This is a genomic window from Methylobacterium sp. J-090, assembly GCF_022829345.1.
Lineage (GTDB): Bacteria > Pseudomonadota > Alphaproteobacteria > Rhizobiales > Beijerinckiaceae > Methylobacterium.
In genome coordinates this window covers 1-54,263 of sequence record NZ_JAKSXV010000031.1, presented here as the reverse complement: position 1 = coordinate 54,263, position 54,263 = coordinate 1, and the positions used below count along the sequence as shown (strand labels likewise).

General features: G+C 70.3%; 57 protein-coding genes (1 of these 57 running past the window's edge). 38 read left to right on the top strand and 19 right to left on the bottom strand.

Annotated features, from left to right (window positions below; all coding sequences use genetic code 11):
* The 3 genes from MKK49_RS04715 to MKK49_RS04705 all read left to right on the top strand — a co-directional run.
* A protein-coding gene (locus tag MKK49_RS04715; protein WP_244026904.1) for a patatin-like phospholipase family protein crosses the window boundary here: on the top strand, positions 1-986 show its 3' portion. 127 nt of this gene lie to the left of the window's left edge; the window shows 986 of its 1,113 coding nt (coding positions 128-1,113); its start codon lies beyond the left edge, outside the window; its stop codon occupies positions 984-986.
* A gap of 108 nt (positions 987-1,094) precedes the next feature.
* Positions 1,095-1,715 (top strand): sigma-70 family RNA polymerase sigma factor, encoded by a 621-nt coding sequence (locus MKK49_RS04710; protein WP_244026903.1) that lies wholly within the window; start codon positions 1,095-1,097, stop codon positions 1,713-1,715.
* A gap of 257 nt (positions 1,716-1,972) precedes the next feature.
* Entirely contained in the window at positions 1,973-2,740 is a 768-nt protein-coding gene (locus MKK49_RS04705; RefSeq protein WP_244026902.1) for an anti-sigma factor family protein, read from the top strand.
* A 514-nt stretch (positions 2,741-3,254) separates the two neighbouring features.
* On the opposite strand, the gene MKK49_RS04700 is transcribed toward MKK49_RS04705, so the two are convergent.
* On the bottom strand, positions 3,255-4,277 hold the full coding sequence (locus MKK49_RS04700; RefSeq protein WP_244026901.1) for a bifunctional riboflavin kinase/FAD synthetase: 1,023 nt from the start codon (positions 4,275-4,277) through the stop codon (positions 3,255-3,257).
* Between the two features lie 278 nt (positions 4,278-4,555).
* Here MKK49_RS04700 and MKK49_RS04695 point away from each other — a divergent pair, with 278 nt between their 5' ends.
* Together MKK49_RS04695 and MKK49_RS04690 are read left to right on the top strand one after the other, a co-directional pair.
* A complete protein-coding gene (locus MKK49_RS04695) occupies positions 4,556-4,939 on the top strand; it encodes a response regulator (protein WP_018046001.1) in 384 nt (127 codons plus the stop codon).
* Positions 4,940-5,093: 154 nt separating this feature from the next.
* Positions 5,094-5,627, top strand: a complete 534-nt coding sequence (locus tag MKK49_RS04690; protein ID WP_244026900.1) for a protein phosphatase CheZ — start codon at positions 5,094-5,096, stop codon at positions 5,625-5,627.
* Positions 5,628-5,633: 6 nt separating this feature from the next.
* Here the strand turns inward: MKK49_RS04690 and MKK49_RS04685 are convergent, their stop codons facing one another.
* Positions 5,634-6,521 (bottom strand): TIGR01459 family HAD-type hydrolase, encoded by an 888-nt coding sequence (locus MKK49_RS04685; RefSeq protein WP_244026899.1) that lies wholly within the window; start codon positions 6,519-6,521, stop codon positions 5,634-5,636.
* An 87-nt stretch (positions 6,522-6,608) separates the two neighbouring features.
* On the bottom strand, positions 6,609-8,039 hold the full coding sequence (locus MKK49_RS04680) for an EAL domain-containing protein (protein WP_244026898.1): 1,431 nt from the start codon (positions 8,037-8,039) through the stop codon (positions 6,609-6,611).
* A 234-nt stretch (positions 8,040-8,273) separates the two neighbouring features.
* Here MKK49_RS04680 and MKK49_RS04675 point away from each other — a divergent pair, with 234 nt between their 5' ends.
* Both MKK49_RS04675 and MKK49_RS04670 read left to right on the top strand, forming a co-directional pair.
* Entirely contained in the window at positions 8,274-8,495 is a 222-nt protein-coding gene (locus MKK49_RS04675) for a heavy-metal-associated domain-containing protein (protein ID WP_244026897.1), read from the top strand.
* Positions 8,496-8,716: 221 nt separating this feature from the next.
* Positions 8,717-10,390, top strand: coding sequence for a formate--tetrahydrofolate ligase (locus MKK49_RS04670; RefSeq protein ID WP_244026896.1), 1,674 nt, complete (start codon positions 8,717-8,719; stop codon positions 10,388-10,390).
* 41 nt (positions 10,391-10,431) lie between these two features.
* Here MKK49_RS04670 and MKK49_RS04665 read toward each other — a convergent pair whose 3' ends face one another.
* The 4 genes from MKK49_RS04665 to MKK49_RS04650 all read right to left on the bottom strand — a co-directional run bounded on the left by MKK49_RS04665 (position 10,432) and on the right by MKK49_RS04650 (position 14,315).
* The gene (locus tag MKK49_RS04665; protein WP_244026895.1) at positions 10,432-10,848 is read right to left on the bottom strand and encodes a hypothetical protein; all 417 of its coding nucleotides are present in this window, start codon (positions 10,846-10,848) and stop codon (positions 10,432-10,434) included.
* Between the two features lie 207 nt (positions 10,849-11,055).
* Positions 11,056-11,748, bottom strand: a complete 693-nt coding sequence (locus MKK49_RS04660; RefSeq protein ID WP_244026894.1) for a uracil-DNA glycosylase — start codon at positions 11,746-11,748, stop codon at positions 11,056-11,058.
* 13 nt (positions 11,749-11,761) lie between these two features.
* Positions 11,762-13,288, bottom strand: coding sequence for a bifunctional metallophosphatase/5'-nucleotidase (locus MKK49_RS04655; RefSeq protein WP_244026893.1), 1,527 nt, complete (start codon positions 13,286-13,288; stop codon positions 11,762-11,764).
* A gap of 73 nt (positions 13,289-13,361) precedes the next feature.
* Entirely contained in the window at positions 13,362-14,315 is a 954-nt protein-coding gene (locus tag MKK49_RS04650; RefSeq protein WP_244026892.1) for a class I SAM-dependent methyltransferase, read from the bottom strand.
* A gap of 103 nt (positions 14,316-14,418) precedes the next feature.
* Between MKK49_RS04650 and hemH the strand changes: the two genes are divergently transcribed.
* Genes hemH through hisG form a run of 3 tightly spaced genes read left to right on the top strand, consistent with a single transcriptional unit; the run spans position 14,419 to position 17,702 of the window.
* Positions 14,419-15,492, top strand: coding sequence for a ferrochelatase (hemH, locus tag MKK49_RS04645; RefSeq protein WP_244026891.1), 1,074 nt, complete (start codon positions 14,419-14,421; stop codon positions 15,490-15,492).
* Positions 15,493-15,547: 55 nt separating this feature from the next.
* Positions 15,548-16,717, top strand: coding sequence for an ATP phosphoribosyltransferase regulatory subunit (locus MKK49_RS04640; protein ID WP_244026890.1), 1,170 nt, complete (start codon positions 15,548-15,550; stop codon positions 16,715-16,717).
* A 10-nt stretch (positions 16,718-16,727) separates the two neighbouring features.
* On the top strand, positions 16,728-17,702 hold the full coding sequence (hisG, locus tag MKK49_RS04635) for an ATP phosphoribosyltransferase (protein WP_244026979.1): 975 nt from the start codon (positions 16,728-16,730) through the stop codon (positions 17,700-17,702).
* On the opposite strand, the gene MKK49_RS04630 is transcribed toward hisG, so the two are convergent.
* Both MKK49_RS04630 and MKK49_RS04625 read right to left on the bottom strand, forming a co-directional pair.
* Positions 17,699-18,049 carry a lysozyme inhibitor LprI family protein gene (locus tag MKK49_RS04630; protein WP_244026889.1) on the bottom strand — a complete coding sequence of 117 codons (351 nt, stop codon included), beginning with the start codon at positions 18,047-18,049 and terminating at the stop codon, positions 17,699-17,701. The two genes, hisG and MKK49_RS04630, sit on opposite strands and share 4 nt — an antisense overlap.
* A 104-nt stretch (positions 18,050-18,153) precedes the next feature.
* Positions 18,154-18,840, bottom strand: coding sequence for a helix-turn-helix transcriptional regulator (locus MKK49_RS04625; RefSeq protein WP_244026888.1), 687 nt, complete (start codon positions 18,838-18,840; stop codon positions 18,154-18,156).
* Between the two features lie 86 nt (positions 18,841-18,926).
* Here MKK49_RS04625 and MKK49_RS04620 point away from each other — a divergent pair, with 86 nt between their 5' ends.
* Positions 18,927-19,352 carry a VOC family protein gene (locus MKK49_RS04620; RefSeq protein ID WP_244026887.1) on the top strand — a complete coding sequence of 142 codons (426 nt, stop codon included), beginning with the start codon at positions 18,927-18,929 and terminating at the stop codon, positions 19,350-19,352.
* A gap of 24 nt (positions 19,353-19,376) precedes the next feature.
* Here the strand turns inward: MKK49_RS04620 and hemJ are convergent, their stop codons facing one another.
* Together hemJ and MKK49_RS04610 are read right to left on the bottom strand one after the other, a co-directional pair.
* Positions 19,377-19,826 (bottom strand): protoporphyrinogen oxidase HemJ, encoded by a 450-nt coding sequence (gene hemJ / locus MKK49_RS04615; protein ID WP_244026886.1) that lies wholly within the window; start codon positions 19,824-19,826, stop codon positions 19,377-19,379.
* Complete coding sequence (locus MKK49_RS04610; protein ID WP_244026885.1) at positions 19,826-20,956, bottom strand: uroporphyrinogen decarboxylase; 1,131 nt, start codon at positions 20,954-20,956, stop codon at positions 19,826-19,828. Before MKK49_RS04610 ends, hemJ begins: the two co-directional genes overlap by 1 nt.
* Positions 20,957-21,475: 519 nt before the next feature.
* Here MKK49_RS04610 and MKK49_RS04605 point away from each other — a divergent pair.
* The 15 genes from MKK49_RS04605 to MKK49_RS04535 all read left to right on the top strand — a co-directional run bounded on the left by MKK49_RS04605 (position 21,476) and on the right by MKK49_RS04535 (position 33,995).
* Positions 21,476-22,306, top strand: coding sequence for a pyruvate, water dikinase regulatory protein (locus MKK49_RS04605; protein WP_244026884.1), 831 nt, complete (start codon positions 21,476-21,478; stop codon positions 22,304-22,306).
* Positions 22,307-22,368: 62 nt separating this feature from the next.
* Complete coding sequence (locus MKK49_RS04600) at positions 22,369-22,593, top strand: hypothetical protein (protein WP_244026883.1); 225 nt, start codon at positions 22,369-22,371, stop codon at positions 22,591-22,593.
* A 47-nt stretch (positions 22,594-22,640) separates the two neighbouring features.
* The gene (locus tag MKK49_RS04595; RefSeq protein ID WP_244026882.1) at positions 22,641-23,261 is read left to right on the top strand and encodes a Maf family protein; all 621 of its coding nucleotides are present in this window, start codon (positions 22,641-22,643) and stop codon (positions 23,259-23,261) included.
* Positions 23,262-23,287: 26 nt separating this feature from the next.
* Positions 23,288-24,217 carry an AEC family transporter gene (locus tag MKK49_RS04590; RefSeq protein WP_244026881.1) on the top strand — a complete coding sequence of 310 codons (930 nt, stop codon included), beginning with the start codon at positions 23,288-23,290 and terminating at the stop codon, positions 24,215-24,217.
* A gap of 122 nt (positions 24,218-24,339) precedes the next feature.
* On the top strand, positions 24,340-25,320 hold the full coding sequence (locus tag MKK49_RS04585; RefSeq protein WP_244026880.1) for a cation diffusion facilitator family transporter: 981 nt from the start codon (positions 24,340-24,342) through the stop codon (positions 25,318-25,320).
* Entirely contained in the window at positions 25,317-26,168 is an 852-nt protein-coding gene (locus tag MKK49_RS04580) for a shikimate dehydrogenase (protein WP_244026879.1), read from the top strand. Before MKK49_RS04585 ends, MKK49_RS04580 begins: the two co-directional genes overlap by 4 nt.
* Complete coding sequence (gene coaE, locus MKK49_RS04575) at positions 26,165-26,773, top strand: dephospho-CoA kinase (protein ID WP_244026878.1); 609 nt, start codon at positions 26,165-26,167, stop codon at positions 26,771-26,773. Before MKK49_RS04580 ends, coaE begins: the two co-directional genes overlap by 4 nt.
* Positions 26,774-26,830: 57 nt before the next feature.
* The gene (dnaQ, locus tag MKK49_RS04570; protein ID WP_244026877.1) at positions 26,831-27,553 is read left to right on the top strand and encodes a DNA polymerase III subunit epsilon; all 723 of its coding nucleotides are present in this window, start codon (positions 26,831-26,833) and stop codon (positions 27,551-27,553) included.
* Between the two features lie 3 nt (positions 27,554-27,556).
* Positions 27,557-28,000, top strand: coding sequence for a TIGR01244 family sulfur transferase (locus MKK49_RS04565; RefSeq protein WP_244026876.1), 444 nt, complete (start codon positions 27,557-27,559; stop codon positions 27,998-28,000).
* 325 nt (positions 28,001-28,325) lie between these two features.
* Complete coding sequence (msuE, locus tag MKK49_RS04560; RefSeq protein WP_244026875.1) at positions 28,326-28,907, top strand: FMN reductase; 582 nt, start codon at positions 28,326-28,328, stop codon at positions 28,905-28,907.
* On the top strand, positions 28,904-29,845 hold the full coding sequence (locus tag MKK49_RS04555) for an aliphatic sulfonate ABC transporter substrate-binding protein (protein ID WP_244026874.1): 942 nt from the start codon (positions 28,904-28,906) through the stop codon (positions 29,843-29,845). The genes msuE and MKK49_RS04555 overlap by 4 nt, the downstream gene beginning before the upstream one ends.
* Before the next feature lie 6 nt (positions 29,846-29,851).
* A complete protein-coding gene (gene ssuC, locus MKK49_RS04550) occupies positions 29,852-30,679 on the top strand; it encodes an aliphatic sulfonate ABC transporter permease SsuC (protein WP_244026873.1) in 828 nt (275 codons plus the stop codon).
* A 47-nt stretch (positions 30,680-30,726) separates the two neighbouring features.
* Entirely contained in the window at positions 30,727-31,587 is an 861-nt protein-coding gene (locus MKK49_RS04545; RefSeq protein ID WP_244026872.1) for an ATP-binding cassette domain-containing protein, read from the top strand.
* 32 nt (positions 31,588-31,619) lie between these two features.
* Positions 31,620-32,783, top strand: a complete 1,164-nt coding sequence (gene ssuD, locus MKK49_RS04540; RefSeq protein ID WP_244026871.1) for an FMNH2-dependent alkanesulfonate monooxygenase — start codon at positions 31,620-31,622, stop codon at positions 32,781-32,783.
* Positions 32,784-33,002: 219 nt separating this feature from the next.
* Entirely contained in the window at positions 33,003-33,995 is a 993-nt protein-coding gene (locus MKK49_RS04535; protein WP_244026870.1) for an aliphatic sulfonate ABC transporter substrate-binding protein, read from the top strand.
* 199 nt (positions 33,996-34,194) lie between these two features.
* Here the strand turns inward: MKK49_RS04535 and MKK49_RS04530 are convergent, their stop codons facing one another.
* The 4 genes from MKK49_RS04530 to MKK49_RS04515 are packed head-to-tail and all read right to left on the bottom strand — an operon-like array spanning position 34,195 to position 38,101.
* Positions 34,195-35,241, bottom strand: a complete 1,047-nt coding sequence (locus MKK49_RS04530) for a sulfate/molybdate ABC transporter ATP-binding protein (protein WP_244026869.1) — start codon at positions 35,239-35,241, stop codon at positions 34,195-34,197.
* Positions 35,242-35,245: 4 nt separating this feature from the next.
* The gene (gene cysW, locus MKK49_RS04525) at positions 35,246-36,124 is read right to left on the bottom strand and encodes a sulfate ABC transporter permease subunit CysW (protein ID WP_244026868.1); all 879 of its coding nucleotides are present in this window, start codon (positions 36,122-36,124) and stop codon (positions 35,246-35,248) included.
* Positions 36,117-36,971: a sulfate ABC transporter permease subunit CysT gene (cysT, locus tag MKK49_RS04520; protein WP_244026867.1), complete on the bottom strand. Its 855-nt coding sequence runs from the start codon at positions 36,969-36,971 to the stop codon at positions 36,117-36,119. Before cysT ends, cysW begins: the two co-directional genes overlap by 8 nt.
* 56 nt (positions 36,972-37,027) lie before the next feature.
* Positions 37,028-38,101 carry a sulfate ABC transporter substrate-binding protein gene (locus tag MKK49_RS04515; RefSeq protein ID WP_244026866.1) on the bottom strand — a complete coding sequence of 358 codons (1,074 nt, stop codon included), beginning with the start codon at positions 38,099-38,101 and terminating at the stop codon, positions 37,028-37,030.
* Between the two features lie 924 nt (positions 38,102-39,025).
* Here MKK49_RS04515 and MKK49_RS04510 point away from each other — a divergent pair.
* Complete coding sequence (locus MKK49_RS04510) at positions 39,026-41,446, top strand: putative bifunctional diguanylate cyclase/phosphodiesterase (RefSeq protein ID WP_244026865.1); 2,421 nt, start codon at positions 39,026-39,028, stop codon at positions 41,444-41,446.
* A 231-nt stretch (positions 41,447-41,677) separates the two neighbouring features.
* Positions 41,678-41,914 carry a DUF6894 family protein gene (locus tag MKK49_RS04505; RefSeq protein ID WP_244026864.1) on the top strand — a complete coding sequence of 79 codons (237 nt, stop codon included), beginning with the start codon at positions 41,678-41,680 and terminating at the stop codon, positions 41,912-41,914.
* 279 nt (positions 41,915-42,193) lie between these two features.
* Here the strand turns inward: MKK49_RS04505 and MKK49_RS04500 are convergent, their stop codons facing one another.
* Both MKK49_RS04500 and MKK49_RS04495 read right to left on the bottom strand, forming a co-directional pair.
* Positions 42,194-43,528 carry a flavin monoamine oxidase family protein gene (locus tag MKK49_RS04500; protein ID WP_244026863.1) on the bottom strand — a complete coding sequence of 445 codons (1,335 nt, stop codon included), beginning with the start codon at positions 43,526-43,528 and terminating at the stop codon, positions 42,194-42,196.
* A gap of 70 nt (positions 43,529-43,598) precedes the next feature.
* Positions 43,599-44,546, bottom strand: a complete 948-nt coding sequence (locus MKK49_RS04495) for a Kelch repeat-containing protein (protein WP_244026862.1) — start codon at positions 44,544-44,546, stop codon at positions 43,599-43,601.
* 198 nt (positions 44,547-44,744) lie between these two features.
* Here MKK49_RS04495 and MKK49_RS04490 point away from each other — a divergent pair, with 198 nt between their 5' ends.
* From MKK49_RS04490 to MKK49_RS04445, 10 genes are all read left to right on the top strand, one after another.
* Positions 44,745-45,461 (top strand): sulfate transporter family protein, encoded by a 717-nt coding sequence (locus MKK49_RS04490; protein ID WP_244026861.1) that lies wholly within the window; start codon positions 44,745-44,747, stop codon positions 45,459-45,461.
* Positions 45,462-45,611: 150 nt separating this feature from the next.
* On the top strand, positions 45,612-46,754 hold the full coding sequence (locus MKK49_RS04485) for a complex I NDUFA9 subunit family protein (protein WP_244026860.1): 1,143 nt from the start codon (positions 45,612-45,614) through the stop codon (positions 46,752-46,754).
* A 32-nt stretch (positions 46,755-46,786) separates the two neighbouring features.
* On the top strand, positions 46,787-47,155 hold the full coding sequence (gene crcB / locus MKK49_RS04480; protein ID WP_244026978.1) for a fluoride efflux transporter CrcB: 369 nt from the start codon (positions 46,787-46,789) through the stop codon (positions 47,153-47,155).
* A gap of 251 nt (positions 47,156-47,406) precedes the next feature.
* Positions 47,407-47,571: a hypothetical protein gene (locus MKK49_RS04475; RefSeq protein ID WP_244026859.1), complete on the top strand. Its 165-nt coding sequence runs from the start codon at positions 47,407-47,409 to the stop codon at positions 47,569-47,571.
* The gene (locus MKK49_RS04470) at positions 47,568-47,891 is read left to right on the top strand and encodes a hypothetical protein (RefSeq protein ID WP_244026858.1); all 324 of its coding nucleotides are present in this window, start codon (positions 47,568-47,570) and stop codon (positions 47,889-47,891) included. Before MKK49_RS04475 ends, MKK49_RS04470 begins: the two co-directional genes overlap by 4 nt.
* A gap of 115 nt (positions 47,892-48,006) precedes the next feature.
* Positions 48,007-48,177, top strand: coding sequence for a hypothetical protein (locus MKK49_RS04465; protein ID WP_244026857.1), 171 nt, complete (start codon positions 48,007-48,009; stop codon positions 48,175-48,177).
* Between the two features lie 183 nt (positions 48,178-48,360).
* Positions 48,361-48,615: a hypothetical protein gene (locus MKK49_RS04460; protein ID WP_244026856.1), complete on the top strand. Its 255-nt coding sequence runs from the start codon at positions 48,361-48,363 to the stop codon at positions 48,613-48,615.
* Between the two features lie 187 nt (positions 48,616-48,802).
* Complete coding sequence (locus MKK49_RS04455; protein WP_244026855.1) at positions 48,803-49,258, top strand: hypothetical protein; 456 nt, start codon at positions 48,803-48,805, stop codon at positions 49,256-49,258.
* A 108-nt stretch (positions 49,259-49,366) separates the two neighbouring features.
* Positions 49,367-50,263, top strand: coding sequence for a diguanylate cyclase domain-containing protein (locus tag MKK49_RS04450; RefSeq protein ID WP_244026854.1), 897 nt, complete (start codon positions 49,367-49,369; stop codon positions 50,261-50,263).
* Positions 50,264-50,474: 211 nt separating this feature from the next.
* Complete coding sequence (locus MKK49_RS04445) at positions 50,475-51,146, top strand: response regulator transcription factor (RefSeq protein ID WP_244026853.1); 672 nt, start codon at positions 50,475-50,477, stop codon at positions 51,144-51,146.
* Between the two features lie 36 nt (positions 51,147-51,182).
* On the opposite strand, the gene MKK49_RS04440 is transcribed toward MKK49_RS04445, so the two are convergent.
* Both MKK49_RS04440 and MKK49_RS04435 read right to left on the bottom strand, forming a co-directional pair.
* Positions 51,183-52,592 (bottom strand): cytochrome ubiquinol oxidase subunit I, encoded by a 1,410-nt coding sequence (locus tag MKK49_RS04440; protein ID WP_244026852.1) that lies wholly within the window; start codon positions 52,590-52,592, stop codon positions 51,183-51,185.
* Positions 52,593-52,698: 106 nt separating this feature from the next.
* On the bottom strand, positions 52,699-53,709 hold the full coding sequence (locus MKK49_RS04435) for an SDR family oxidoreductase (RefSeq protein ID WP_244026851.1): 1,011 nt from the start codon (positions 53,707-53,709) through the stop codon (positions 52,699-52,701).
* Between the last annotated feature and the right edge of the window lie 554 nt (positions 53,710-54,263).

The window sequence follows — 54,263 nt, the reverse complement described above, 5'->3', positions numbered from 1 at the left end:
CCCTGGCGCTGCAGGGCGGCGGTGCGCACGGCGCCTTCACCTGGGGCGTCCTCGACGCACTGATCGAGGACGGGCGCCTCGGCTTCGAGGCGATCACGGGGGCCAGTGCCGGGGCCATGAACGCCGTGGTGATGGTCGACGGCTGGCTCGAGGGTGGCCCCGACGGCGCGCGCACAGCCCTGGAGAAATTCTGGCGCGAAGTGAGCCTCGACAGCGATCTCTGGCCAGCCCAGCGCGGGGCCCTGAACGGTCTCTTCGCCCTGTGGAAGGACAATCCCGTCGTCGAGTTCTGGGGCCGGGTGATCAAGACCAGCCCCTACGCGTCGAACCCGCTCAACTACAATCCCCTGCGCAAGGCGCTCGCCGCACAGGTGGATTTCGAGCGCCTGCGCAAGGCCGAGACGGCGGCCGTGTTCGTGTCGGCCACCAATGTCTGGACCGGTAAGCTCGCGGTCTTCGAGCGCGCGGATCTGAAGGTCGACCACCTCATGGCCTCGGCCTGCCTGCCGACGGTGTTCCAGGCCGTCGAGATCGACGGCGTGCCCTACTGGGATGGCGGCTACCTCGGCAACCCGCCGCTCTATCCCCTGTATCGGGGGGCGGAGACCCGCGACATCCTCCTCGTGCAGATCAATCCGGTGGAGCGGCGCGAGACCCCGCGCACGCAGCAGGAGATCCAGGACCGGCTCAACGAGATCACCTTCAACGCCAACCTCATGCGCGAATTGCGCGCCATCGATTTTCTCGACGGCCTCATCGCGGAGGGCGTGCTCGGCCAGGGCGGCTACAAGTCGCAATACGTCCATCGCATCGACGGCACCGGGGCGCTCGACGACTATCAGGCCTCCTCGCGCCTCGACGCGCGCTGGCGGGTGTTCGAGCGCCTGCGCGACAAGGGCCGGGGCGCGGCCCAGGCCTGGCTCGCCGAGACCTACGATCAGGTCGGGCGGACCTGCAGTCTGAACCTCCAGGCGACCTATCAGTGAGAATGGCCCGCCGGTAGGAATGTCCCGTCGATCGGGGCGGCACGCGCGGGCACGGCGACATTCGCGGGCGGACGGGATTAATCCCGCCGCTTCGCGCGTTGTACTCTCATGACGACCGAACCGATCCGGCCCGGCTCCGCCACCTCCATCGTCGATCTCATGGTGCCCCTGCGGCGCTACGCGCGATCGCTGACCCGCGACAGCCTGCGGGCCGACGACCTCGTGCACGATGCCCTGGTGCGCGCCCTCGAATCCGGTCAGATCCACCGGCCGAACACCAACCTGCGCACCTGGATGATGACGGTGCTGCACAACGTCTTCATCGACGAGCAGCGCCGCCGGCGCGTGGAATCGCGCCACGCCGATGCCCTGGTGCAGATGAGCGAGGAGGTCGCCCAGCCGGCCCAGGAGGCGCAGGTCCGCCTCGCCCAGATCCGCCGCGCCTTCCTCACCCTGCCGGAAGAGCAGCGCGCCGCCCTTCATCTCGTGACCCTGGAAGGCATGGCCTACGCTGATGCCGCCGCGGTCCTCGGCATCCCCATCGGCACCCTGATGTCGCGGCTGGGCCGCGGCCGTGCCGCCCTCAGGGCGTTCGAGGAGGGCGAGCGCGCCCCCCCGGATCAGCAGAGCCGCCCGCCGCCGGAGCGTCCGCGCCTGCGTCTGGTGCCCCAGCAGGCTGAGGCGAGCGCGGGCGCCGGGCTCGGCGGACGGGCCGCGGGAAAGAGCTGATCGGCCCCCGGAGAAGTCCGTACCAGGACAGGGCCCGGCAGCGGGCCGGATCGGGTTTCCGGGCCGATCATCCAGGCCCATGAAAATCGAAGGACAAGGGTCGGTGCGTCGTCAACGGGGTCTTTCGGGTCCCGTGATAGGCTCGCCGTCCCCGAAACAGAGCCGAAGGCGTCGCCATCGCGGTGACGGACCGACCGATCTGGCCGGAAGACCATCGGCGCCGAGGCGCAGGCCAGAACCGAATGGAAGCGACAGCGATGGTCGACCCGATCACAGACACCGATCTCACCGCCTTCGTCGACGGGCAGCTCGACGTGATGCGACGCCTCGACGTGGAGGCCCACCTCGGGCGCAATCCCGAGATCGCGGCCCGGGTCATGGCCGAGATGCACGATCGCGATGCCCTGCGCGAGGCCTTCGCCCGGATGCCCGGTCCGGGGCCGGAGCGAAACCGCGCCGCGGCCCGACGCCTCGACCGGTCCCTGGCCTGGCGCCGTGTCGGCGACCGTCTGCGCCGCGCCGCCGTGATCGCCCTGCTGGTGGGCGCCGGGTGGCTCGCCCATTCGGACAGCTTCCTGCTCGGCGTGCCCGACACCTTCGCGGCTCCGGTGGATCCGACCCTGGTGGCCGACGCCCGCAACGCCCGCGAGGCGGCGCAGATCCGGGGGCGGCTGGCCGCGCAGCGCACCACCACCTACGACCGCACCGGGATCGCCGGGGCCACGGGCATCGCCCTCCCGGATCTCCCGGGCGACTGGACCGTGCGCGACGTGCAGATCGTACCCGCCCGGAACGGCACGGGCGTCGAGGTGGTGATCGATGCCGGGGCCCTGGGCGAACTCTCCCTGTTCGCGACCCAGGGCGGCAAGGCCGGTCCGGGCGAGGGCGAGGTGGCGAGTCCCGGCGATGGCGAGACCGCCTATTGGATCGTCGGCCGCACGGCCTACGCCCTGAGCGGCAGCCGCGATCATGCCGGTCTTCAGGTCGCCGCCCGGCGGTTGGCCGCGAATCCGACGAAGCTGTAGGGGCCGCGACCCGCCGGTCCCGAATTGTGACCGCGCGCGGGTTTCAGGCGGCGGCGAGGCGCCGGCGTGCCAGGGTCCGGATGCTCCGGAACGGCAGGAGCACTACCCGCACGGCGGCGGCGAGGGCAAGGACAACGACAACCGTCAGGACGACCATCAGAGTTTTGACCATCGGGGTACCTGCTTCGTGAGCGGAAGGTCGCGGCTCCGGCGGGAGCCCGATCCGTGTGTCCGAGTGAGCTCCCGAACTTCGGCGAAACTGAGAGGGTCTGCCCGGGGCGTCGCATCCCGACATCATGACCACGGGAGCCGGGAGACGGATGCGCGTACATCCGGCGTCATCCGTCCCGGCCTCGTGGTTTCCTCCGGCCGTGGAGCGAAGCCGCGTCCGGGATGAGCGAGAGAATGCGCCCGGATGGTTAATGAACCGTGATCGGTACGGGGTGCCGCGTCGAAACCGCCGGACGGACGAGCGGGCCCCGATCGCCTGCCCCGTCGAGACGGGACCAAAAGCCTACAGCATGGACGGGACGGTGTCGGCGGCGAGGATCGCGCGCGCCTCTGCCGCGTCGATATCCATGCGGGCGATGAGGTGTTCGGCCGACTCGAAGCGCTCCTCGCCACGGATATGGCCCAGAAATTCCACCGTGATGGCCTGGCCGTAGAGGTCGCCGGAGAAATCGAACAGGTTGACCTCGAGAAGGGGCGCCCCGTCGTCGAAGGTCGGCCGGCGGCCGTAGCTCGCAACCCCGTCCCGCAGGCCGCCGTCGGGCAGGGCCGCCCGCACGGCGTAGATCCCGTGCGCGAGACCGCAGGCGGGAAGCGCGACATTGGCCGTGGGGTAGCCGAGGGTGCGCCCGCGCTTGTCCCCGTGCTGCACATTCCCCGAAACGAACCAGCGATAGCCGAGCAGCGCGTTGGCCCGGGCGACGTCGCCCTCGGCCAGGGCCGTGCGGATCGCACTCGATGAGACCGGCTCCATCGCATCCTCCGGGGAAACGGGTGGCAGGGATACGGGTGGGATGACGCGGCAGCTCAGGCCTGCGCCCGCGCACAGGTCGGCCAGGACGGCCGGCGTGCCCTCGCGCCCGCGGCCGAAATGGAAGTCGTGGCCGACGACGACGCCCGAGAGGCCGAGGTCGCGCACGAGCAGGGACTCGACGAAAGCCCGTGCGCCGGTCCCCGCCAGCACCGCATCGAAGCGGCGCACGATGAGGCCGTCGAGGCCGAGATGGGCGAACACCCGCTCCTTGGCCGCCGCGTCGGACAAACGGAACATCGGCAGATGCGGCGCGAAATACGCCCGCGGATGCGGCTCGAAGGTCAGGGCCACGGCCGGCCGGCCGGCCTCGGCGGCGGTCTCGCGCACGGCGGCGATGAGGGCGCGATGCCCGAAATGGACGCCGTCGAAATTGCCGATGGCCGCGATGGCGCCGGCGATGGCCGATGGCACGGGCTCATCCTCGCGACAGACCGTGAAACGCCGGCCCGGCGCGGGAATCGGGTCCGGCAAGGCTGTCCTGTCGCCGGGCGGCATCTTATCCTAACGGTGCTGTGGCTCGGTGGACGCGGGTCCGACGCGCCGCGTCGGCGGCGGAACCTGTCGAAATCCGCCGGGAGGGTCAAGCGACGACCACGCCCCGCACCGGCACGCCTCGCTCCGGGATGCCGACACGACGCCGCAGTTAACCGCTTCGCAAGTCGATGGGCCGTAGTTTCACGATCAAGGGGCACGAACATCGATTTGCCCCGGCCCAATCCCGAGCCGCCGCGGCGTGAGCGCATCGGCCTCGACCTGACGGAGCACACGCATCCATGGCCCTCGATCTCGGCATGCCGATCCTCGTCGTCGATGATTATCAGACGATGGTCCGTATCATCCGCAACCTCCTGAAGCAGCTCGGTTTCGAAGAGGTCGACGACGCCTCCGACGGTACCGCCGCCCTCGCTCGCCTCAAGAACCGCAAGTACGGCCTCGTGATCTCCGACTGGAACATGGAGCCGATGACGGGCTACGAGCTGCTGCGCCACGTGCGGGCCGACGAGGCCCTGCGCACCACGCCGTTCATCATGGTCACCGCCGAGTCGAAGACCGAGAACGTCATCGCCGCCAAGAAGGCCGGCGTGAACAACTACATCGTCAAGCCCTTCAACGCCGCGACGCTCAAGAGCAAGATCGAGGCGGTCTGCGGCGCCTGACGCGGGCGCCGATCAGTCGGTTCGCGTCTCGGCCCGGCCGTGTCGCGTTGATACGAATGCCCCCGCCATCCGGAGCGGATCGCGCGGGGGTCGCCCGAGGCGCACACACGCCAACACGTCGCGTGAACGAACGGCACAGGGGAGGCGGGAGTCGATGGCACTCGCAAACAGGGCGCGCAAGGCGAACACCGCGCCGGAGAAACCGTCCCTGGTTCGGGAGCTCGTAGAGATCGCAGATTACATCGCGCATCTTCGCACCGAGATCGCCGCCCTGCGGGCCAACGAGCTGACGCGTGATCGTCTGCCCATGGCCCACGAGGAACTCGGCTGCGTGGTGGCGGCGACGGCGGGGGCGACGAACTCGATCATGAACGCGGCCGAGGAGATCCTCGGCCTGCCGGACGACAAGAACTATCGCCCCGCCGTCGAGGCGCGGATGAACGACATCTTCGAGGCCTGCACCTTCCAGGACATCACCGGCCAGCGGATCACCAAGGTCGTCGAGGCCCTGCGCCAGCTGGAGAGCCGCCTGTCGCGCTTCGCCTCAGCCGTGAAGGCCCGCGACGAGGGCGGCATCGATCCGGAAGAGGTCGAGCGCCGCGTGCGCAGCGAGCTGCTGATCCTCAACGGACCGCAGATCAACGGACCGGCGACGGCACAGGACGCCATCGACGCGATGTTCGCCTGAACACGTCTACCAGACGAGACGCTCGATGATGGCGTCCGGCCGCACGGCCTGACGGCCGAGCCATTCGGCGACGTCGCCGAGGGCGGCCGCCTCGGCCGCGAGCCCCAGTTCCTCGGCATGGATGCCGCGCGCGACGAGGAGGTTCGGGAGTCCGAACGCCGATGCACCGGCGATGTCCGTGCGCAGGGCATCGCCCACGGCCAGAACCCGCGCGGGCGCCGGTGCCGCGAGGCCGTCGAGGGCGCCGGCCATGTCGAGGGCCGCCGCGTAGACGGGCCGATACGGCTTGCCCGCATAGGTGACCCGGCCGCCGAGCGCCGCATAGGCCTCGGCGATGAGGCCGGCACAGGGAATCAGCAATCCGGCGCGCTCGACCACGAGGTCGGGGTTGGCGCAGATCATCGGCACGTCGCGGGCGCGCCACTCCTCCAGGGCCGGGCGATAATCGTCGGCCGTCTCCCGGGTGTCGTCGAACAGGCCGGTACAGACGATCGCCTCCGCCTCCCCGGCGGTGACGCGGCGGATGTCGAGGCCGTCGAAGATCGGCGCGTCGCGCTCCGGCCCGAGATGATGGATGCGCGCGCCCGGCGTCTGGGCGAGGAGGCTGCGGGTGAGATCGCCCGAGGTCAGGATGGCGTCGTAGGCCTCGCGCGGCACGCCGTATCCGTCGAGAATCGCCTGGACCCCGGCCCAGGGGCGGGGCGCGTTGGAGACCAGCACCACCCGGCGCGGACGCGTCCCACCGGGCAGGCCACGGAATCGGATCAGGGCCTCGCCCGCGCCGGCATGGGCACGCACGCCATCGTGCAGCACGCCCCAGACATCGCACAGGATCACGTCGAAGCGGTCGGCGATGGCGTTGAGCCCTGGGATCGTGGGCACGGTGTCGGTCATGCGGGGGCCTGCGGCGTCGGGGTATGGTTCGCCGCCCGGTTAGGCGTGGACGCGGGTGAAATCAACGCTGGCGGATCGGGCGGGCCCCTAACCGGCCCGTCGCAAAAAATCCCGGAACGGGCGACGCTGGGGCGGCGGCTCGGGCTCGTCGCCCGCCGACGGGGCCGGCTCGGGCGCCGGCGGCGGGGCGGCCAGCACCTCGGCGCGCACGGCGCGGGCGGGGGCGAACACCGTCCCCTGCGCTCTCGGCACGTTGAGGTCGATGAGATCCGGCACGTCGGTCTCGCGCTCGACGCGGTCGGCGACGAGCTGGATGCCGGCCCGGCCCAGGGCAGCGACGAGATCCTCGAGCGCGAGGTCGGGCATGGCCTGATGGGTGCCGGGCCGCAGGAGCATGTCGGCGGGCACCTTCACCTGGCTCACGCCGCGATCGGCCAGGGCGGACGGATCGAGGCGCAGGTCCACCGGCCGGTCGAGGGTGAAGCCGATGGCATCGCGCAGGTCGGCCAGGGCTCCGGCCTGCTCGGCATCGAGGCTGCGCCAGCTCGTCTGCGGCAGGGCCACGACGAGGCGGCCGGCGAGTTCGGGCTCGTCGGCCACGAGTCGGCCCAGGGACCGCAGGAAGCCGGGCTCGAACAGGGAGAGCGGCGACAGGCCGTAGGCGACGGCCGCCCGGCTGCCGCGTCCGGCCAGATGGCGCGCCACCGTGGCCGTGCGCTGGAGCATCCGGCGATCGAGGTCGGTGGTTCGGCCGTGGCGCTCGAGGATGGGCAGGAAGGCGTCGGGCGCCAGGAGGTCGCCGGACGGGAGATCGCCCGGACCGGCAACGCGCAGGCGCGCCACCGCCTCGTAGGAGATCACCTTGCGCTGCGGCAGGGAGACCACGGGCTGGAGGTGGACCTCGAGGCCGATCCCGTCGAAGGCCGCCAGGATCGCGCCTTCGCGGGCCGCCTCGCGCGACGCAACCGCGCGGGCGGCCACATCGAGAGGTCGCGGCGTCCACGGCGCGGCCGGAGGCGGCCCTTGCCGGGGAACCACGACGATCTCGGGGGCGACGGGCAGCGGCTTGGGCGCCGGGGGCACGGGCACCACCTTCAGGCCGGCGATCTCTCCGTCCTGCGCCGCGACCACGGCGGCGAGTTCGCGCACGATGCCGCTGAGGAGACCGATCTCGGCGGTGACCTCCTCGACGCCGGCGGCCAGCGCCGCCGTGTCGGCACCGGCCTTCGCGTCGGGACCGGCCCCATTGGCGCGCACCTGCTGCTCGGCGATGAGGCGGGTCACGGATTCGAGACGCAGGAGGCGCTGGGACAGCACATCGACCTCGCCCGAGAGCTTGTCGCAGCGGGCGGCCAGGACCTTCGCCCGGCGATGGGCGAGGAGGGCGCCGGCACCAGCGGCCGTGGCCAGTGCGAACGCACCGCTGAGGGGGGCATAGACGGACAACGGCACCAGGGCGCCGAGTCCCAGGACACCAAGGACCCACGGGCCGCCACGCCGGCCGACGATCCGGGCCATCGGGATGATCTCACCTCAGAACGCATCTGCGATTTCGAGGCCGGTGCCGCGGGACGGCGCCGGCCTGAATGCTCTTTGTCGCCGAGACGCCGGGTCCTCACAAGACGCACGGCCCGTGGCCCACGGCGATTTTTCCCCTGTGTGACCTGAGCTTTCCGCCTCCGCGCTTGCATCGCCTCCGCGCCGGATCAACATGGCCGCCGGGGCGCGCGACGCGGAAAGGTCCCAAGGCCCATGGACACGAGACAATCGGATCTGCTGATCCAGGTGGACGGGATGACTTGCGACGGCTGTGCCGAGGCCGTGCGGCGGGCGATCCTGCGCCTCGACCCCGATGCCCGGGTGGCGGTGGACCTCGACCACGGCCGCGTCGCCGTCACCACCCGCGAGCACAGCCGAACCGTGGCCGAAATCCTGACCCAGGCCGGCTACACGGCCACGGCCATGATCAGTTGAAGGACTCCGACCGGTGGAAGGATTGGGACCGGTTGCGGGACCGCTGATCCCAAACGAAATTTTGTCCGCGCGTTGAAAATTTCCCAAGCGCTTTTCCTTGCCCCTTCCATCAAACTGGTGTGATCGAACACAGTGCGGTTCCGCGCGCGCCTCACGGTGCCGGAACCGCACACGCCAAACGCGCGCTTCGGCGCGAAGAAAAAAATCGGGAGAGACGAGGCATGCCGTCAGACATCGAGATCGCCCGCGCGGCGACCCTGAAGCCGATCACCGAGGTCGCCGCCAAGATCGGCATCCCGGAGGACGCGCTCCACAATTACGGTCGGCACATCGCCAAGATCGACCACGGCTTCATCAAGGGCCTCGAGGGCAAGCCCGAGGGCAAGCTGGTCCTCGTCACCGCCATCAGCCCGACCCCGGCTGGCGAGGGCAAGACCACCACGACGGTGGGCCTTGGCGACGCGCTCAACCGCATCGGCAAGAAGACCGTGATGTGCCTGCGCGAGCCGTCGCTGGGTCCCTGCTTCGGCATGAAGGGCGGCGCGGCCGGCGGCGGCAAGGCCCAGGTCGTGCCGATGGAGCAGATCAACCTGCACTTCACCGGCGACTTCCACGCCATCACGTCGGCCCATAGCTTGGCCGCCGCCCTCATCGACAACCACGTCTACTGGGCCAACGAGCTCAACATCGATGTCCGCCGCATCCACTGGCGCCGCGTGGTCGACATGAACGACCGGGCCCTGCGTTCGATCACCCAATCGCTCGGCGGCGTCGCCAACGGCTTCCCGCGCGAGGACGGGTTCGACATCACCGTGGCGTCGGAAGTCATGGCGGTGTTCTGCCTCGCGCGCGATCTCGACGATCTGGAGGCGCGGCTCGGCCGCATCGTCATCGCCGAGACCCGCGACCGCAAGCCGGTGACGCTGGCCGACGTGAAGGCGACCGGCGCCATGACGGTGCTGCTCAAGGACGCGCTTCAGCCGAACCTCGTCCAGACCCTGGAGGGCAACCCCGCCCTCATCCATGGCGGCCCGTTCGCCAACATCGCGCACGGCTGCAACTCGGTCATCGCCACCCGCGCCGGCCTCAAGCTCGGCGACTACGTCGTCACCGAGGCCGGCTTCGGCGCGGATCTCGGCGCCGAGAAATTCATCGACATCAAGTGCCGGCAGGCCGGTCTGAAGCCCTCGGCGGTGGTGATCGTCGCCACCGTGCGCGCCCTCAAGATGCATGGCGGCGTCTCGAAGAAGGAACTCGGTTCCGAGAACCTCGAGGCCCTGGAGAAGGGCTTCGCCAACCTCGCCCGCCACGTCGCCAACGTCCGGAGCTTCGGCCTGCCGGTCGTCATCGGCGTCAACCACTTCTACGCCGACACCGACGCCGAGCACGCCAAGCTGAAGGAACTGTGCCGGGACAGGCTCCAGGTCGAGGCCATCACCTGCAAGCATTGGGCGGATGGCGGCGCCGGCGCCGAGGAACTCGCCCAGGCCGTGGTGAAGCTGGCGGAGGGCGAGCAGAAGCCCCTGACCTTCGCGTACGAGACCGAATCGAAGCTCACCGACAAGGTCCGCACCATCGCGACGAAGCTGTACGGGGCCGCCGACATTCAGGTGGAATCGAAGGCCGCTACCAAGCTCGCCCAGTTCGAGAAGGACGGCTACGGCCAGTTGCCCGTCTGCATGGCCAAGACCCAGTACTCGTTCTCCACCGACCCGAACCTCATGGGCGCGCCCGACGGCCACGTCATCGCGGTGCGCGACGTGCGGCTCTCGGCCGGTGCCGGCTTCGTCGTGGTGATCTGCGGTGAGATCATGACCATGCCGGGCCTGCCCAAGGTTCCGGCCTCGGAGGGCATCCACCTCGACGCCAACGGCCAGATCGAAGGCCTGTTCTAGGCCCGACGTCCGGAGGCCCCGAGGGGCCTCCGGGCTAATTCTCACTGCGCGGGCTGCGGCGCCGTCTCCGCCGGGGCGGTCTCGTTCGGAGCACCGGCCGGTATCGGCGGCAGCAGCACGTTCTTGGTGATGTTGCCCTCGGGGCCATACTCGCCGGCCACAGCCAGACATGCCTTCTCGCGGTTGAGCTGCATCTGGTTCGACATCAGGGCGAAGATGGTCTGGACCCGACCGCCGAACGGCCCGCGCGGGCCGACATCGGCGGCGCGCGTCCCCTGCTTTTCCAGCAGCGCGTCGAACTGATCGGCACCGATGCGGTAGCCGCAGACATTGGCGGCGGCGAAGATGTAGGCGGCGAATTCCAGCGCCCGGGGTTGGGGCGCGTTGCGGATCTGGGCCTGCGCGGCGGCCGGCAGGGCGAGCGCGAGGCTCAGGGCAAGGATGGGGCGTGCGGGCATCGGGCGTTTCCTCGGAGTGCGGCGGCTTCTTAAATTCCGCTTATGCGCCCGCCGGAGATAGAACGGCGTCCCCCCGCCTCCAAGGGGCCGCGTCGCCTCATCCGAAATCCGCTCGATCCCTTCGGGATGGCGGATTTGGGCTTCGCTCGCTCGGATGCCGCGCGGGCTCGCCGATACAGCCCCCGCTCTAATCGAGCGGAGCCTGTATCAGGCCAGACTCCAATCGATGGGCGCGACACCGTGCGCCACCAGCCAGGCGTTGGCCGCCGCGAAGGGCTGCGAGCCCGGAAAGTCGCGCTGACGGTTCAGGGGCGAGGGGTGGCCGGATTCGATGACGCCGTGGCGCTCCGTGTCGATGAGGGCGGCGCGCGCCCGGGCCTGGGCGCCCCACAGCAGGAACACCGCCGGCGCCGTCCGCTTCGAGACGGCCTCCACCGCCTGATCGGTGAGCGAAGCCCAGCCGTAGCGCAGGTGCGCGCCGGACTTGCCCTGCTCCACCGTCAGGGCGGAGTTCAGCAGCAGGACGCCGCGCCGCGCCCAGGGGGTGAGGTCGCCGCGGGTCGGTTTGGCCGGCGCCTCGGGGAGTTCGGCGAGGATCACCTTGAGGGAGGCCGGCAGGCGTCGCGACCCGACATAGGAGAAGGCCAGGCCGTTGGCGTCGCCCGGCGTCGGATACGGGTCCTGGCCCAAGATCACCGCCTTGACCGCGTCGAGGGGCGTCAGCGCCAGGGCGTTGAAGATGTTCTCCGGCGCCGGCAGCACGGTGAGGCCTTCGGCGATGCGCTCATCGACCCGCATCGCCACGGTGTCGGCCGCGCCGGCGGCGAAGAACGGCAGATCGAGCCAGGGCGAGCCCGAGCGGCGAAACCGCGCGAGGGCGTCGGCGACGGGGCCTGTCATCGGCAAAACATCCTCAGCGCGTCAGGATGCGCCCCTCGGAGAGAACGGCGAGGGGCGCGTTGGCCCGGATGTAGGCCATCACCGCGTTGGCGACGAGGGTGCCGTCGGTGCGGCCGATGAGGGTGCGGCCCCTGGCCAGTTCGCCGTAGCCGTTGCCGCCGTCGTAGAGGAAGTTGTTCGAGGCCACCGTGTAGGTCCTGTCCGGGTCCAGCGGCGCGCCGTCGTGGCTCAGGGCGACGACGCGGGACCCGACCGGGGCGGTCGGATCGACGGTGACGACGAGGCCCGAGACGTGCGGGAAGCGTCCCGCCGGGCGGCCGAACTCCGCGAAACCCGTCTCCAGGAGGGCGCGGATCTGCGCGCCGGTGAGCGAGACGAGGACCGTGGTGTTGCCGAAGGGCAGTTCCATGAGGATGTCGCGGCGCGTCAGGACGCGGCCGGCCGGATAGAGGGTGTCGCCCCGGATGCCGCCGCCGTTGGTGATGGCCAGATCCGCCCCCGTGCCGGCGCGCAGGGCGTCGGCCACGAGGTTGCCGAAGCTCGCCTCGCGGATGCGCACGGCGGCGATGCGGCTGTCCAGCGGCAGGCGCGTCTCGCCAACGGCGACGTCGAGTTCGCGCGACAGGTCCCCTTCGAGGCGCCGGACCACCGCGAGGGTCTCGGGGTCCGGAACGACGCTGGCGGAGTCATAGACGCGAAAGTTCGGGCGCCAGGTCACCGTCCGGGCCTTGCCCGGCCCGGTGACCGTCACGGTGACGTCGATGGCGGTGACGAAATGCGCGTCGAAGCTCGATTCCACCATCACGGTCTGACCGTCGTAGCGCAGCGCCAGATCGTGGTCGTGGCCCGACAGGAGGATGTCGACGAGGCGCCCGGCGACGATGGCCTCGTCCGTGACCCGCCCCGTGTGGCAGACGCCGACCACGAGGTCGGCGCCTTCCGTGCGCAGGCTTTCCGCCTCGCGCGCCAGGGTCTCGAGTTCGGGGGCGAAGCGCAGGTCACCCGATTGCGACTTGTCCGGCGTGCCGGCGAGCGCGATGCCGACGACGCCGACCCGGATGCCGCCGAGGGTCACCAGGGTCCGGTCGCGAATTCCGCGCAGGGGGCGCCCCTCGCCATCGCGAAGATTGGCGGCGAACGCCGGAAAAATCGCCTCGCCCATGCGCCGGGCGAAGATCGCCGGGCCGAAATCGAATTCGTGGTTGCCCGGCACGAACACGTCGGGCGGTGCGATGTTGAGGAGTTCGACGATGTGCGCGCCCTGGTCGAAACCAGACATCAGGGACGGCGACAGGGTGTCGCCGGCATGCGCGTAGAGGAGCGGCACGCCGCGCGCCCGCTCGGCCTTCACGATGGCGTTGAGGCGGGCGAAGCCACCGCGCCCCTCGGTCTCCGACATCCGGTAGAGGTCGTTGACGAGGAGCAGGGTGAAGGTCGGTTCGGGGACGGGGGCTGCCGCCCGGGCCTCGGAGCCCATCCCGGCGGCGAGACCCGCGCCGAGCCCGAGGCCGAAGGTCTGGCGACGGTTGGGGCGCGGCATGGGGAGGGTCTCGGCGGCGGCTGGGGGTTCCCGTTCTAGGGCAGCTCCCGCGACGGAAAGACGACGGGGCTCGTCAGCGTGCCACGAAGGTGTCGCGCACGGCCTTGGCGTTCCTTCGCAGCATCGGCCAGATCCAGGCGCCCGAGGCGAGGTAGGCGCCCGCCGGCATCGGCTTGAGGTCCACGGCGAGGCGCTCGGCGAGACCCGGCACGGCGAGGTCTCCCATGGGCGCATCGGTCTTGGCATAGACCACCGTGGTGTCCTCGCGCCAGTATTCGGGGTGGGGCACGAGGCCGGCCCGGCGCGCCGTGAGGTCGAAGGTCTCGCGCACGAAGCCGTGGACGTGGGCGAAGTGGAAGCGCTCGTGCGGCGGCTTGCCCGTGGCCGCCATGTTCGGCACCGCCGCGTAGAGCACGCCGTCGGGCTTGAGCCAGCGCGACAGGCGCGCCATCACGTCGGCGGGGTCGCGCAGGTGCTCCATGACGTGGTGGGTGGTGATCACGTCGAAATGCCCGGCCGGGAAGCGCGTGTCGTCGGCGTCGTCCAGCACCTCGACGCCGTGCTGCGTACGGGCATAGGCGGCGTAATCCCTGCCCGGCTCGACCCCGATGGCCTCGCAGCCCTTGGCGCGGACGGCGGCCAGGAACTCGCCCGAGCCCGAGCCGAAATCGAGGACGCGGGCGCCGGCTTTAAGCTTCGGCGCGAGGAGGTCGGCACGGAAGGTCGCCTCGCGGGCCGAGCGATTGAGGTGGTTGCGCGGCGGCCCGCCGGCGAAGGCGAGCTGGTAATCGGCCCGGTAGGCGGTGGCGTAGTAGTCGGCCAGCTCCGCCGGGGTCGGCATCGGGTCCGTGCGGATGAGGCCGCATTGCTCGCAGGCGATGGAGCGCAGGGTCTTCAGCCGCCGGTCGGTCTCGGCCACCGTCACGCTGCGCGTCGAGCCGCAGAGATTGCAGGCCGTCGGGGCACCCGTATAGGGATAGCCGGTGAATGGCATGAAGTGGTTGAAGAAGTACCGGGGAGACGGCATGTCGCGCCCTAATCCATCGGGTGATGCTGGCAGGCCGCCTGCTCTAGATAGATATCCCCGCTGACACAACTTTGTCGCCCCCCGCGGCGAACCCGGAAACCCGATGACCGAACGCGTCGCCCCGACGTCCCTGCAGGACAGCATGCCGCTCCAGACCAGCACCGCCCCGCTCCCCGCCGAGCATCCGCCCGTGCGCTGGGGCCGCATCGGCGTGCTCCTGACCAATCTCGGCACGCCCGAGGGCACGAGCTACTGGCCCATGCGCCGCTACCTCAAGGAGTTCCTGTCGGATCGCCGGGTCATCGAGGTGCCGCGCCTGATCTGGTGGCCACTCCTCAACCTCATCATCCTGACGAAGCGCCCGGGGCCGAAGGGCCGCGACTACGCCTCCGTGTGGAACAACGAGCGCGACGAGGGACCGCTCAAGACCATCACCCGGGGCCAGGCCGAGGGCCTGCAGGCGGCCATGGGCGACGACGTCGTCGTCGACTGGGCCATGCGCTACGGCAAGCCCGAGATGGACAAGCGCATCCAGGCGCTCCTCGACCAGGGCTGCGACCGCATCCTCCTCGTGCCGCTCTATCCGCAATACGCCGCCGCCACCTCGGCCACCGCCTGCGACCAGGCGTTCAAGGCCCTGATGAAGATGCGCTGGCAGCCGACCTTGAGAGTCTCGGCGCCCTATCACGACGATCCGGTCTACATCGAGGCCATCGCCACCTCGATCCGCGAGGGCCTGGCCAAGCTCGACTTCGAGCCCGAGGTGATCCTGACCTCGTTCCACGGGGTGCCGAAGAGCTACCTCCTCAAGGGCGACCCCTACCATTGCCAATGCGTGAAGACCGGCCGCCTCGTGCGCGAGGCCCTGGGCTTCTCGACGGACAGGATGCGCACCACCTTCCAGTCGCGCTTCGGCAACGAGGAATGGCTGCGCCCCTACACGGACGAGACCGTGCAGGAGCTGGCGAAAAGCGGCGTGAAGCGCATGGCCATCGTGGCGCCCGGCTTCTCGGCCGACTGCCTCGAGACCCTGGAAGAGCTCGACGGCGAGAACCGGCACTATTTCGAGGACAATGGCGGCGAGCGCTTCGCCTACATCCCGTGCCTCAACGACGGCGCATTGGGCCTCAAGGTGATTGAGACCGTGGTCCGGCGTGAATTGCAGGGCTGGCTCTAGTCGCCAAGCCGGATTCCGGTTGCTACGAGGGCGCGATGACGAGGCGGGCGGACCCATGATGAACCCGGAGACCGGCAGCGCGATCGCCGGCGGACAATCGCACGGTACGGCGCGCCTGCTCGCCCAGTTCGCGGATGCCGGCTACGGCGCCGTGACCCCGCCGGTGCTGCAGCCCGTGGAACCGTTCCTCGAACTGTCGGGCGAGGACATCCGCCGGCGCATCTTCGTGACCCAGGATGCCGGCGGCGCCGAGCTGTGCCTGCGGCCGGAATTCACGATTCCCGTCTGCCGCCACCATCTGGCGCACGGCGCCGTGGGACCGGCCGACTACAGCTATTGCGGGCCGGTGTTCCGCCTGGGTCGCGACGAGCCGGACGAGTTCCTCCAGGCGGGCATCGAATCCATTGGCCGCACGGACATTCCGGCGGCGGATGCCGAGGTCCTCGGCCTCGCCCTGGAGGGCCTCGCCGCCATGGGCCGCAGCGACGTCGCCGTGCGCCTCGGTGACATGGGTCTCCTCGATGCCCTCCTCGACGCGCTGGCCGTGCCCCCGGCCGCCAAGCGCCGAACCCTGCGGGCCATCGCGGCCGGCCGGTCGCTGGACGAAGTCACCAACGGCGTGCGCCAGGAGGACCCCCACGCGGGTCTGCTCGCCGCGATCCAGGGGCAGGACCCCAAGGGCGTGCGCGCCTTCGTGGAGGACGTGCTGTCCATCGCCGGCATCTCCCGCGTCGGCGGGCGCAGCGCCGGCGAGATCGCCGAGCGCTTCCTGTCGAAGGCCGCCGCCCAGGCGAGCGGGGGCGCCGGCCTCAATTCGGAGAACCGCGCCCTCGTCGAGCGCTACCGTGCCATCGCGGGCGATCCCGACGCGGCGGCGGCGGCCATGCGCGAGCTCATCCGCGCAGCCGGCCTCGACCATCCGCCCCTGGAGGCGGCGCTCAGTCTGTTCGAGGAGCGCACGGGCTTCATGGCGGCCCGGGGCCTCGCCGTCGAGCGCTTTGCCTTCTCGGGCGGCTTCGCGCGCAACCTCGACTACTACACCGGCTTCATCTTCGAGGTGACGGCGGCCGGCCCCGCCACGCCGCCCCTCGTCGGCGGCGGCCGCTACGACGGCCTCCTGCAGCACCTCGGCAGCCCGATCCCGGTGCCGGCGGTGGGCTGCGCCGTCTGGCTCTCGCGGGTTGCCCCTTCCGACACCTCCCATGCCCGAACCTCCCATGGCTGAGCCGGCGCCGATGACCGATCCCCTCGTCCTCGCCGTGCCCTCCAAGGGGCGCCTGCAGGAGAACGCCGCCGCCTTCTTCGCCCGCGCCGGGCTCAAGCTCGCGCAGAATACCGGCGCCCGCGACTATCGCGGAAAGCTCGTCGGCGTGCCCGGCGTCGAGGTCCGCTATCTCTCGGCCTCCGAGATCGCGGCGCAGCTGGCCTCGGGCGCCGCCCATCTCGGCATCACCGGCGAGGATCTCATCCGCGAATCCCTGCCCGAGGCGCGGGGGCAGGTCGAACTCCTGACCCCGCTGGGCTTCGGCCAGGCCACGGTGGTGGTCGCCGTGCCCCAGGCCTGGATCGATGTGCGCGCCATGAGCGACCTCGACGAGGTGGCGGCCGAGATGCGGGTGCGCCACGGCAGGCGCCTGCGCATCGCCACGAAATACGTCAACCTCACCCGCCGGTTCTTCGCCGAGCACGGGGTCGCGGATTACCGCATTGTGGAAAGTCTCGGCGCCACCGAGGGCGCTCCGGCGGCGGGCTCGGCCGAGATCATCGTCGACATCACCACCACGGGCGCGACGCTCGCCGCCAACGCCCTGAAGATCCTTGACGACGGGATCATCCTGCGTTCGGAGGCGAACCTCGTCGCCTCCCTCAACGCCCCCTGGGGCTCCAGCCCGCGCAACGCCCTGCGGGCCGTGCTCGGCCGCATCCAGGCCGAGGAGCGGGCCCGCACCACCCGCGAGGTCCGCGCCGCCATGCCCGACGACGGCGACATCGATCTCGCCGGCATCTCCGCCCTGCACGACGCCGAGCTACCCTACGGGGCGCCGGAGGGTCGCGGCGAGATGGTGCTGCACTGTCCCGTCAACGCGGTGTTCGATCTCGCCGACGCCCTGGTGAAGGCCGGGGCTGGCGCGGTGAGCGTGCGCAAGATCGACTACGCCTTCACCCCGGACAACCCGCTGATGGACCGGCTTCTCGCCCGGTTGGGTTAGAGCGGCCCCTGCTTGGCGAATTCCGAGAACACCGCGCGCAGGGTCTTCAGGCGGCCGTCATAGGCCTGCGTGAGGCAGGCGACATCGGCCCCGCAGGCGCGGCGCTCCATCAGCCACGCCTCCTGATCCTCGCGAAGCTTGGCGTTGCCGCCCATGGGCAGCATGGCCCGCAGGATCTCGAAGCGGGTCGCCATCTCCACGTCGCGGTCGTTGAGGGCGAGGGTGGCGCAGACCGCCTTCTCGTCGGGCGCTTCGGCTTTGTCGCACGGGAAGCTCGCCGCCTCCGCGCTGCCGATCGGTCCGCAGACGAGGAAAGCGGCCAGGGCGGCGGTGCGGATCGTCGGCATGCGTGCTCCTGAACTGGCCCGCGAACTGGCGCCCGGCCCGCGACGCATTCGCCGGACGGCTGGTGCCCATACCACGCATGATGACGGCCCGGGTTCCCGATACCTCAGGCGCGCGCCCGCAATTCGGCGAGGTAGGTGCGCAGCAATGCGGCGCGCCTCGGCCGGAAGCTCGTCGCCTCGGCTCGGACTTCCAGGATGCGATCCGTGCGGAACATCCGGAACGCGTCGCGCAGGCGGCACCACGCCAGGACGACGAGCCGCCGGTCGGCATAGACGATGCCGAGGGGCAGGATCGTCCGCTCGGTGACCGCCCCCTCCCCGTCGGCGTACCGGATGGTGACGGCCGTTTCAGCCCAGCACCCGCGGCGGATCGTGGTCATGTCGAGGCTCGACGGATAGCGCACCTCGGGGCGGAAGACGTGCGAGACGGCATGGAACAGGTGCTGCTCACCCTCGTCGGGCAGGGTCGCGGCGACCTTGGCGAGGACCGAAGCGGCGGCCTCCGCCAGAGCCGGATCGCCCATATGCCGGACCTCGGCGAGCCCGAGGGCCAGGGCCTCGATTTCCATCCGGTCGAAGGTTTGCGGCGGCAGCGCGTAATCCTCGGTGAGGCGATAGCCGTAGCCCCGCTCGCCCTCGATCCGGGCCCCGGCCGCCCGCAGGCTGTCGATGTCGCGATAGAGCGAGCGCAGGGAGACCCCGGTCTCCTCGGCGAGCCGCGCGGCGGTCACGGGCGCGGGCAGCACGCGCATCGCCTGAAGCAGACGGAAGAGCCGATCGGTTCGAGCCATCGCGCAACTGCCGGAAACTGTCAGGAGGGGTCGGATATCACAGGCTCGGCAGACCAGCCAGACAGCCCCCGACGCGAGAGCCCGACATGACCGTGAACGCCGTCACCCACCTGAATTTTCGTGGCGAGGCCCGCGCCGCGCTGGCCTTCTACCGCTCCGTCTTCGGCGGCGCGCAGACGGTCGTCTCGTACGAGGATGCCGGGCAGGTCCAGGACCCGTCCGAGGCCGATCAGGTGATCTGGGGCCAGGTGGTGTCCGACACAGGTTTCCGGGTGATGGCCTTCGACGTACCGTCGGCCCGGCCCTGGAATCCCGGGGAAGCCGCGTTCTTCGTGTCGGTGCGTGGCGATTCCCCCGACGAGATCACCGCGTACTGGGAGAAGCTCATCCCGGAGGGGATGGTCCTTCAGCCCCTCGCCCCGTCATTCTGGTCACCCCTGTACGGGATGGTGACGGACCGTTTCGGCATCACCTGGGTGTTGGATGTCGCGGGCGCTCCCGCCGCGTCCTGACCTCGGTACGGTGCCGGGAGGCGATCACCCCCACAGCCCCGGCTTCACCACCACCAGCACCACGATGGCGACCATCAGCAGCGTCGGGCCCTCGTTGAGCACGCGGTAGAACTTGTGGCCGCGGGTGTTCCGGTCGGCGGCGAAGTCCTTGACCATGCGGGCGAGCCAGCCGTGGATGCCGCTCAGGGCGAGCACCAGGACGACCTTCGCCTGGAGCCAGCCGGCGGCGTAGTAGCCGCTCTGCCAGACGAGGATCAGCCCGAAGAGCCAGGTGGCGATCATCGCCGGGGTCATGATCGCCTTGAGGAGCCGGCGCTCCATCACCTTGAAGGTCTCGGACTGCGCCTCTGCGTGCGGTCCGGGCACCAGGGAGGCGTGGTAGACGAACAGGCGCGGCAGGTAGAGCATCGCCGCCATCCACGAGATGACGGCGACGACGTGGAGCGCCTTGATCCAGAGGTAGAGGCCGTCCATCAGCCGCGCAGTCGCTTCAGCATCTGCTCGACATGGGCGATGGGGGTCTGCGGCGTGATGCCGTGGCCGAGGTTGAAGATGTGCGGCAGGCCGTTCGTGGCCTCCAGCACGCCGTCCACGGCCGCGTCCAGGGCCGCTCCGCCCTCGATGAGGGTATCGGGGTGGACATTGCCCTGGGTGACCGTCGAGGCCGGCACACGGGCCCTGAGGGCCGCCAGATCCACCGACCAATCGACGCCGACGGCATCGGCGGCCGTCTCCGGCACCACGCGGGCGTGGCCGTCGAGGCCCGAGCCCCTCGCGAACACGATGATTTTCGCGCCCGGCACCCGGGCCCGCACGCCGGCGATCATCCGGGCGATGGGCTGGAGCGACCAGCGCGTGAGAGCGTCGCGCGGCGTCCCCTCCGGCAGGGCGCTCTCGGCGACCTCGTTGAGCGGGGCCTCGTCCGGTTCGGACGCGCCGCGCACATCCGGCAGAGACCCGGCATGGGATTCGAAGATCTGCACGGCGTCGGCCCCGGCCTCGAGCTGGCGCACGAGGTATTCGGTCTGCACGGTCACGAGGCGGTCGATGAGGGCTTCGACGAGGGCGGTGTCGTGCCGGGCGAGCGCCCGCGACGGTGCGAGGTCGGGGGTGCCGCGTCCGCCGATCATGTAGCTCGCCACGGTCCAGGGCGCGCCGCAGAAGCCGAGCAGGGTGGTCTCGTGGGGAAGCTCGGCCCGGAGCCGCCGCACCGTCTCGAAGACGGGTGCCAGATGCGAAAAAATCGCCGGGTCGTCGGCCTGGCGCAGGCGCGCGAACTCGGCCCGGCCGGCGAGTGGGTCGAGGCGCGGCCCCTCGCCTTCGACGAAGCGCACGTCCTGGCCGAGGGCGTCGGGGATCACGAGGATGTCGGAGAATAGGATCGACGCCTCGAAGCCGAAGCGCCGGATCGGCTGGAGGGTGACCTCCGTGGCGAAGTCCGGATTGTAGCAGAGGTCGAGGAACGAGCCGGCCTTCGCCCTGACCTCCCGGTATTCGGGGAGGTAGCGGCCGGCCTGGCGCATCATCCAGGCGGGAGGCTGCGCCTGCGCCTCGCCCGAGAGCACCCGCAGGACCACGCGGTCCGCCCCATCACCCTGGCTCATCCGATCTCCGACGCCTCAACCCCGTGACCGGGTTGTAGCACCGATGGCCCGGCTGTCTCCCCTCGAAAACCGTCCTTCTCGTCCTTCGACGGGTGGTCGCGACGGATCGATCCCCACACGGCCCTTCTAAAAGGAAAGAGAGATTCTAGGACTCTGTTTTTTCTTTTAGAGGGCTGGATGACGGGAGCGGAAAAGCGTCCACAGGCCGTCCCCGCCGCCACGGCGTTAAGAGGGCTTTAACGGATTGGGAGCAATGTCCCGGATAGACGATGCCGGACAGTGCCTTGCGTGACCCTCCGCGCCGGTGGGCGCCGCATGGTCCCTGATTCTCCCAAAACCGCGTCGCGGCGACGCGCGTCGGACGGCGTGTGTACGCCAGAGTCGACAACACGGGGCGGCTCCTGCCTGGACCCCGGTGGCGAGCCGGCTTATCCACACTCATCGACTCCCCCGAGGCCGGCGCAGTGGACAGGGCCGGCCCGCTCCTTGTCTCCTGATCCCGAGGAGACCGCTTTCTCCATGAGCCGCAGCTACTTCCACCTCCACCTCGTCTCGGATTCCACCGGCGAGACCCTGATCAATGTCGGGCGCGCGGCGGCCGCCCAGTACGAGGGCGTCTCGGCCATCGAGCACGTCTACCCCTTGGTGCGGTCCGGGCCGCAGCTCGAGCGGGTGATCTCCGAGATCGAGGCCGCGCCCGGCCTCGTGCTCTACACGCTCGTCGGCCACGATCTCACCGAGCGCCTGGAGGCGGCCTGCCGCGAGACCGGCTCGCCGTGCCTCTCCGTGCTCCAGCCCGTGCACGCCCTGCTGCAATCCTACCTCGGGGCCGATTCAACGGCCCGGCCGGGGGCGCAGCACATGCTCAACGCCGAGTACTTCAAGCGCATCGACGCCATGAACTTCACCCTGGCGCACGACGACGGCAACCTGCCCGTCGATGTCGACGAGGCCGACGTGATCCTGGTGGGCGTCAGCCGCACCTCGAAGACGCCGACCGCGATCTACCTCGCCAATCGCGGCCTGAAGACCGCGAACTTTCCCCTCGTGCCCGGGATGCCGCTTCCGCCCGCCCTGGAGAACGCGCGAAAGCCCCTCCTCGTCGGGCTGCTGGCGAGTCCCGAGCGCATCGTGCAGATCCGCCAGAACCGGCTGCTCAGCCTCAAGGCCGACGATTCGTCGCTCTACGTCGATCGCAGCGCGGTGGCCGACGAGATCGCGGCGTGCCGGCGCCTGTGCACCAAGCACCGCTGGCCGACCATCGACGTGACGCGCCGCTCCATCGAGGAGACGGCCGCCGCCATCCTCGACCTGCACCGCGAGCACCGGCTGAAGTTCATCGCCACCTGATCGCGCGAACCAACCGCGTCCCGCGTGGGTTGACGCTTCGATCCGCCACTTCGGGATGCCCGATGCCGAACCGTCTCGCTTGCGCCGCCCTCCTCGCCCTGATCGTCGGCGCGTCCGTCTCCCCTGCCGAGGCCGGCCGCGCGCAGGATCATCAGTACCGCAACAAGAGCCACAAATATTCCTGCCGGCCGCCGCTCAAGTTCGCAGCGGGCGCCTGCGTCGCCCGGTGTCCGGGCGGTTTCCAGGACAACGGCCGCTATTGCCGCTTCCGCAGCATGCGCCGTTAGACCCGGGCCCACCTTGTCGTGTCGCGGCGATCCGTGACACTGGAGCGATGGATTTCTCCTCCCCCCTGTGGCGCGGCGCCGAGCCGTTGCTCCTCGCCTCCACCAGCCCGACAAGGCATGCGCTCCTCAGGGGCGCCGGCCTGACCGCCGAGACGGAGAGCCCCGGTGTGGACGAGCGCGCCGTCGAGGCCGCGTGCGTCGGGCTTGGCCCGACGGATCTCGCCGTGCGTCTCGCCCTCGCCAAGGCCGAGGCGGTGATCGCCCGCGCGCCGGGCCGGATCGTCGTCGGAGCCGATCAGGTGCTCGAATGCGACGGGGTCGTGTTCCACAAGCCCGCCGATGCGGCCGCCGCCCGCACCCAGCTCGCGCGCCTCGCCGGGCGCACCCACCGACTCCATTCCGCCGTGGCCCTGTGCGGCGGCGGGCACGCCCCGGAGACCTTCGTCGAGACGGCGCATCTCACCCTGCGGCCCCTCGATGCGGCTTCCATCGCGGCCTACGTGGCGCTCGCCGGTCCCGGCGCGACGGCGAGCGTCGGCGCCTACCAGCTCGAAGGCCTCGGCATCCATCTCTTCACGCGGATCGATGGCGACCACACCACCATCCTGGGCCTGCCCCTGCTCCCCCTGCTGGCCCGCCTGCGCGCCCGACAGCTTCTGGCGTTCTAGATGCACGATCCGTTCGGCGGCCCGCGATGATCGGGCCCGTCCTCCTCGCCCTGGTCCCCATCGGGTTGCTGATCGCATTGGGGGCCGGCCTGCGCCGGGCCGGCTTTCCCGGCGAGACGTTCTGGCCCCAGGCCGAACGCCTCAGTTACTACGTCCTGCTGCCGTCCCTGTTCGTCCATGGACTCGCCACCGCGCATCTCGAGGGCGTGCCGGTGCTCGCCCTAGTCGCCGTGCTCGTCGCGTCCACCTGCGCCGTCGCCGCGGCCCTCGTGGCAGCGCGAAAACGCCTCGGCTTTCCGGGGGCGGCCTTCACCTCGGTGTTCCAGGGCGGGGTCCGCTTCAACAACTACGTCGGCGTCTCGGCGGCCATCGGGGTGTTCGGAACCCAAGGGGTCGCCCTGGCCGCGGTGGCGAACGCCGCCATCGTCCCCACGGTGAACATCCTCTGCGTCCTCGTCTTCGCCCGCTTCGGCACGGGCGGACGGCCCAGCCCGGCCGGCCTCGCCCGCCAACTCGCCCTCAATCCTCTGGTGGTCGCGTGCCTCGGTGGCATCCTGCTGCAGGTGACGGGGCTCGGCGTGCCGCCCGGCTTCGAGCCGATGCTCAAGGCGCTGGGGCAGGCGTCCCTGCCCCTCGGCCTGCTCTGCGTCGGGGCCGCCCTCGACCTGTCGTCGGCGCGCACCTGGATGCGCCCGGTCCTGGTGTCCTCGGCCGTCAAGTTCCTCGCGATGCCGCTCGCCACGATCCTGGCCTGTCGCGCCCTCGGCCTGCACGGACCGGCCGCCCTGACCGCCCTGATCTTCCAGGTTCTGCCGACGGCCTCGTCCTCCTACATCATGGCGCGCCAGCTCGGCGGCGACGCCCCCCTGATGGCGGGCATCGTGGCGGTCCAGACCATCCTGGCCGGCCTCGCCATCCCCCTGGTCCTGATGATTCTCCAGGGCTTTGCGGTCTGAGGGCACCGGGCGGGACAAGGCCGGACGGGGCCGCGTCGTCATCCACGCTGGATGGATGGGGGCATCGCGGCTATGGGCATCTCACGGCGGTCGGAGGCTCGGCCGGGTGCGATGGAGATCCCATGGCTGGACGTCACCACGACCACGATCATGCCGGACACGATCACGGGCATCGGCACAGCCATGGCGGCCACGGGGGTGGTCATGGCGGCGGGCACGTCCACGCGCCGGCCTCGTTCGGCCGGGCCTTCGCCATCGGCATCGTCCTCAACACCGGGTTCGTGATCGTCGAGGCCGGCTACGGCTTCGCCTCGCAATCCATGGCCCTGGTGGCCGATGCGGGCCACAACCTGTCGGACGTGCTCGGCCTCGTCGTCGCCTGGATCGCCTCGGTGCTGGTCAAGCGGCGTCCCAGCTCGCGTTTCACCTACGGGCTGCGCGGCTCCTCGATTCTCGCCGCCCTGTTCAACGCCGTGTTCCTGCTGGTGGCCACGGGCGCCATAATCTGGGAGGCGATCCTGCGCATCATGGACCCCGCGCCCGTGGCGGGCGTGACCGTGATGGTGGTGGCCGGCATCGGCATTGCGATCAACGGCATCACCGCGTGGCTGTTCGCCTCCGGCAAGGGCAGCGACATCAACATCCGCGGCGCCTACCTGCACATGATGGCCGACGCCGCCGTGTCGCTCGGCGTCGTGCTCGCCGGCCTCGCCATCGTGCTCACGGGCGCGGTGTGGATCGACCCCGTGGTGAGTCTCGCCATCGCCGGCCTCATCGTCTGGATGACCTGGGGTTTGCTCCGCGACAGCGTGGTCATGGCCCTGTCGGCGGTGCCGCCGGGCATCGACCCGGAGGCCGTGCGCGGGTTCCTGGCCGCCCGGCCGGGCGTGTCCGCGCTCCACGATCTCCACATCTGGCCGATGAGCACCACGGAGATCGCGCTCACCGCCCACCTCGTCATGCCGGCCGGGCACCCGGGCAATGCCTTCCTGCTCGGCCTCGCCGAGGACTTGCGGAGAACCTTCGGCATCGGGCACGCGACCGTGCAGATCGAAGGGGCGGACGGTCCCGCCTGTCACCTGACCCCGGAGGACGTGGTGTGACGAAGGCCTTCGTCGTCGGACATCCCATCGCCCATTCGCGCTCGCCGCTGATCCACGGCCACTGGCTCGCCGCGCACGGCATCGCGGGCACCTACGAACGCATCGACGTGGCGCCGGAGGCGTTTGCGGAGTTTCTGAAGACCCTGCGCGAAAAGGGGTTCGCGGGCGGCAACGTCACGATCCCTCACAAGGAGGCGGCCTTCGCCCGCGTCGACGAACTGACGCCGCGGGCGAAGACGATCGGCGCGGTCAACACCGTGTTCTTCGACGCGGACGGCCGCCTGTGGGGCGACAACACCGACGCGCCGGGCTTCATCGCCCATCTCGACCAGAGTCTGGGCGCCGATCGGCTGGACCGCACCGGTGGAACGGCCGTGGTGCTCGGAGCCGGAGGGGCGGCGCGTGCCATCGTGGTGGGTTTGCTGGAGCGTGGCCTGACCCGCATTCAGGTCGCCAACCGCACCCGTGCCCGCGCCGAGGCCCTCGTGGCCCTCGATCCTCAACGGGTCGCCGCCCTCGACTGGGCCGACCTGCCGACCGCGTTGTCCGGGGCGGGACTCCTCGTCAACACCACGTCGCTCGGCATGGCCGGCCACGGCGTCCTCGACCTCGACCTGACGCCCCTGCCCGCCTCGGCGAGTGTCGCCGACATCGTCTACGCGCCCCTGGAAACCCCGCTGCTCGCCACCGCGCGCGCGCGGGGCCTCGCCGCCGTCGATGGCCTCGGGATGCTGCTCCACCAGGCGGTGCCCGGCTTCGAGCGCTGGTTCGGCGTGCGGCCGGCCGTGACGCCGGCCCTGCGCGACCGCATCGTCGCGGATCTCGTCGGCCCACGAGCCGGTCCATGAGCCGGCCGCTCGTCCTCGGCCTCACCGGCTCCATCGGCATGGGCAAGTCCGCCACCGCCGCGCTGTTTTCCGCACGCGGCATTCCGGTCCACGATGCCGATGCGGCGGTCCATGCCCTCTACGCGCCCGGCGGCGCGGCCTCCATCGCCATCGCCAAGGAGTTTCCCGGCATCCTGGCCGCGGACGGATCCGTCGATCGGGGGCGCCTGCGGGCAACGGTGCTCGGCCACCCGGAGCGCCTCGCCGCCCTGGAATCCCTGGTCCATCCCCTGGCGCGCCGGGCCGCCGGCGATTTCCTCGCCGCCCACGCGCAGGCGCCCGTCGCCGTCCTCGACATCCCCCTCCTGTTCGAGACCGGTGGCGACGCGCGCTGCGACGCGGTGCTCGTCGTCACCGCCCCGGCCGAGGTTCAGCGCCAACGGGTGCTGGCCCGCCCCGGCATGGACGCGGCGACCTTCGAATCGATCCTCGCCAAGCAGATGTCGGATTCCGAGAAGCGTGCCCGAGCGGATTTCGTCCTCGATACCAGCCTGGGCTTCGCCCATGCCGAGGCCGAGGTCGATGGGATCCTGGCGCGCCTGCGCGGGATGCCATCCCCGCCTTGAACCCGTCCGGTCTCCGGCGCATGGTCGACCACCCCCGCCCTCCACGGACCCTGAGCGATGCTGCGCGAGATCGTCCTCGATACCGAGACCACCGGCACCGACGCCAAGAACGGCGACCGCCTCATCGAGATCGGCTGCGTCGAGCTCATCAACCACGTCCAGACCGGGGCGTTTTTTCACAAGCAGGTCAACCCGATGCGCCCCGTGTCGCAGGGCGCCTTCGCGGTCCATGGCATCTCGGATGCGATGCTGGCCAACAAGCCGGTCTTCGCCGACATCGTCGACGAGTTCCGCGCGTTCTGTCGGGATTCCCCCCTGGTGATCCACAACGCGCCCTTCGACGTCGGCTTCCTCAACATGGAATACGCCCGCCTCGGGGCCGCGGCACCACCGCCCATCGATCTTTCCGACGTGATCGACACCCTGCAACTGGCCCGGCGCAAGCATACCGGCGCGTCCAACACCCTGGATGCCCTGTGCGTGCGCTACGGCATCGACACCACCCGTCGCACCAAGCACGGCGCGCTCCTCGACTCGCAGATCCTGGCGGAGGTCTATGTCGAGCTGTTGGGCGGCAAGCAGACGAGTCTGGGGCTCGCCGCCATCGAGATTCCGGTCGAGACCGGGCCGGCGCTCGCCGGGGACGGCACGCCCATCGGGCCGCGTCGCCTGCGCCACCGCCTCACCCCGGAGGAGAGCGCCCGCCACGCCGCCTTCCTCGCCACCCTCGGGCCTGCCTCCGTGTGGCGCGACTATCTCGGTGAAGACGGGACGGCCTGACCCATGCGGCTTGTGCGGATCGACGACACCCTCTCGGTGGCGAGCCAGCCGACGCTCGCCGAGATCGAGGCGCTCGGGGACGAGGGCGTCACCACCCTGATCAACAACCGGCCCGACGGCGAGGAGCCGGGCCAGCCCGGCACGGCGGCCGAGGCCGCCGCCGCGCAGGCCGCGGGCTTGGTCTATCACCACCTGCCGATGACGGGCGCCACCCTCGGCCGGGCCGAGATCGACGCGTTTCGCGCGGCTGTGACGGCCGCCCCCGGCCCCGTCGTCGCCCATTGCCGCTCCGGCACCCGCTCCCTGACGCTCCATGTGCTCGGCGCCGTCCTCGACGGGCGCATGCGCCGCGATGACGTGCGCGCCTTCGGGACCCGTCACGGTTTCGACCTCACCGGTGCCGTCGCGTGGCTCGACGCCAACGCACCTGATACGACCTCCGCCTGATCACAGCGGTGTCGGTGTCAGGAAGCCCGCGCGACATCTGAGCGAAGCCCGGATCCGCCATCCCGAAGGGATCCAACCGGATCGGGCATGAGACCGCCGGCTGGGCCGATTGTGCGGTGCGTCTCGGATTTCGGACGCCCCCCGGCCTGAACGAAACGAAATTCCTTTCTCGATCCAGATCGAGAATAAAATCATCTTCTGACCGACTTATCTTTGCGGAAACGTTTCATTGACCCATCGGTGACCGTGGGACATCTTTTCGGGAGTGCGGCGTTGCTTTTGGCGACACTGATTTTTCCTGAAGATCTGTTCGATCGGAACCCTCATGACACGTCCCCGCATCGTCGGTTTCAGCGCGAACCTGCAGCGTCCCTCGAAGACGCGCAGCCTCGTCGAGGCGGTCGCGGCGCAGACCGAGACGCGGATCCAGGCCGAGATCCAGCTGTTCGACATGGTCGATGCCGGTGCCGCCCTCGGCGCCGCCTGGTCGCGCCAGGACCTGTCCCTGCCGGCCCGCCGCATCGTCGAGGCCATTGAGGGGGCGGACGCTCTCATCGTCGGCTCCCCGGTCTACAAGGGTGCCTATACGGGCCTGTTCAAGCACCTGTTCGACCTCGTCGATCCCACGGCGCTGACGGGCAAGCCCGTAGCCATCGTCGCCACGGGCGGCGGCGCCCGCCACGCCCTCGTGGTCGAGCACGCCTTCCGGCCCCTGTTCGGATTCTTCGGGGCGCTGGCCCTGCCCACCGCCGTCTACGCGTCGGATGCCGACTTCACCGACGGCGCCCTCACCGATCCCGGCGTGCGCGCGCGCGTCGCCGAGGCCGCCGGCCAGCTCGCGAGCCAGCTCATCCACGCCTCGGCGGCGCGCGAGCCCGTCCGCGCCGTGGCCGGAGCCGCCCGGTGATCGACCGGCGCACCCTCCTGGCGACGGGCCTCGCCGCCGCCGCGGCCCGGCCCGCCCGGGCGGCCGACCCCGTGTTCCGCATCGGTTACCAGAAGAACGGCATCCTCGTCGTCGCCAAGCAGCAGGGCGTCCTTGAGGCGCGCCTGAAACCCCTCGGATACCGCGTCGGTTGGACCGAGTTCTCGTTCGGGCCGCCGCTCCTCGAAGCGCTCAACCTCGGCGGCATCGATTTCGGCCAGACCGGCGACGCCCCGCCGATCTTCGCCCAGGCGGCGGGCTGCCATCTCGTCTACGCGGCGGCGCAAGGTGCGGCGGGCTCGGGCGCCGCGATCCTGGTGGCGGAAGATTCACCGATCCGCGCGCTGGCCGATCTCAAGGGCAAGCGCGTCGCCTTCGCGAAAGCGTCGAGCGCCCACAACCTCACCCTGGCGGCCCTGGCCAAGGCCGGCCTGACCTACGCCGACATCGTCCCCGTGACCCTGGCGCCGGCGGATGCGGCGGCCGCGTTCGTCAGCGGCCAGGTCGACGCCTGGGCCATCTGGGACCCCTATTTCGCCATCGCGCAGGGGCGTCCCGGCGTGCGCGTCCTGGCTCTCGCGACGGACATCGCCCGGCCCAACAACTTCTTCCTCGCCAACCGCACCGTGGCGCAGGCCCAACCCCGGATCGTGAAGGCCGCCATCGCGGCGCTCTCCGACGTGGCGACCTGGTGCGAAGCCAATCGCCACGATGTGGCGGCGATCCTGTCGCGCGGCACCGGCGTCCCCCTCGCGGCCACCGAGCGCGCCGTCGCCCGTACGGACTACGTCATCGGCCCGGTGACGCCCGAACTCGTGGCCGAGCAGCAGGCCATCGCCGACCGCTTCCACGCCGCCGGCCTGATCCCGAAGCCCATCCGCGTCTCCGACGCGGTGTGGGCGGCACCCCCCAACGGCTGACATGTCATGGCACGTTCCCCCATCTCGGATTTCCGAGCCTCCGCGCCCCGTACCCTCGCCCCCCTCCTCGACGGCGCCACCCAGCGCCTCACACCCTGGCTCCTGCCGCTAGGCATCGTCCTCGGCTGGCAGGCGGCGAGCTCCGCCGGCCTCGTCTCGACCCGGTTCATGCCGGCTCCGCTGGACGTGATCGCGGCGGGCTGGCAGCTCGGCCGCACCGGCGAACTCTGGGCCAACCTCTGGGTCAGCACCCTGCGGGCGCTGGCGGGGTTCGCCGTCGGCGGCGGCATCGGCTTCGCCCTCGGCCTCGCCAACGGCCTGTCGCGCGCCTCCGACCGACTCACGGACACCACCGTGCAGATGGTGCGCAACGTGCCCCACCTGTCCCTCATCCCCCTGGTGATCCTGTGGTTCGGCATCGGCGAGGAAGCCAAGCTCTTCCTCGTGGCGCTCGGCGTGTTCTTCCCCGTCTACGCCAACACGCTGCACGGCATCCGCTCCGTCGACCCGCAACTCGTGGAGATGGGCCGGGTCTACGGGCTGTCGTCGTTCAGCCTGTTCACCCGGGTGGTGCTGCCCGGTGCCCTGCCGTCGATCTTCGTCGGCCTGCGCTACGCGCTCGGCATCATGTGGCTCACCCTCATCGTCGCCGAGACCATCTCGGCCTCCTCCGGGCTCGGCTACATGGCCATGCAGGCGCGGGAGTTCATGCTCGTCGACGTCGTGGTCCTCGCCATCGTGATCTACGCCGGCCTCGGCAAGCTCGCCGACGTGCTCACCCGCTGGCTCGAGCGCACGTGTCTGGCCTGGAACCCGGCCTACCGGACCGTCTGAGGCGCCGCCTCGCTCAACCTGATCAGAACATCCACGGAAACCTGGCCATGATCGCCACCGCCCTGCGCGCCCACGATGCCGCCGCACCTGAAATCGCACCGGTCCGGAAGCCCACCGACCGACCTGCGAAGGGGCCGGTTCCCCGCGCCCGGACGCCCGAGGCCGCGGCCATGGGCGGCCTCGCCGTCACCGTCCGCGACCTGTCGAAGTCCTTCGACGGCAACACGGTGATCACCGGCCTCGACCTCCACATCCCGGCCGGACAGTTCGTCGCCGTCGTCGGCCGCTCGGGCTGCGGCAAGAGCACCCTGCTGCGGCTGATCCTCGGCCTGGAGCAGCCCAGCGCCGGCCGCGTCGTCCTCGAATCCGACGCCGTGCGCCCGGCCCCGAAGCGCATCATGTTCCAGGAGCCGCGCCTCCTGCCCTGGGCCAAGGTGGTGGACAACGTCGCGGTGGGCTTGGGGGAATCCGGCACCAGGGCCGAGCGCCGCGCGCGCGCGCAGAGCGCGCTCGCCGAAGTCGGCCTCTCCGACAAGTCGGCCAACTGGCCCGCCACCCTGTCCGGCGGCCAGCGCCAGCGCGTGGCGCTCGCCCGCGCCCTCGTCTCGCGTCCCGGCCTCCTCGCCCTCGACGAGCCCCTGGGAGCCCTCGACGCCCTCACCCGCATCGACATGCAGGCGATGATCGAGGGGATCTGGCGGGCGCAGGGGTTCACCGCTCTGTTGGTCACCCACGACGTCGCCGAGGCCGTGGCCATGGCCGACCGCATCCTCGTCGTCGAGAACGGGCATATCGCCTTCGACGTGAAGGTCGAGGTGCCCCGCCCGCGCCGGCGCGGCGATCCGGATCTCGCGGCCCTCGAAGGCCGCATCCTCGACCATCTCCTTCAGAATCACGCGCCGGCCTGAGCCGCGCCCACCCCCATTTCGGAGCCTTCTCCATGACCGGTCAGACCGATGTCCTCTGGTTCCTGCCCACCCACGGCGACGGCCGCTACCTCGGCGCCCAGGAAGGCGCGCGGGCCGTCACCCTGCCGTATCTCCGCCAAATCGCCCAGGCCGCGGACGAACTCGGCTATTACGGCGTGCTCCTGCCCACGGGCCGCTCGTGCGAGGATTCCTGGGTGGTGGCCTCGGCGCTGGCCCCCCTGACCCAGCGCCTGCGCTTCCTCGTCGCCGTGCGCCCCGGCCTGCAGGAACCGGCCGTGGCCGCCCGCATGGCCGCGACCCTCGACCGGATCTCCGACGGGCGGCTCCTCATCAACGTGGTCACGGGCGGCGACCCGGTGGAGCTGCGCGGCGACGGCGTGTTCCTCGACCACGACGAGCGCTACGTCGTCACCGACGAGTTCCTGCACATCTGGCGCGGCCTCCTGTCCGGCGAGACCATCAGCTACGAAGGGAAACACCTCAAGGTCGAGGAGGGCCGGGTGATCTTCCCGCCCGTGCAGAAGCCCTATCCGCCGCTCTACTTCGGCGGGTCCTCCCCCGCCGGCATCGAGGTCGCGGCCGAGCATTGCGAGGTCTACCTGACCTGGGGCGAGCCGCCCGCCGGGGTGGCCGAGAAGATCGCCAGGGCGCGCGAGGCCGCCGATCGCAGGGGCAAAAAATTCTCCTACGGCATCCGTCTGCACGTCATCGTCCGCGAGACCGAGGGCGAGGCTTGGCATGCTGCCGAGAACCTGATCTCGCGCCTCGACGACGACACCATCGCCAGGGCCCAGGCCACCCTCAAGCGCCAGGATTCCGTCGGCCAGAGCCGGATGATGGCGCTCCACGGCGGCGACCGCACGAAGCTCGAAGTCTCGCCCAACCTCTGGGCCGGCGTCGGCCTCGTGCGCGGGGGGGCGGGGACCGCCCTCGTCGGCTCGGCCGATCAGGTGGCCGACCGGATGAAGGAGTACATCGATCTCGGCATCGACCGCTTCATCCTGTCGGGCTACCCGCACCTCGAGGAAGCCTACCGCTTCGCCGAACTCGTGTTCCCGAAGCTCCCCTTGCGCGCCACCACCGGCGTTGCGCCGAGCAACGCCCGCAACGACGGCCCGTTCGGCGAGGTCATGGCCAACGACATCGTGCCGACCCGGCAAGTGTCGGCTCACTGATTACTCTTTTTGTCGAACGTTCGATTGTCTCGGACACCGAGGTGGGTCTGGCGCGGGTCCCCTCTCCTGGAAGGAGAGGGACAGGGTGAGGTGTGTGACCTTTTCGGAGAGTTCGCACACCTCACCCCAGCCCTCTCCTTCCAGGAGAGGGAGCCCGTCGCGACTGTCGGGACCGGGGTGATCGAGACAAACCGATCTCGAACCCAAGGACACTCGCCCATGCCAAGCGCCGCCACCCGTGCCCTCGCCGTTCCGAAGGCCTCACCACTCCAAGGTTGGGCGTGGTTCGCCGCCGCCCTCGCGGTCCTCGTGCTCACCACGTTCCAGGCCCGCGCCGACGAGAAGGTGATCCGCATCGGCTACCAGAAGTACGGCACCCTCGTGCTCCTCAAGGGCAAGGGCCTGCTGGAAGAGCGGCTGAAGCCGCTCGGCTACCGCGTCGCCTGGTCGGAATTCCCGTCGGGGCCGCCCCTGATGGAGGCGCTGAACGCCGGGGCCATCGATCTCGGATCGGCCGGCGAGGCCCCGCCGATCTTCGCCCAGGCCGCGAGCCGCGACCTCGTCTACGTCGCCCACGAGCCGGCCGCCCCGCGGGGCGAGGCCATTCTGGTCGCCGCCGACAGCCCGATCCGCACCGTGGCCGACCTGCGCGGCCGGACCATCGCCCTCAACAAGGGCTCCAACGTCCACTACTTCCTCGTGCGGGCCCTGGAGGCGGCGGGCGTGCCCTACGACGCGGTGACGCTCGCGTTCCTCGGGCCCGCCGACGCGGCCGCCGCGTTCGCGCGCGGCTCCGTCGAGGCCTGGGCGATCTGGGACCCCTACCTCGCCTCGGGCGAGCGGGCGACGGGGGCGCGCACCCTCGTCACCGGGGAGGGCCTCGTGCCCAACCGCCAGTTCTACCTCTCGCGCCGCCCCTTCGCCGAGGCGCCTGCCAACCGCGCCGTCCTCAACACCACCCTGGCGGCGGTCGCGACCATCGACGCCTGGGCCAAGGACAACACCGACGCGGTGGCGGCCGAGCTCGCGCCCTCGGTGGGCATCCCGGCCCCCATCCTCACGGTGGCCCTCAAGCGTCTCACCTACGGCGTCACGCCCCTCGACGCCGGCACGGTGGCCGACCAACAGGCCGTGGCCGATACGTTTCACCGTCTCGGGTTGCTGCCGAAACCCCTGGTGGTCTCGGACGCGGTGTGGAAACCGGGCACCTGAGCCTTCGGCGCCCCGCGAAGGCTTGAAGGAAAGAAGGGCGAGGGACATTCCCTCGCCCTTTCGTTTGCGCTGCGTAGCCTCGGGATTCCGAAGGGATCATCCCTTCGGCGGGTGTCGGGCGCAAGCGCGACGAGGACCCCAGGGCTCTGCCCTGGACCCGCGAAGGGCTCGCCCTTCGAACCCCGGAAACCACCGGGGCCTACCCGGCGAAGACGTGTCCGGCGAGAATCCGCAGGCCGACCGCGCGGCCGGCGGGCAGGCGGGCGGTGTCGGAGGCTTCGACCACCACGGTCTTGCCCTCGATCCGGTCGACCTCAATGCGCTGGCGGCCCTGGCTGCGGTAGGACGAGCGCACGGTGCCGTGCAGGTGCGCCTCGTGGCTTTCCGCGAACTGCAACTGCCACGGCCGGGCATAGAGCTTGACCGGGCCGACGAGGCCGGGCGGCGCGACGACGGGCGTGAGCCGGCCGTCGACCCGGACCTCGCCGCCCTGGGCGATGGCCTCGACCTCGATGGTGTCGCCCAAAAACTTCAGGACCGTGGCCGAGACGGGGGCTTCCTGCACCTCGTCCGGCGTCCCGATCTGCTCGAGGCGCCCGCGCGACAGGACGGCGACGCGGTCGGAAAGCTCCAGGGCCTCGTCCTGGTCGTGGGTGACGAAGATCGTGGTCTGGCCGGTGCGGTCGTGGATCTCGCGCAGCCAGCGGCGCAGGTCTTTTCGGACTTGCGCGTCCAGGGCCCCGAACGGCTCGTCCAACAGGAGCACCCGTGGTTCCACGGCGAGCGCCCGGGCGAGCGCGATGCGCTGGCGCTGGCCGCCCGAGAGCTGGGAGGGGTAGCGGTCGGCGAAGCCCGAGAGCTTGATGAGGTCGAGGAGATCGCCGACGCGGCGCTTGATCTCGGCCTTGGCCGGGCGCTCGGAGCGCTTCCGGGCGTTCAGCCCGTAGGCGATGTTGTCGGCCACGCTCATGTGCTTGAACAGGGCGTAGTGCTGGAACACGAAGCCCACGGCGCGCTGCTGCACGGGGAGGCGCGTCGCGTCCTCGGCGCCGAACACGATGCGGCCGCGGTCTGGGAAATCGAGGCCGGCGATGATGCGCAGGAGCGTGGTCTTGCCCGAGCCCGAGGGGCCGAGGAGCGCCAGCAGCTCGCCCGCCCGCACGTCGAGGGAGAGGTCGTGCAGGACGGCGGCCGTGTCGAAGGTCTTCGACAGGTTCTCGACGCGGATGGCGGTGGAGCCCGTCACCGGCTCAGTGCCGGCGCCCGGACGCCGCGATGTCGCCGGCGTAGCGCCATTCGAGGAGGGATTTGAGGCCGAGGGTGACAAGAGCGAGGCCGGCAAGGAGGGAGGCGACGGCGAAAGAGGCAACGAAGTTGTACTCATTGTAGAGGATCTCCACGTGGAGCGGCAGCGTGTTGGTCAGGCCCCGGATGTGGCCCGAGACCACCGAGACCGCGCCGAATTCACCCATCGCGCGGGCGTTGCAGAGGAGCACGCTGTAGAGCAGCCCCCAGCGGATGTTGGGCAGCGTCACCGTCCGGAAGGCGTGCCAGCCCGACGCTCCGAGGGTCAACGCGGCTTCCTCCTCGGCGGTGCCCTGCTCCTGCATGAGCGGGATGAGCTGGCGGGCGACGAACGGGAAGGTGACGAAGATCGTCGCCAGCACGATGCCGGGGATCGCGAAGATGATCTGGATGTCGTGCTCCAGCAGCCACGGGCCGATGAGCCCCTGCGAGCCGAACACGAGCACGTAGATCAGGCCCGAGACCACTGGCGAGACCGAGAACGGCAGGTCGATGAGGGTGACGAGCAGGTTCTTGCCCGTGAACTCGAACTTGGCGATGGCCCAGGAGGCCATGATGCCGAAGACGAGGTTGAACGGCACGGCGATGGCCGCCGTGATCAGGGTCAGGCGGATGGCCGCGTGGGCATCCGCCTCGTGGAAGGCGGCGAGATAGGCGCCCCAGCCCTTGGCGAAGGCCTGGACGAACACCGTGACCAGGGGCAGCACGAGGAACAGGGCGAGGAAGACGATCGCCACCGCGATGAGCAGGCCGCGCACGAGGCCGCCCTCGGTGATGACGCTGGCCGGCTGTTGCCGGGGCAGTTCGGTCGCGATCTCAGACATAGCCGAATCTCCTGCGGCTCCAGGCCTGGATGAGGTTGATGGCGAGCAGGGTGACGAACGAGATGCCGAGCATGATCGTCGCGATGGCGCAGGCGCCGCCGTAATCGAATTCTGAGAGCTTGATGACGATGAGGAGCGGCGCGATCTCCGAGACGTAGGGCAGGTTGCCGGCGATGAAGATGATCGAGCCGTACTCGCCGACGCCGCGCGCGAAGGCGAGGGCGAAGCCCGTGAGCACGGCCGGGATCAGGGGCGGCAGCACCACCCGGGTCAGGGTGTGGAGGCGGCCCGCCCCGAGGGTGGCGGAGGCTTCCTCGATCTCCTTGTCGATCTCGACGATGAGGGGCTGCACGGTCCGCACGGCGAACGGCAGGCCGATGAACACCATGGCGATGTAGATGCCCACCGGCGTGTAGGCGGCCTCGATGCCGAGTTTCGCCAGCTGCGCACCCACGAGGCCGTTCGGCGCGTAGAGGGAGGCGAGCGCGATGCCGGCCACGGCGGTGGGCAGGGCGAAGGGCAGGTCCACCACCGCGTCGACGATCTTGCGGCCGGGGAACTGATAGCGGGTCAGCACCCAGGCGACGAGGAAGCCGAAGAGCGAGGCGGTGAGGGCTGCCAGCGCCGAGACGCCGAAGCTGACGCGGAGCGCCGAGGCCACGCGGGGATCGGTGGCGACGTCCCAGATGCCCGATAGCCCGAGCCCGGAGGCGCGAACCACGAGGGCGGCGAGCGGCAGCAGCACGATGAGGCTGAGGCAGGTGAGGGTGTAGCCGAGCGTCAGGCCGAAGCCGGGAATGACGCTCGGCTGCCGGAAGCGCCGTCTCGGGCGGAGGGGTGGGGCCATGGGACGGTCCTGCGTTGGTCTTCGAACCCTCCCCCGCGGGGGGGAGGGCAAGGCGGTTACCGCCCGGCCTTGCTCAGTTGGTCGAACAGGCCGCCATTGTCGAAGTTCTTCTTCTGGATGTCGTCCCAGCTGCCCTGGAGATCCTCGATTCTGAACAGCGTCAGCTCGGGCAGCTGAGCCAGGTGCTCGGGCTTCGCCGCGGCGCGGTTGAGGGGCCGGTAATGGTGCTTGGCGAAGATCGCCTGGGCGGCGTCCGAGTAGAGGAACTGGAGGTAGGCCTCGGCCTGTTTGCGGGTTCCCTTCTTGTCGACATTCCCCTCCACCAGGGCCACGGGCGGCTCGGCGTAGATGGAGGTCGGCGGCACCACCACGTCGAACTTGTCGCGACCGAACTCGTCGAACACGAGGTAGGCCTCGTTCTCCCAGGTGGGCAGCACGTCGCCGAGGCCCCGCTGGGCGAAGGTCACCGTGGAGCCGCGCGCGCCCGTGTCGAGGACCGGCACGTTCTTGTAGAGCTCGCCCACGAAGGCATTGGCCTTGTCGGCGTTCTTGCCGTCCTTCTCGTAGGCGTAGCCCCAGGCGGCGAGGAAGTTCCAGCGCCCGCCGGCCGAGGTCTTGGGGTTGGGGGTGATGACCTTGACGTCGGGTTTGACGAGGTCGCCCCAGTCCTTGACGCCCTTCGGATTGCCCTTGCGCACGAGGAACACCACCGTGGAGGTGTAGGGCAGGCCTTCGTTCGGCAGCTTGGCGCGCCAGTCGGCCGGGATCTTCTTGGCGAGTCGACTGATCGCGTCGATGTCGGAGGGGATGCCGAGGGTCACCACGTCGGCCGGGATGCCGTCGATCACCGTGCGGGCCTGCGAGCCGGAGCCGCCATGGGAGGCGCGCACGGTCACGGTCTCGCCCGTCCTGGCCTTCCAGTCGGCGCTGAAGGCGGCGTTGATGTCCTTGTAGAGCTCGCGCGTCGGATCGTAGGAGACGTTGAGCAATTCGCTGTCGGCCCGGGCAGACCCCGCCAGGAGAGCAGGCCCCGCCAGGAGAACCGGCCCGGCCAGGAGAAGGGCGGCGGCGAGGCAGGCGGACAGGGTCAGGCTCCGCCGGCTCGGGGTCGGATGGGTCTCGCTCAACATCTGTCGCCTCTCGAAAACGGGCCGTGCGGACCCTCGGATCGACGGGGCCACGGCAGGGTTTTCGTTCGATATAACGAACGTTGTCAACCGCGCGATGGGCCGTGCTGCAGCGGGATATGGCTTTGACGGACAGAATCTCCAAGCGATGCGGGGGGCTTCCCCATTCGAAGGAAGGAATTTTTCCGGATCAGCGAATCCAAGATTGGTCTCTTCTCCAACGGTGCGTTCTTCAAGAAGAACATTTTCAGTCGATCCAGGCCGCCGGAGGGTCGCCCCAAGATGCCCCGATCTGCCGATCGCGATGTGGCGCGGGAAGGCACGGCGGGCCGGGGTTTCGCGGCCGTGGCGCGAAACGAAGGTCCTGGCGGCCCGGACGGCCAGCGGCCACGGGGCAGCTCGCCCAAACCGTTCGAACCATCGCGAAGAGCCTCGCCAGCCACTCGGCAGGCTAGAGCGGAAGCATCGGGCGATTTCTCAAGGCGAGCTGATGCCATGGTGCGCCAACGTCACGATTTGCGTGGAAGAGAGGCGATCGAGCGGGATCGGATCATCGATCAAAATATTTGATCCATATTGCAATTGTTTTTGAGTATCACGTCAAAACGGGCTTCTCATCGTCGAAGATGCCTTCGAAGAAGGCGCGAGATACGGACTGTTCTGTCGGTGCGGAAGCATCGACGCCTCCCGCTGCGTCTCCGACACCAGGCCCGGCTTCGATCACTGTTCTCGGCAGGATCGACCCGCACCCGTCCTTTAACGATCCTTCAAAGGACTGGACTCTAGGGTGGTACGTCGCCGCCCGCTGGACGGTGGACGTGAAAACGGAATGGGACCTTCCGAATGCCGAGTCCCTCTTCTCCTGACCGCTGGGAGGCCCTTTTCCGGGGGGGCGAGTCGGCCCCCACGCTCCGGGGAGGTCTGCATGTGCCCGCGGCCGACACCGGGTCGCTCGAACTCCGGCACGAGGCCTTCGATTCCGCCGGGTCCGGCGAAGGCGCGGAGCAGACCGCCCCATCCGACCGGTACCGGATCGCCCTCGCGACGGGCCAGCTCGCCGAAACCCTGCACCTCGCGCCCTACACCGCCCTGACCCACGTGGTCGCGGCCACCACGGTCCTGCTGTTGTTCTGGGGCCATGCCCCGGCCGCGTATCTGCTGGCCCTGTTCGCCGGCGCGGTGCTGCCGGCGACGGCCTGCATCGCCGGCGTGTGGTTCTGTCGCCGCGCGTGCCTGTCCGCGACGCGGGTCGAGACGGCGCATGCCGCGGTGCGCATCCTGGCCCTGACGCTCGGTCTCGCCTGGGCCACGATGCCGGCGGCCCTGTTCGTCCGGGCCGATGCCGATCACGGAACCTATGTCGTCGCCCTGTGCGCCGGACTGCTGACGACGGCCTACGCCCTCGGGCCGATCCGCCATGTCGCGACCCTGTTCGCCTTGCCCGTGGTCATGAGCGGCTTCCTGGCGCTCGTGGCGCGTGGCGACGACGTCTCGCGGGTCCTGGCGATCCTGTTCGTGATCTATGCCAGCTTCGTTCTGTTCACCACCGGACGCATGGCGCGCCTCTCGACGGGACGCATCGTCGCTCGCCTCCGGGTCGCCGAGCAGAACGAGACCATCGGCCTCCTCCTCAACGATTTCACCGAGAACGCCAGCGCGTGGCTGTGGGAGACCGGCCCGGACGGCCGGCTCCAGAACGTCTCGCAACGCCTTGTCCAGATCTCAGGGAAATCCCCGACGCAGCTTCGGGATGCCCCGTTCGAAAGCCTCCTTCGCGGCACGAAGCTCTCCGGTGCGGAGATCCTCGACGCCGGCTCGAGCCAGGCGGTGTCCGAACTCGTCGCCCTCGTGGGCAGGCGCCAGGCTTTTCGCGAGCGCGTCGTCGAGGTGACCATCGCCGGAGCGGCGCAATGGTGGCGCCTGAGCGGCAAGCCCCTCCACGGCCCCTCGGGCGATTTCCTCGGCTTTCGCGGCGTCGGCACCGACATCACCGCCGCCCGCCAATCCGAGGCGCGGATCGCGTATCTCGCGAGCTACGATGCCCTGACCGGCCTCGCCAACCGGGCCCTGTTCCAGGACCTGGCCTCCATGGAATGCGAGCGGGCGGAGCGGACGGGCATGCCCTGCGCGCTGCTCTATCTCGATCTCGACGGCTTCAAGATCGTCAACGACACCTTCGGCCATGCCCTGGGGGACGCGCTCCTGATCCAGGTGGCCACCCGGCTGAGCGCCCTGGTCCGGCCCGGCGACCTCGTGGCGCGCCTCGGCGGCGACGAGTTCGCCATCCTGCACCCCTGCGCCGACGCGGACGACGCCTCGGCCCTGGCCCGCGCCGTGATCGGGCAGATCAGCGTTCCCTACATCATCGACGGCGTGCAGGTGGAGATCGGCGTCAGCATCGGCTTCGCCCTCGCGCCGAACGATGCCACGACGCCGGAGACCCTGCTGGGTCGGGCGGATCTCGCCCTCTACCGGGCCAAGGCCGCCGGCCGGGGCGAGGTATCGGAATTCACCCCCGACCTCGAAGCCTCCGTGCTCAAGCGCCGGGACCTCGAAGTCGATCTCAAGCGCGCCATCGTCCAGGATGAGTTGAGCCTGCACTATCAGCCCCTCGTCGGTCTCGCGGCGGGCGAGGTGCGGGGCTTCGAGGCCCTGCTGCGCTGGAATCGCAGATCCGGCGGCTCGGTCTCGCCGGCCGACTTCATTCCCGTCGCCGAGGCCTCGGGCCTGATCGCGGTGATCGGGCGCTGGGTGCTGCATCAGGCCTGCAGGGAGGCGGCGCGCTGGCCGGAGCCGATCCGCATCGCCGTCAACATCTCGCCGACGCAGTTCCGCCACGCCGATTTCGTCCTCGACGTGTTCCAGGCCCTCGAGGCCAGCGGCCTCGCGCCCGAACGCCTCGAACTCGAGATCACCGAGTCGGTGTTCTTCGAGATGAACGGCACCACCGTCTCGAACCTGAAGGAACTGCAGGGGCTCGGCGTGCGCATCGCCCTGGACGATTTCGGCACGGGCTACTCGTCCCTGAGCTACCTGATCCGGTTTCCCGTCGACAAGATCAAGATCGATCGCTCGTTCATCAACGAGATGGGCACCCGCCACGAGTGCCTGGCGATCATCGAGGCGATCCTGACGCTCGCCCGCGAACTGTCCATCACCGTCACGGCCGAGGGCGTCGAGACCGTCGAGCAGGCGGCCATGCTCCGGACCCGGGGGTGCGACGACATCCAGGGCTTCCTGTTCAGCCCGGGCCGGCCAAGCGCCGAGGTCGATGGCCTGATCGCGACCCTGCCCAGTCGGTTCGCCTCGATCTTCTCCGAGGCTCCGGAAGCGCGTGCGGCGGCCTGATACGGCCTCCGCTCGCTCGGAGCGGCGTCCGAGCGATGCCCAACTCCGCCATCCCGAAGGGATCGGCCGGATTCGGTATGACGCCCTTGCGATGATCCCGGTCGTCCGTCGGGGTCGTCAGGGCCGGCGGATGGTCGCTGCCACCCGCGTGGTCTGCATCATCGGTGATAATTAAGGGTCACCGCGCGCTATCGTACGGCAACACGAAGTGATGTTCGGCGTTGATTGGCGATGCCCCGGTTCTTCCTGCACATTCGCGATGGTGATTTCCTCATTGAAGACGAGGAAGGAGGCATCTTCCCAAATGTCGAGGCCGCTTGTCGTGAGGCTGTTCTGGCCGCGCGCGAGATCCTCGCGTCGAAGCTCCATGGGGGTGAAGAGGTGAACGGGCAGATCTTCGAAATTACCGATGAGAACAATGTGGTACGTGCCACGTTTCCCTTGAGAGATGTTCTGAAATTGAAGTGAGCGGCCGAGATGACAGCGTTTTCCTCGCGAATCTGGACGCCGCGATCCGACACATGTCACCGGACCCCGTTTCGAACGGGCGTCGACCGGGCTTTGGCCGATGCGTTTCCGCCCGTGGACGATGTCGCGCTGCCGGACAGGATCGAGGCGGCGCTGGTTCGCCTGGATTGCGCCCTGCGAGAAGTCCGGCACGACACATCGGGCGATCGCGCGCCGCCCGTCGCCGCAGCATCCGAATCGTCTTGACGCCGTGGCCCGGCGAGTGAAGCCGCCCGACGCTCACGCCGCATCGGGCGTCCGGGTCCGCTCCGCGGTCCGGCGAAGATGGACGGTCACCTCCATCCCGGCCCGCATGCCCTCCGCGTAGGCGCCCCCGGCCGTGCCCCATTGCAGGCGCGACAGGGCCTCGCCGGCGAACCAGATCCGCTCCCCTACGGGCGCCTGCAACGCCTGGCGGGCGCCGGCATGGCCCGGCGGCACCACCGCCCAGGAACCGCGTGACCACGGATCGTGGCGCCATTCGCTGACCACCGGGATCGACAGGTCGTGGAGGGCGCGCGCGCCGAAATGCTGTTCCAGGGCCCGCCGGACCAGGCGCCGCGCCCCGTCCGGCCCGGCCCGTCGCGCGTCGAGGGCGGCTGTCATTGCGGAATCGAGTTCGAAGTAGTGGAACGGTGTGCCGTCGATGCGGGTGAGGAGCCCCGGGACGGGATGGTGCCCGCCGACGAGGCTGGCGAGGCGGTCGTTTCCCCGGAACGGGCAGGACGGCCAGTGCAGCACGGCGTGCTCGTAGAGTCCGATGGAGAAGCCGTCGATGGCCGCCGTCACCGCCGGCGGCAGGGCCGGGGCGAACAGGGACGCGTTCCGTAAGGCCATGGTGGGGATCGTCACGATCACGGCCTTGGCGTCGAGGATCCTGCCGCCGGCGCACGCGACGCGCACGCCCGGCCCGGTCCAGTCGAGTCCGGTCACCGGCGTGTCCAGGGCGATGGGGAGCCCCTGGGCGAGGCGGGCGAGGTAGCCGCCGTAGCCGCCGGCGATGAAGCGGTTGTCGCCGTACTCCATGCTGGGAAAATCCTGGAGGGAGACCTCCCGGAGCGGCCGGCCCGAGACGAGGCCGTGGACCCGTTCCACCCGCCGGCCCCAGGGCCCGAGCCCCGGCGGCAGGGCGCTGGCGGCGGGCCGGTCCGGCCCGCCGCGCGCGGCTCCGTCGCTCATGGCCCGGTCGGCCGCCGCGAAGGCGCGTCCGAGGGCTGCGGCCTCGGACGGCCGTCCGGGCCGGCGCCCGACCCGGACATGGCTCTCCTGGGCGGCGATCCGTAGGGGCTCGCCGCGTGCCTCGCCGAGCCGCACCAGGGGATTGATCGGTCCCGCATGGAGCCAATGGGCGCCGAGATCGACGGCGTGGCCGCGCAGGGTGGCCGTCGCTACCCGTCCGCCGACGCGGCCGCGGGCTTCCAGCACCGCCACGGCGATGCCGGCCCGGTCGAGTTCGCGCGCCGCCGCGATCCCGGCCGCACCCGCGCCGATCACGATCACCTCCGGCTCGGCCGGTAGGGGGACGAAGCGCGGTGCGATGCTGGGCGGCAGGCTGTCGTGCTCGGGTCTGCGCATCGTGGGGTCCGGGGCTCGGGTGGGAGGGCCGGCCTACCAGAGGCCGGCGCGGCGCGGCAACGCACCCGCGTCAACGCCGAGCCCAGTCCCCGGGGTCGAACACCTCGACGAGGCCCGAGCGGTCGCCCCCCGGCGTCGGGCTGCCCACCAGGGTGTGGATGCGCCCGGCATGGACGATGGCCCCGAAGCCGTGACGCGGCGTCGGCAGGGGCGTGCGCCGGGTCCAGGCATCCCGGGCCGGATCGTAGGCCTCCACGGCGCCGAAGGTGCGGGCGTTCGATTCGCCCCCCATCACGAAGATCTGCCCGCCGAGGACCGCCGAGGCGGCGCCGCTGCGGGCCGTCGGCATCGGTGCCCCCGTCCGCCACGAATCGGTGGCCGGGTCGTAGATCTCGGTGACGGCGAGGTTGCGGTCCGGGTCGCCGTCGATCCGCCCGCCGATTGCGACGAGGTGACCGTCCAGCGCCTGGACGGCGAGGTGGTCGCGCCGGGTCGGCAGGGGCGCGGCCTCGCTCCAGGAATCGCGCGCCGGATCGTAGACCGGGTGGCCCGACGCGTTGGCGCCGCCCGAGACGCTGCCGCCGACGAGATGGATGCGGCCATCGATCACCGCCGCCCCGCCGGCGGCGCGGACCGAGGGCATCGGCGCGCGCGGGCTCCAGGCATCGGCCTTCGGATCGTAGGCCCAGACCCGGTCGCTCGCGCGCCAGCCGGCGCGATAGCCGCCGAACACGTAGACGTGGTCGCCATGCCCCGCCGCCATGGCGTGGTGGATGGGTGTGGGGAACGGCGCGCCCGTCCGCCACCCGCCCGTCGCCGGATCGTGGATGAGCAGCCCGGTCGCCCCGTTGTAATCGCCGATCACGTAGGCCCGGCCCGCGCGTTCGGCGACGGCCACTTCCGAGCGCGGGGCGGGAGCCGGTGCGGCTTTGCTCCAGAGTCCGGCCGTCCCGGACTCGTGGGCGCGCGCCGGCAGGATGCCGATCGCGATCGCGAGGGTGAGGATCAGGGCGCGCATGATGTCCGCTCCGGTGGGCTGCCTGGTTCCGAACGCGCCGGGAGGGGCGATGGCTGCGGAGGATCGGCCCGTGCGGGGACACCCATGCTTGCCCGGACGCCCTTGCGTCCGCCGGCGCGCGCCGCCAAAACCTCCGGCAATGGGCGGCGGGGGCGACGCCCGGCACCCATCGACGCGACCACGGGATTTGCAACGGTCATGCTGTTCAAGGCTGCCTTCGCCGCCCTCCGGCAGGTCTTCTCGCCGCCCCTGCGGGCGATCCTATGGAAGTCCCTCGGGCTCACCATCGGCCTCCTCGTGTTAGTCTGGGCCGGGCTCACCCGGGCGATCAACTGGTTCCTGTCCCAGCATCACCTCTCGGTGGACTATCCCTTCCTCGATACCCTGGCGGTGTTCTTCGCCGGTGCGGGCCTGTTCGTCGGCCTCGCCTACGTGATGCCGGCCATCTCGATCCTGGTGGCGGGCTTCTTCCTCGACGACGCGGCCGAGATCGTCGAGCACACGGATTTTCCGCACGATCCGCCGGGCACCGCCCTGCCGCTCGGCCGGGCGATGCTCTACGCCGTGCGCTTCGCCGGCCTCGCCCTCCTGGTGAACCTCGTCGCCCTGATCCTGTTCTTCGTGCCGGGCGTGAATCTCGTCGCGTTCTTCGGCGCCAACGCCTACCTGCTCTCGCGGGAGTATTTCGAGCTCGCCGCCGGGCGCTTCCGGCCCATGGACGAGGCGGGCGCCATGCGCCGCCATCACGGGCTGACCACCCTCACCGCCGGGGCGCTCCTGGCCGGCCTCATGGTGGTGCCGGTCCTCAACCTCCTCACCCCCCTCTTCGGCATCGTCCTGATGGTCCACGTCCACAAGGGCCTGAGCCGGCGCACCCCCCTCGCTCCGCCCGAGACGCAGGCGCACCTGCGCTGAAGCGGCTCGCCCACCGGCCGGAACTGTTCTAGATAGTCCCCGTCGGGGCTGACCGGTTTCGGCACCCGTCGAGGACCGGCGCGGACCCGTGCCCCGATCAGGGGCGCGGCAGGGCGCGCCGGGGACGCTTTTCGAGACCTTAAGAGCGCGATGACCGGCTTCGAGACCCTTCCCCTCACCCGCCCCGCCGACCAGCTCGTCACGGTGTTCGGTGGCTCCGGCTTCCTCGGCCGCCACGTGGTCCGGGCGCTCGCCAAGCGCGGCTACCGCATCCGGGTCGCCGTGCGCCGGCCCGATCTGGCCCTGTTCCTCCAGCCGCTCGGCAAGGTCGGCCAGATCGTCGCCGTGCAGGCCAACCTGCGGTATCCGGAATCCATCGCGGCGGCGGTCCACGGCTCGGACGTGGTAGTCAACCTCGTCGGCATCCTGCAGGAGACCGGCCGCCAGAGCTTCGCCCGCCTCCAGGCCGAGGGCGCCGGCGAGATCGCCCGCGCGGCGGCCGCCATCGGGGCGCCCCTCGTCCACGTCTCGGCCATCGGGGCGGACGCCGATTCGCCTTCGGCCTATGCCCGCACCAAGGCCCTGGGCGAGGACCGCATCCGCGAGGCGGGCGGGGACCACGCGATCCTGCGCCCGTCCCTGGTGTTCGGCCCGGGCGACAGCTTCTTCAACCGCTTCGCGGCCCTGACCACCGTCCTGCCGGTGCTGCCGCTCGCCGGCGCCCAGAGCCGGTTCCAACCCGTCTACGTCGGCGACGTCGCCGAGGCGGTGACCCGCGCCGTGGAGGGCCGTGTGCCGGCGGGCCGGGTATACGAGCTCGGCGGCCCCGAGGTCGCCACCCTGGAGGCCCTCGTGCGCTACATGCTCACGGTCACCATGCGCCGCCGCAAGGTCCTCGACCTGCCCCTGCCCGTCGCCCGACTCCAGGCACGGGCGCTGGAGATCGTCGATACCCTCACCCTCGGCCTGCTGCCGGATTCCCTCAAGCTCACCCGCGATCAGGTCACCCTGCTGCAATCCGACAACGTCGTCTCCGAGGCGGCCAAGGCGGAGGGGCGCACCCTGGAAGGGATCGGCCTCCAGCCCACCACCATGGAAGCGGTGGTGCCGGGCTACCTCTGGACCTTCCGCAAGGCCGGCCAGTTCGCCAAGCCCCGCGTCGCGGCCGAATCCGAGGTGCCCGAGACCCTGGCTCCGGTGCCCTACGCGCCATCGAAGCCGAGCGGCCCGGCGCTCGGCCCCGACGCCACCCGGCCGAGCCGGATGGGCACCCGCTGGGGCACCCGCGGCTGACGTCCGCCAAGGGGCTCACGATGGCGGTCGCGATGGGGTTCCTGCTCGTCTTCCTCGGCTCCGGCCTCGGCGGCATGGCCCGCCACGGCGTCGGCCTCGCCGCCGTGCGGCTCGGAACGAACTTTCCGTTCGGCATCCTCCTCATTAACATCGTGGGCTCGACCCTCATGGGCGTCCTCGTCGGCTGGTACGCCATGCGTGGCGGCAGCCAGCCCCTGCGCCTGTTCCTCGCCACCGGGGTGCTCGGCGGCTTCACCACCTTCTCGACCTACGCCCTCGACGGGATCCTCCTCCTGCAGCGCGGCGAGACGGCCGCCGCGCTGGCCTACATCTTCGGGTCCGTCGGCCTCGGCCTCGGCGGCCTGCTCCTCGGCCTCATGGCGATGCGGGTGGTCCTGTAGGGCGTCGCGATTTTTTTAGCGGACCCACCGCCCGCTCAGTGTTCGGCGCGCTCACCACGCCCCTGCCGCGCAAACCCGCGCCGGGCCTCGGATTTTACCGAAGATCTGGAATTGATCCAAATCGAAGCTTTGGTCTAGACGGTCAAAGTATCGATTTATACGCATTCCAATCTTTCCCAATGCGGTTGAAAACCAAGTTTTTGCACCGCATTGCTGCTGTCGTCGATTCGGCGATGGGCAGGGAGGCGACGATGATGGAACGGGCACTGGATTGGGTCCGGGGCTACGCGCAACTCGCATGGTGGGACGGGTCCTGCCTCGACCTGCGCCTGCACCGCTTCACGGACTTCCTCGACTTCGTCGCCACCGCGCCGGAGCCGGCCCCGGCCCACCTCCGCCGGGGAACGCCCGCATGAACGCCCGCCCCGCCCACCACACCTGCGCCGAGGCGGTCCCGGCCGAGGACACCCTCGACGAGGCCCTGCGCCGGGCGTTCTGGCAGAGCCTCAACCGCGCGCCCCTGCCGGCCATGCACGCCCTCGAAGTGGCCGCCCGGACCCTCGGCGCGCTCTACCGTCAGGTGGCGCGGGCCCACGAGCAACCCGGCGGCTGCGGGTGCGGCTGGGAGCCCGACCCCGATTGCGACCTCATCGTCCTCGAGGCCAACCTCGCCGCCGCCCTGCTCCATCCGCCGCAGACGGACCTGATCCGCATGCCCGTGGCCGGCTCCGCCTGACGGGACGTCGCTCCGTCGCAGACCTCACCCATCGAAGATTTCGGCGAAGGGTTACCGTTTCCTCACGGAGTTGCGCGGATCATGAGCCGCGCCACGCACGGCGGAGGGGTTTGTCATGGACCGGTTCTATCGCGGCATCGAGGTTTCCCTGCTCGGCTTCAGCCTGCTCCTCGGGCTCGGGGCCATCCTGCTGCCGGCCGTGCCCGGTGCCTTGCCCGGCACCCTGCCGGGTGAGACCCGGATCGCCGTGACCCTGCCGATGATCACGGTGACGGCGAATCCCTGAGCCGGCGTTCGCGTCGGGACGGACATCTTGGGGCGGGCGACGTTTTTCTGTCATCCAAACGCCTGAATTCCTGCAACCCTTCCGGCCCGCCGGGATTTAACCTGTCGCAAGGACGGACGGGACTCGTGCCTATTCCGGACGGCGATGGGGCGTGCCAGGGCGGCGCGCGGTCGGGGTTCAGGCATGCTGGTCTTTCATACGCGCGGGCTCATCACGGCGGGCGTCGTTCTCTTCGGCCTCGCCGGCTTGTCGAGCGCCCAGGCGGCTCCGGCTGCGCCCCAGGCCTCGGCAGAGGTCTCCCAGCTCGCCACTCGGCCGATCACTGCGGTCGCCGCCATGGCCGAGGACGACGACCTGACCAATTGCAGCCGCGCACGCCGCCGCCTCTGGGTCGATGGCGAGGGCTGGATCGTCCGGCGCGTCACCACCTGCCGCTAGGGATCTGCCGCGAGGCTGATCGGGACGCCTTCCTCTGAGGCCTGGCCCTTCGCGTCGGACCCTCGGTATCGGTGAGGGTGACGCAGGCCTGCCTACGCAGTCTTCCCCCGGAACGCCCGTGCGGGCGCGCGGTTTGTCTCCCATGATGCCGTCGGGGACCCATGTCCCGCCCGGGAGTTCGTAGATTATGTCCCCATGCCTCAAGGCCGCCCTGCTGGGGGCCGTCCTGTCCGTGACCGCCCTGGGGAGCGCCCAGGCGCAAGTCGTTTCCGACGAGGCCGGGTACGCGGTGGTCTCGACCTACGGCTATGCCGGGTCGGCCATCCGGGGTGACTACGTCGGTGCGCCCCTCACCCGGTTTCCCCGCCCCGACCAGATCGTCCCGAGCGCGTGGGGCTACGGCACCTACGGCGTCCCCACCGTCGCCGGCATCCACCCGGCCCCCGTCGGCACACCGACGGTCTACGTGATCGATGCCCCCGCCCCGGTGGTGCGCCGGCGGGTGGCGTCGCGCCCGCGCCTGGTCACGCGCAGCGCGGATCGGGTCGCGCCGCAGCCGGCCGCCGCCCCGGCCGCTTCGGCGGGCGGCGCGCGCGTCGTCACCGTGAGCGTCCCCCATCGGCAGGCGGCGTCCCTGCGCTGACGGGCATCGCGGTCCCCAGCGACGCATCCTGTCACCGGGGACCGGAGGGAGTGGCAACAATTTAATCTCTTGGCGTCATCGTTGCCCGATATGGGGAGCCGCTACGCCATGCACATCGTTCTCGTCGATACCAGTCGGGTGGTCCTCAAGATGATCGCCGCACTGCTCGAACCCAACGGGCACACGGTCAGCGTCTTCACCAATTCCACCGAGGCCCTCGACTACGTCGAGACCACGCCGTCCGTGCGTGTGCTGATCACCAGCCTCGAAGTCCGGCCCCTGAGCGGCCTGGAACTGTGCTGGTCGGCTCGGCTGCTGGCCGAATCGAACCGGCCACTCTACGTCATCACCATGTCGTCGGCCCGCAATGCCCGGAACCTCGCCGAAGCCCTCGACAGCGGCGCGGACGATTTCATCGAGAAGCCACCCGGTCCCGAGGAACTGCATGCGCGCCTCCGCGCCGCCGACCGGCTCACCAGCATGCAGGGCGAGCTGATCCGGCTGGCCCAGACCGATTCGCTCACCGGCCTCCTCAACCGCCGCGCCTTCCTCAAGCGGTCGCACGAGGCGGCCGAGCGCGTCGGCAACCACGGCAAGATGTCGGCGATCCTCCTCGACATCGACCACTTCAAGCGCATCAACGACGAGTACGGCCACGATGTCGGCGACGCGGCGATCCAGGCCGTCGCCCGCGAGATCGGCGCCGAGGGCATCGTCGGGCGTCTCGGCGGCGAGGAGTTCGGAGTGATCCTGCCGCATCGCCCGGGGACGGAAGCCGAGACCCTGGCCGGGCGCCTGCGCCGGGGGATCGAGGCCCTGCGCATCCGTGGCGCCCGGGCACCGATCCGTCTCACCTGCAGCTTCGGCGTCAGCGACTGGATCGAGGGGGACACCGTGGAGGGACTGGTCAAGCGCGCCGATATCGCGCTCTACGAGGCCAAATCGACGGGCCGCAACCGCGTCGTCACCGCGACCTCCGACCTGATCCTCGCCCGCGCCGGCTGATCCGCCTCTCCCATCGGGACACCGCCTGTACCGCCGCGAGACGGCAACGGGCGGAGTCGCACCGCTTCCATCGCGCGATTTCGAAGAGACTTGGTGCGTTGACCTTGAAACGACGCAAGACGTGGTAAACAGAGGGCTGGAACAGATCTTGAAGTGAACCTTCGCAGTACTGCCACGGTGTCCCGTGGTGGCACATGAGGGGGATCACGGCATGCATCAGGCCGTTGGGGTGTTGATCGTCGATGAGCCGTACGGGTTCGAGCCGACCTTTCGGGCGGTCCTCGAGCACGAACCGACCCTGCACACGGTGAGCGAGGCCGACCTCGCGCGCGGCGGGCCTGACGTGCCGGGGACCAATGTCGCCCTGGTGGTCGTCGGCGCCGGGGATTCCGAAGGCGGCGCGGCGCGGATCGGGCACCTGCGGGCGCGGTGTCCGGGCCTCAGGATCGTCGCCGCCTTCGAGACGATGGACGCGGCGGCGACGGGGCGACTGGTCGCGGCCGGTGCCGACGTCTTCGTCGCCCGTAACGCGTGCGCCCGGGTCGTCTGTGCCGCCATCCTCGCCCTGGCGGGCCTGCCCTCGGCCTCGCGGACCGTCGATCCCGCCGACGGCCTGACCCCGCGCGAGGCGGAGATCCTGCGATTCCTCAGCGCCGGGTTCAGCAACAAGGAGGTGGCCCGCCGCCTCGGCCTCAGCGTCCGCACGGTGGAGACCCACCGGCTCAACCTGCGCCGCAAGACCCAGACCGGCCGCCTCAAGGACCTCGTCGCCCTTGCCCGCCAGCTCGGCCTCGCGCCCGTGACGGAGACCGAGGGACCCGCCTCCGCCCGCCGCGCCGCCGGCCCGGCCTCCGGCTCGTTCGCCCTCCCGGCCTCGCACTGAGCAGGGTCGCAGGGGGTCGACGCGAAGCCTGCCCGATCAGGCCGGGTTGAGGCCCTCGTTGACCGCCGAGAGGGGCCGCTTGGGCTTCCGGGCGATATCCTCGCCGCGGATCGCCTCCTCCAGGGGCTCGGGGCCTTTGCGCAGGAGTTTGGCGAGGTAGTACGAGCCGAAGCCGAAGATGATCGTGTAGGCGATGAGGAACGCGATCAGCGAGGTCGTGACCGCGTTGACCGTGAGCGGCGAGTGCGCGTCCGCCGTGCGCAGCTGCCCGTAGACGATGTAGGGCTGGCGCCCGATCTCGGCGGTGAACCAGCCGAACAGCACGGCGCCGAACCCGGACGGCGTCATCAGCATCGCGGCGTTGAGGAACCAGCGGTTGGTGTAGAGCGTGCCGCGCCAGCGCAGGACCAGGCTCCAGGCGCTCAGGCCCAGCATCGCCATCCCGATGGCGACCATGATCCGGAACGAATAGAACACCGGCCAGACCGGGGGGCGCTGGTCGGGCGGCACGTCCTTCAGGCCCGGCACCACGCCGGAGAAATCGTGGGTGAGGATGAAGGAGCCGAGCTTCGGGATGCCGATCTCGAAGTCGTTCTTCTCCTCCTTCATGTTCGGGATCGCGAACAGAAGGAGCGGCATGTCGGCCTGCCGGTCCCAGTTCGCCTCGATGGCCGCGAGCTTCGTCGGCTGGTGCTTGAGCACGGCCAGCCCATGCGAATCGCCGATCACGATCTGGAGTGGTGTGCAGATCACCGCGAACCACAGGGCCATGGACAGGGAGGTCCGCGCCCCGGCCACCTTGGCCGCCGGCTCCTTCCGTCCGCGAAGAATCATCCAGGCCGACATGCCCGCCACCGCGAAGGCCGTGGTGAGGAAGCAGCCCATCACCATGTGGGCGTAGCGGATCGGGAAGGACGGGTTGAAGATCACCTGCCACCAGTCGGTGGCCACCGCCCGTCCGTTCTCGACGACGAAGCCCGCCGGCGTCTGCATCCAGGAATTGGCCGACAGGATCCAGAAGGCCGAGACCAGGGTGCCGAAGGCCACCATGCAGGTGGAGACGAAGTGCAGGCGGTCCCCCACCCGCTCCCAGCCGAACAGCATGATCCCGAGGAAGCCCGCCTCGAGGAAGAAGGCGGTGATCACCTCGTACTGGATGAGCGGCCCGAGCACGTTCCCGGTGAAGTCGGCGTAGCGCGACCAGTTGGTGCCGAGCTGGTAGCTCATGACGATGCCGGACACGACGCCGAGGCCGAACGAGACCGCGAACACCTTGACCCAGAACCGATAGAGGTTCCGGTACAGGGGGTTGCCGGTCCACAGCCACTGGCCTTCGAGGCGGGCGAGGAAGCTCGCCAGCCCGATGGTGAAGGCCGGGAAGATGATGTGGAAGGCCATGGTGAAGCCGAACTGAATCCGCGAGAGCAGAAGCGCGTCGACGTCCATGGATGATCCTCCCGTTCGGCCCGTGTCCCCGCGGGAGGACCCGGCCGAATCGGTTTACGCTAAATCAGATCTGCGCGCGCGGTGCGGCTCGGTCGCAGACCCGGCCTCAGCGGCGCGGCAGCAGGCGGCGCGGTCCCCGCGCCAGGGCGAGCGCGCCGACGAAGCCGATCGCCGCGATGCCGCTAAGGCCGGCGAGCAGCCAGTCGCGCTCGCGGCTGGTCCAGTACTCGCTGCGCGTGGTCTCGGTGCGGTCGCCGAAGCGCCCGTCGATGCGGGCCGGTCCCGGCACGGGCGCGAACAGGTTGCCGGCCTTGTCCGGGGCCGGCGCGTCGGTGAGCTGGGCGTCCCACATGCTGGCGGCTTTCCGGTCGGCGAAACCCGGTGCGATCGCTTGCGCGGCATGCATCATCAGAACGCTGCGGCCGACCCAGACGTCCCGTTGCGGCGTCACCGCCGTGGCGACGATGGCCTCGGCGCACAGGCGCGGGTCGTAGACCGGATCGGGGGCGTACTGGCCGTGGCCCGTGCGGTTGCGGGCCCAGTTGAACTGCGGCGTGTTGACGGCCGGCAGGTAGACGATGCTGAGCGAGACCCCGACCCGGTCATGGATGAGCTCGCAGCGCAGGGCGTCGGTGAACCCGGTGACGGCGAACTTGGCGGCGCAGTACGGCGCCTGGAGGGGGGCAGCCCGAATGGCGAGGCCCGACGAGACCTGGATGATGGCACCGCGGTTGCGCGGCTTCATGAAGCGCAGGGCCGCGAGCGTGCCGTAGACCTGACTGAGATAAGTGGTCTCGGTGACGCGCCGGTACTCCTCGGGGGTGATCCGGTCGGCTGGGTTGACGATGGTCGCCATGGCGTTGTTGACCCAGGCGTCGATGGGGCCGAGCTCGCGCTCCACCCGCTCGGCCGCCCCTGCTACGGCCTCGGCATCCGCCACGTCGGCCGCGATGGCGAGGACGGGCCGGCCATGGACGGCCAGCCTGTCGCGCGCTTGCGCCAGACGTTCGGAATCGCGGGCGATGACGGCCACCGCCCAGCCGCGCTTGGCGAACAGCTCCGCCGTCGCCAGCCCGATGCCGGCGGTCCCGCCCGTGACGACCGCGATGCGTGCCATTTCTTGGATTCCATGTCCGTCCGGCGAACCTGCCCGGGCGTGTCCTCGGCAACGGGCGTTTTCGGGTCGGGTTGCGGAGGGGGGCGCGTGCCCAAACGACACGCCTCCCGCCCGCGGGAGCCCCGCGACAGTCCACATCGCGCGGGCAGCGCAGGTCCCCTCCCCTTCCGGGCAGGGCGATCGCAGATGAACCACGACGGGACCCGTCTCCTTCCGGGCTACGGCATTCGCCCATCGCGCGGGATGCTCGGGTCCCCTCTTCTGGAAGGAGAGGGACAGGGTGAGGTGTGTGACCTTTTTGGAGAGTCCACACACCTCACCCCAACCCTCTCCTTCCAGGATAGGGGGCCTGTCGTGACTTTTCGAAGCGTTTTGCTTCGCGTTCGAGCGCGGGGAAAACCCATCTACGATTGCCATACCTTCCGGGGGAGGCAGCCTGTCGCGCTCCGTGACGGATCACAGTAGCTTTCGATAACAGCTACAGCATGCTGTGCGTATTCGATAGCGCGGATATCTCATGCGGCTAGCCGATCGGGGGTGTTGGCGGCTGAAGT

What these genes read in the sequence shown, in the direction of transcription:
- MKK49_RS04450 (WP_244026854.1), top strand. Translation starts at nt 49,367, where the DNA reads ATGCACATCGTTCTCGTCGATACCAGTCGGGTGGTCCTCAAGATGATC.
- MKK49_RS04465 (WP_244026857.1), top strand. Translation starts at nt 48,007, where the DNA reads ATGGACCGGTTCTATCGCGGCATCGAGGTTTCCCTGCTCGGCTTCAGC.
- MKK49_RS04515 (WP_244026866.1), bottom strand. Translation starts at nt 38,101, where the DNA reads ATGTTGAGCGAGACCCATCCGACCCCGAGCCGGCGGAGCCTGACCCTG.
- MKK49_RS04640 (WP_244026890.1), top strand. Translation starts at nt 15,548, where the DNA reads ATGATGAACCCGGAGACCGGCAGCGCGATCGCCGGCGGACAATCGCAC.
- MKK49_RS04605 (WP_244026884.1), top strand. Translation starts at nt 21,476, where the DNA reads ATGAGCCGCAGCTACTTCCACCTCCACCTCGTCTCGGATTCCACCGGC.
- hemJ (WP_244026886.1), bottom strand. Translation starts at nt 19,826, where the DNA reads ATGGACGGCCTCTACCTCTGGATCAAGGCGCTCCACGTCGTCGCCGTC.
- MKK49_RS04620 (WP_244026887.1), top strand. Translation starts at nt 18,927, where the DNA reads ATGACCGTGAACGCCGTCACCCACCTGAATTTTCGTGGCGAGGCCCGC.
- msuE (WP_244026875.1), top strand. Translation starts at nt 28,326, where the DNA reads ATGACACGTCCCCGCATCGTCGGTTTCAGCGCGAACCTGCAGCGTCCC.
- MKK49_RS04460 (WP_244026856.1), top strand. Translation starts at nt 48,361, where the DNA reads ATGCTGGTCTTTCATACGCGCGGGCTCATCACGGCGGGCGTCGTTCTC.
- MKK49_RS04625 (WP_244026888.1), bottom strand. Translation starts at nt 18,840, where the DNA reads ATGGCTCGAACCGATCGGCTCTTCCGTCTGCTTCAGGCGATGCGCGTG.
- MKK49_RS04535 (WP_244026870.1), top strand. Translation starts at nt 33,003, where the DNA reads ATGCCAAGCGCCGCCACCCGTGCCCTCGCCGTTCCGAAGGCCTCACCA.
- MKK49_RS04565 (WP_244026876.1), top strand. Translation starts at nt 27,557, where the DNA reads ATGCGGCTTGTGCGGATCGACGACACCCTCTCGGTGGCGAGCCAGCCG.
- MKK49_RS04710 (WP_244026903.1), top strand. Translation starts at nt 1,095, where the DNA reads ATGACGACCGAACCGATCCGGCCCGGCTCCGCCACCTCCATCGTCGAT.
- MKK49_RS04495 (WP_244026862.1), bottom strand. Translation starts at nt 44,546, where the DNA reads ATGCGCGCCCTGATCCTCACCCTCGCGATCGCGATCGGCATCCTGCCG.
- ssuD (WP_244026871.1), top strand. Translation starts at nt 31,620, where the DNA reads ATGACCGGTCAGACCGATGTCCTCTGGTTCCTGCCCACCCACGGCGAC.
- MKK49_RS04445 (WP_244026853.1), top strand. Translation starts at nt 50,475, where the DNA reads ATGCATCAGGCCGTTGGGGTGTTGATCGTCGATGAGCCGTACGGGTTC.
- MKK49_RS04505 (WP_244026864.1), top strand. Translation starts at nt 41,678, where the DNA reads ATGCCCCGGTTCTTCCTGCACATTCGCGATGGTGATTTCCTCATTGAA.
- MKK49_RS04455 (WP_244026855.1), top strand. Translation starts at nt 48,803, where the DNA reads ATGTCCCCATGCCTCAAGGCCGCCCTGCTGGGGGCCGTCCTGTCCGTG.
- MKK49_RS04690 (WP_244026900.1), top strand. Translation starts at nt 5,094, where the DNA reads ATGGCACTCGCAAACAGGGCGCGCAAGGCGAACACCGCGCCGGAGAAA.
- MKK49_RS04700 (WP_244026901.1), bottom strand. Translation starts at nt 4,277, where the DNA reads ATGCCGCCCGGCGACAGGACAGCCTTGCCGGACCCGATTCCCGCGCCG.
- MKK49_RS04675 (WP_244026897.1), top strand. Translation starts at nt 8,274, where the DNA reads ATGGACACGAGACAATCGGATCTGCTGATCCAGGTGGACGGGATGACT.
- MKK49_RS04630 (WP_244026889.1), bottom strand. Translation starts at nt 18,049, where the DNA reads ATGCCGACGATCCGCACCGCCGCCCTGGCCGCTTTCCTCGTCTGCGGA.
- MKK49_RS04590 (WP_244026881.1), top strand. Translation starts at nt 23,288, where the DNA reads ATGATCGGGCCCGTCCTCCTCGCCCTGGTCCCCATCGGGTTGCTGATC.
- MKK49_RS04660 (WP_244026894.1), bottom strand. Translation starts at nt 11,748, where the DNA reads ATGACAGGCCCCGTCGCCGACGCCCTCGCGCGGTTTCGCCGCTCGGGC.
- hisG (WP_244026979.1), top strand. Translation starts at nt 16,728, where the DNA reads ATGACCGATCCCCTCGTCCTCGCCGTGCCCTCCAAGGGGCGCCTGCAG.
- MKK49_RS04670 (WP_244026896.1), top strand. Translation starts at nt 8,717, where the DNA reads ATGCCGTCAGACATCGAGATCGCCCGCGCGGCGACCCTGAAGCCGATC.
- MKK49_RS04545 (WP_244026872.1), top strand. Translation starts at nt 30,727, where the DNA reads ATGATCGCCACCGCCCTGCGCGCCCACGATGCCGCCGCACCTGAAATC.
- MKK49_RS04665 (WP_244026895.1), bottom strand. Translation starts at nt 10,848, where the DNA reads ATGCCCGCACGCCCCATCCTTGCCCTGAGCCTCGCGCTCGCCCTGCCG.
- MKK49_RS04685 (WP_244026899.1), bottom strand. Translation starts at nt 6,521, where the DNA reads ATGACCGACACCGTGCCCACGATCCCAGGGCTCAACGCCATCGCCGAC.
- MKK49_RS04610 (WP_244026885.1), bottom strand. Translation starts at nt 20,956, where the DNA reads ATGAGCCAGGGTGATGGGGCGGACCGCGTGGTCCTGCGGGTGCTCTCG.
- MKK49_RS04440 (WP_244026852.1), bottom strand. Translation starts at nt 52,592, where the DNA reads ATGGACGTCGACGCGCTTCTGCTCTCGCGGATTCAGTTCGGCTTCACC.
- MKK49_RS04470 (WP_244026858.1), top strand. Translation starts at nt 47,568, where the DNA reads ATGAACGCCCGCCCCGCCCACCACACCTGCGCCGAGGCGGTCCCGGCC.
- cysT (WP_244026867.1), bottom strand. Translation starts at nt 36,971, where the DNA reads ATGGCCCCACCCCTCCGCCCGAGACGGCGCTTCCGGCAGCCGAGCGTC.
- MKK49_RS04585 (WP_244026880.1), top strand. Translation starts at nt 24,340, where the DNA reads ATGGCTGGACGTCACCACGACCACGATCATGCCGGACACGATCACGGG.
- crcB (WP_244026978.1), top strand. Translation starts at nt 46,787, where the DNA reads ATGGGGTTCCTGCTCGTCTTCCTCGGCTCCGGCCTCGGCGGCATGGCC.
- ssuC (WP_244026873.1), top strand. Translation starts at nt 29,852, where the DNA reads ATGGCACGTTCCCCCATCTCGGATTTCCGAGCCTCCGCGCCCCGTACC.
- cysW (WP_244026868.1), bottom strand. Translation starts at nt 36,124, where the DNA reads ATGTCTGAGATCGCGACCGAACTGCCCCGGCAACAGCCGGCCAGCGTC.
- MKK49_RS04680 (WP_244026898.1), bottom strand. Translation starts at nt 8,039, where the DNA reads ATGGCCCGGATCGTCGGCCGGCGTGGCGGCCCGTGGGTCCTTGGTGTC.
- MKK49_RS04595 (WP_244026882.1), top strand. Translation starts at nt 22,641, where the DNA reads ATGGATTTCTCCTCCCCCCTGTGGCGCGGCGCCGAGCCGTTGCTCCTC.
- MKK49_RS04705 (WP_244026902.1), top strand. Translation starts at nt 1,973, where the DNA reads ATGGTCGACCCGATCACAGACACCGATCTCACCGCCTTCGTCGACGGG.
- MKK49_RS04695 (WP_018046001.1), top strand. Translation starts at nt 4,556, where the DNA reads ATGGCCCTCGATCTCGGCATGCCGATCCTCGTCGTCGATGATTATCAG.
- MKK49_RS04600 (WP_244026883.1), top strand. Translation starts at nt 22,369, where the DNA reads ATGCCGAACCGTCTCGCTTGCGCCGCCCTCCTCGCCCTGATCGTCGGC.
- coaE (WP_244026878.1), top strand. Translation starts at nt 26,165, where the DNA reads ATGAGCCGGCCGCTCGTCCTCGGCCTCACCGGCTCCATCGGCATGGGC.
- MKK49_RS04490 (WP_244026861.1), top strand. Translation starts at nt 44,745, where the DNA reads ATGCTGTTCAAGGCTGCCTTCGCCGCCCTCCGGCAGGTCTTCTCGCCG.
- MKK49_RS04500 (WP_244026863.1), bottom strand. Translation starts at nt 43,528, where the DNA reads ATGCGCAGACCCGAGCACGACAGCCTGCCGCCCAGCATCGCACCGCGC.
- dnaQ (WP_244026877.1), top strand. Translation starts at nt 26,831, where the DNA reads ATGCTGCGCGAGATCGTCCTCGATACCGAGACCACCGGCACCGACGCC.
- MKK49_RS04655 (WP_244026893.1), bottom strand. Translation starts at nt 13,288, where the DNA reads ATGCCGCGCCCCAACCGTCGCCAGACCTTCGGCCTCGGGCTCGGCGCG.
- hemH (WP_244026891.1), top strand. Translation starts at nt 14,419, where the DNA reads ATGACCGAACGCGTCGCCCCGACGTCCCTGCAGGACAGCATGCCGCTC.
- MKK49_RS04475 (WP_244026859.1), top strand. Translation starts at nt 47,407, where the DNA reads ATGATGGAACGGGCACTGGATTGGGTCCGGGGCTACGCGCAACTCGCA.
- MKK49_RS04650 (WP_244026892.1), bottom strand. Translation starts at nt 14,315, where the DNA reads ATGCCGTCTCCCCGGTACTTCTTCAACCACTTCATGCCATTCACCGGC.
- MKK49_RS04435 (WP_244026851.1), bottom strand. Translation starts at nt 53,709, where the DNA reads ATGGCACGCATCGCGGTCGTCACGGGCGGGACCGCCGGCATCGGGCTG.
- MKK49_RS04485 (WP_244026860.1), top strand. Translation starts at nt 45,612, where the DNA reads ATGACCGGCTTCGAGACCCTTCCCCTCACCCGCCCCGCCGACCAGCTC.